This is a genomic window from Arthrobacter sp. MMS24-T111 (genome assembly GCF_054888995.1).
This window is the reverse complement of sequence record NZ_JBTZRO010000001.1, coordinates 4,223,641-4,279,314: the sequence shown is the minus strand read 5'-3', so window position 1 is coordinate 4,279,314 and position 55,674 is coordinate 4,223,641. Positions and strand designations below refer to the sequence as shown.

Annotated in this window: 54 protein-coding genes (2 of these 54 cut by a window edge); 26 read left to right on the top strand and 28 right to left on the bottom strand. The window is 66.8% G+C overall.

Annotation, left to right across the window (positions count from 1 at the left end; all coding sequences use genetic code 11):
* On the bottom strand, positions 1–402 hold the start of the coding sequence (locus ACX5I6_RS19900; RefSeq protein WP_461841630.1) for a prenyltransferase/squalene oxidase repeat-containing protein. The gene continues 603 nt to the left of window position 1, outside the view; the window shows 402 of its 1,005 coding nt (coding positions 1–402); it begins with the start codon at positions 400–402; its stop codon lies off the left edge, out of view.
* A gap of 68 nt (positions 403–470) precedes the next feature.
* Here ACX5I6_RS19900 and ACX5I6_RS19895 point away from each other — a divergent pair, with 68 nt between their 5' ends.
* The 4 genes from ACX5I6_RS19895 to ACX5I6_RS19880 all read left to right on the top strand — a co-directional run bounded on the left by ACX5I6_RS19895 (position 471) and on the right by ACX5I6_RS19880 (position 4,173).
* Entirely contained in the window at positions 471–1,148 is a 678-nt protein-coding gene (locus ACX5I6_RS19895) for a GntR family transcriptional regulator (protein WP_461841629.1), read from the top strand.
* Between the two features lie 212 nt (positions 1,149–1,360).
* A complete protein-coding gene (locus tag ACX5I6_RS19890; protein ID WP_018762092.1) occupies positions 1,361–2,074 on the top strand; it encodes a DUF969 domain-containing protein in 714 nt (237 codons plus the stop codon).
* On the top strand, positions 2,071–3,042 hold the full coding sequence (locus ACX5I6_RS19885; protein WP_285249319.1) for a DUF979 domain-containing protein: 972 nt from the start codon (positions 2,071–2,073) through the stop codon (positions 3,040–3,042). Before ACX5I6_RS19890 ends, ACX5I6_RS19885 begins: the two co-directional genes overlap by 4 nt.
* A gap of 33 nt (positions 3,043–3,075) precedes the next feature.
* Positions 3,076–4,173, top strand: coding sequence for a DUF2891 family protein (locus tag ACX5I6_RS19880; protein WP_461841628.1), 1,098 nt, complete (start codon positions 3,076–3,078; stop codon positions 4,171–4,173).
* A 97-nt stretch (positions 4,174–4,270) separates the two neighbouring features.
* Here ACX5I6_RS19880 and ACX5I6_RS19875 read toward each other — a convergent pair whose 3' ends face one another.
* Positions 4,271–6,076, bottom strand: a complete 1,806-nt coding sequence (locus ACX5I6_RS19875) for an SdrD B-like domain-containing protein (RefSeq protein ID WP_461841627.1) — start codon at positions 6,074–6,076, stop codon at positions 4,271–4,273.
* Complete coding sequence (locus ACX5I6_RS19870) at positions 6,073–6,954, bottom strand: hypothetical protein (RefSeq protein WP_461841626.1); 882 nt, start codon at positions 6,952–6,954, stop codon at positions 6,073–6,075. The genes ACX5I6_RS19875 and ACX5I6_RS19870 overlap by 4 nt, the downstream gene beginning before the upstream one ends.
* A gap of 364 nt (positions 6,955–7,318) precedes the next feature.
* On the opposite strand from ACX5I6_RS19870, the gene ACX5I6_RS19865 reads away from it, so the two are divergent.
* The 8 genes from ACX5I6_RS19865 to ACX5I6_RS19830 all read left to right on the top strand — a co-directional run bounded on the left by ACX5I6_RS19865 (position 7,319) and on the right by ACX5I6_RS19830 (position 17,310).
* Positions 7,319–7,621, top strand: a complete 303-nt coding sequence (locus ACX5I6_RS19865; RefSeq protein ID WP_461841625.1) for a hypothetical protein — start codon at positions 7,319–7,321, stop codon at positions 7,619–7,621.
* A gap of 52 nt (positions 7,622–7,673) precedes the next feature.
* Positions 7,674–9,131, top strand: coding sequence for an HNH endonuclease signature motif containing protein (locus tag ACX5I6_RS19860; protein ID WP_461841624.1), 1,458 nt, complete (start codon positions 7,674–7,676; stop codon positions 9,129–9,131).
* A gap of 117 nt (positions 9,132–9,248) precedes the next feature.
* Entirely contained in the window at positions 9,249–10,058 is an 810-nt protein-coding gene (locus ACX5I6_RS19855) for a slipin family protein (protein ID WP_461841623.1), read from the top strand.
* Positions 10,059–10,151: 93 nt separating this feature from the next.
* Positions 10,152–10,970: a pyruvate, water dikinase regulatory protein gene (locus tag ACX5I6_RS19850; protein WP_461841622.1), complete on the top strand. Its 819-nt coding sequence runs from the start codon at positions 10,152–10,154 to the stop codon at positions 10,968–10,970.
* 142 nt (positions 10,971–11,112) lie between these two features.
* Positions 11,113–13,533: a phosphoenolpyruvate synthase gene (ppsA, locus tag ACX5I6_RS19845; RefSeq protein ID WP_461841621.1), complete on the top strand. Its 2,421-nt coding sequence runs from the start codon at positions 11,113–11,115 to the stop codon at positions 13,531–13,533.
* Between the two features lie 125 nt (positions 13,534–13,658).
* On the top strand, positions 13,659–14,381 hold the full coding sequence (locus ACX5I6_RS19840) for a GntR family transcriptional regulator (RefSeq protein WP_461841620.1): 723 nt from the start codon (positions 13,659–13,661) through the stop codon (positions 14,379–14,381).
* A 120-nt stretch (positions 14,382–14,501) separates the two neighbouring features.
* On the top strand, positions 14,502–15,947 hold the full coding sequence (locus ACX5I6_RS19835; RefSeq protein ID WP_461841619.1) for a cation:dicarboxylate symporter family transporter: 1,446 nt from the start codon (positions 14,502–14,504) through the stop codon (positions 15,945–15,947).
* A 10-nt stretch (positions 15,948–15,957) separates the two neighbouring features.
* Positions 15,958–17,310 carry a class-II fumarase/aspartase family protein gene (locus tag ACX5I6_RS19830; protein ID WP_461841618.1) on the top strand — a complete coding sequence of 451 codons (1,353 nt, stop codon included), beginning with the start codon at positions 15,958–15,960 and terminating at the stop codon, positions 17,308–17,310.
* 4 nt (positions 17,311–17,314) lie between these two features.
* Here the strand turns inward: ACX5I6_RS19830 and ACX5I6_RS19825 are convergent, their stop codons facing one another.
* The 7 genes from ACX5I6_RS19825 to ACX5I6_RS19795 form a co-directional block, all read right to left on the bottom strand.
* Entirely contained in the window at positions 17,315–17,821 is a 507-nt protein-coding gene (locus tag ACX5I6_RS19825) for a DinB family protein (RefSeq protein ID WP_461841617.1), read from the bottom strand.
* A 34-nt stretch (positions 17,822–17,855) separates the two neighbouring features.
* Positions 17,856–19,532, bottom strand: coding sequence for an FAD-binding dehydrogenase (locus ACX5I6_RS19820; protein WP_461841616.1), 1,677 nt, complete (start codon positions 19,530–19,532; stop codon positions 17,856–17,858).
* Between the two features lie 188 nt (positions 19,533–19,720).
* Positions 19,721–20,749, bottom strand: a complete 1,029-nt coding sequence (locus tag ACX5I6_RS19815; protein ID WP_461841615.1) for a carbohydrate kinase family protein — start codon at positions 20,747–20,749, stop codon at positions 19,721–19,723.
* A 43-nt stretch (positions 20,750–20,792) separates the two neighbouring features.
* Complete coding sequence (locus ACX5I6_RS19810) at positions 20,793–21,848, bottom strand: NAD(P)-dependent alcohol dehydrogenase (RefSeq protein ID WP_461841614.1); 1,056 nt, start codon at positions 21,846–21,848, stop codon at positions 20,793–20,795.
* 46 nt (positions 21,849–21,894) lie between these two features.
* Positions 21,895–22,806, bottom strand: coding sequence for a carbohydrate ABC transporter permease (locus tag ACX5I6_RS19805; protein ID WP_461841613.1), 912 nt, complete (start codon positions 22,804–22,806; stop codon positions 21,895–21,897).
* Positions 22,803–23,771 carry a carbohydrate ABC transporter permease gene (locus ACX5I6_RS19800; protein ID WP_461841612.1) on the bottom strand — a complete coding sequence of 323 codons (969 nt, stop codon included), beginning with the start codon at positions 23,769–23,771 and terminating at the stop codon, positions 22,803–22,805. Before ACX5I6_RS19800 ends, ACX5I6_RS19805 begins: the two co-directional genes overlap by 4 nt.
* Positions 23,772–23,791: 20 nt before the next feature.
* Entirely contained in the window at positions 23,792–25,144 is a 1,353-nt protein-coding gene (locus tag ACX5I6_RS19795; protein ID WP_461841611.1) for an ABC transporter substrate-binding protein, read from the bottom strand.
* A 276-nt stretch (positions 25,145–25,420) separates the two neighbouring features.
* Here ACX5I6_RS19795 and ACX5I6_RS19790 point away from each other — a divergent pair, with 276 nt between their 5' ends.
* Complete coding sequence (locus tag ACX5I6_RS19790) at positions 25,421–26,344, top strand: AraC family transcriptional regulator (RefSeq protein WP_461841610.1); 924 nt, start codon at positions 25,421–25,423, stop codon at positions 26,342–26,344.
* Between the two features lie 67 nt (positions 26,345–26,411).
* A complete protein-coding gene (locus ACX5I6_RS19785) occupies positions 26,412–27,308 on the top strand; it encodes a diacylglycerol/lipid kinase family protein (protein ID WP_461841609.1) in 897 nt (298 codons plus the stop codon).
* A gap of 66 nt (positions 27,309–27,374) precedes the next feature.
* Here ACX5I6_RS19785 and ACX5I6_RS19780 read toward each other — a convergent pair whose 3' ends face one another.
* From ACX5I6_RS19780 to ACX5I6_RS19760, 5 genes are all read right to left on the bottom strand, one after another.
* Positions 27,375–27,632 (bottom strand): hypothetical protein, encoded by a 258-nt coding sequence (locus ACX5I6_RS19780; RefSeq protein WP_461841608.1) that lies wholly within the window; start codon positions 27,630–27,632, stop codon positions 27,375–27,377.
* Between the two features lie 98 nt (positions 27,633–27,730).
* Entirely contained in the window at positions 27,731–28,171 is a 441-nt protein-coding gene (locus ACX5I6_RS19775; protein ID WP_461841607.1) for a hypothetical protein, read from the bottom strand.
* A gap of 176 nt (positions 28,172–28,347) precedes the next feature.
* A complete protein-coding gene (locus ACX5I6_RS19770) occupies positions 28,348–28,947 on the bottom strand; it encodes a hypothetical protein (RefSeq protein WP_461841606.1) in 600 nt (199 codons plus the stop codon).
* A gap of 143 nt (positions 28,948–29,090) precedes the next feature.
* On the bottom strand, positions 29,091–30,218 hold the full coding sequence (locus ACX5I6_RS19765; protein WP_461841758.1) for an alkaline phosphatase family protein: 1,128 nt from the start codon (positions 30,216–30,218) through the stop codon (positions 29,091–29,093).
* Positions 30,219–30,220: 2 nt separating this feature from the next.
* A complete protein-coding gene (locus tag ACX5I6_RS19760; RefSeq protein ID WP_461841605.1) occupies positions 30,221–31,486 on the bottom strand; it encodes an alkaline phosphatase family protein in 1,266 nt (421 codons plus the stop codon).
* Between the two features lie 337 nt (positions 31,487–31,823).
* Here ACX5I6_RS19760 and ACX5I6_RS19755 point away from each other — a divergent pair, with 337 nt between their 5' ends.
* Positions 31,824–33,209 (top strand): OFA family MFS transporter, encoded by a 1,386-nt coding sequence (locus ACX5I6_RS19755; RefSeq protein WP_461841604.1) that lies wholly within the window; start codon positions 31,824–31,826, stop codon positions 33,207–33,209.
* A 1-nt stretch (position 33,210) separates the two neighbouring features.
* On the top strand, positions 33,211–33,354 hold the full coding sequence (locus ACX5I6_RS19750; RefSeq protein WP_285249306.1) for an MFS transporter small subunit: 144 nt from the start codon (positions 33,211–33,213) through the stop codon (positions 33,352–33,354).
* A gap of 135 nt (positions 33,355–33,489) precedes the next feature.
* On the opposite strand, the gene ACX5I6_RS19745 is transcribed toward ACX5I6_RS19750, so the two are convergent.
* Positions 33,490–33,921 carry a DUF2177 family protein gene (locus tag ACX5I6_RS19745; protein ID WP_461841603.1) on the bottom strand — a complete coding sequence of 144 codons (432 nt, stop codon included), beginning with the start codon at positions 33,919–33,921 and terminating at the stop codon, positions 33,490–33,492.
* A gap of 223 nt (positions 33,922–34,144) precedes the next feature.
* Between ACX5I6_RS19745 and ACX5I6_RS19740 the strand changes: the two genes are divergently transcribed.
* From ACX5I6_RS19740 to ACX5I6_RS19715, 6 genes are all read left to right on the top strand, one after another.
* The gene (locus ACX5I6_RS19740; protein ID WP_285249304.1) at positions 34,145–35,014 is read left to right on the top strand and encodes a DUF1295 domain-containing protein; all 870 of its coding nucleotides are present in this window, start codon (positions 34,145–34,147) and stop codon (positions 35,012–35,014) included.
* A gap of 276 nt (positions 35,015–35,290) precedes the next feature.
* On the top strand, positions 35,291–37,351 hold the full coding sequence (locus tag ACX5I6_RS19735; protein ID WP_461841602.1) for a phosphocholine-specific phospholipase C: 2,061 nt from the start codon (positions 35,291–35,293) through the stop codon (positions 37,349–37,351).
* A 75-nt stretch (positions 37,352–37,426) separates the two neighbouring features.
* Positions 37,427–38,014 carry a hypothetical protein gene (locus tag ACX5I6_RS19730; protein ID WP_461841601.1) on the top strand — a complete coding sequence of 196 codons (588 nt, stop codon included), beginning with the start codon at positions 37,427–37,429 and terminating at the stop codon, positions 38,012–38,014.
* A 232-nt stretch (positions 38,015–38,246) separates the two neighbouring features.
* Positions 38,247–38,567, top strand: coding sequence for a GYD domain-containing protein (locus ACX5I6_RS19725; RefSeq protein WP_461841600.1), 321 nt, complete (start codon positions 38,247–38,249; stop codon positions 38,565–38,567).
* Positions 38,568–38,818: 251 nt separating this feature from the next.
* Positions 38,819–39,982 carry a hypothetical protein gene (locus ACX5I6_RS19720; protein WP_461841599.1) on the top strand — a complete coding sequence of 388 codons (1,164 nt, stop codon included), beginning with the start codon at positions 38,819–38,821 and terminating at the stop codon, positions 39,980–39,982.
* Positions 39,983–40,197: 215 nt separating this feature from the next.
* Positions 40,198–41,904 (top strand): metallophosphoesterase family protein, encoded by a 1,707-nt coding sequence (locus tag ACX5I6_RS19715; protein WP_461841598.1) that lies wholly within the window; start codon positions 40,198–40,200, stop codon positions 41,902–41,904.
* A gap of 26 nt (positions 41,905–41,930) precedes the next feature.
* Here ACX5I6_RS19715 and ACX5I6_RS19710 read toward each other — a convergent pair whose 3' ends face one another.
* Positions 41,931–42,686 carry a YoaK family protein gene (locus ACX5I6_RS19710; RefSeq protein WP_461841597.1) on the bottom strand — a complete coding sequence of 252 codons (756 nt, stop codon included), beginning with the start codon at positions 42,684–42,686 and terminating at the stop codon, positions 41,931–41,933.
* Between the two features lie 166 nt (positions 42,687–42,852).
* On the opposite strand from ACX5I6_RS19710, the gene ACX5I6_RS19705 reads away from it, so the two are divergent.
* Positions 42,853–43,119: a hypothetical protein gene (locus ACX5I6_RS19705; protein ID WP_461841596.1), complete on the top strand. Its 267-nt coding sequence runs from the start codon at positions 42,853–42,855 to the stop codon at positions 43,117–43,119.
* 1 nt (position 43,120) lies between these two features.
* Here ACX5I6_RS19705 and ACX5I6_RS19700 read toward each other — a convergent pair whose 3' ends face one another.
* From ACX5I6_RS19700 to ACX5I6_RS19680, 5 genes are all read right to left on the bottom strand, one after another.
* Positions 43,121–44,347, bottom strand: a complete 1,227-nt coding sequence (locus ACX5I6_RS19700; protein ID WP_461841595.1) for an amidohydrolase family protein — start codon at positions 44,345–44,347, stop codon at positions 43,121–43,123.
* Between the two features lie 131 nt (positions 44,348–44,478).
* Positions 44,479–44,820 carry a carboxymuconolactone decarboxylase family protein gene (locus tag ACX5I6_RS19695; protein WP_461841594.1) on the bottom strand — a complete coding sequence of 114 codons (342 nt, stop codon included), beginning with the start codon at positions 44,818–44,820 and terminating at the stop codon, positions 44,479–44,481.
* A gap of 33 nt (positions 44,821–44,853) precedes the next feature.
* Complete coding sequence (locus ACX5I6_RS19690) at positions 44,854–45,435, bottom strand: flavodoxin (protein WP_461841593.1); 582 nt, start codon at positions 45,433–45,435, stop codon at positions 44,854–44,856.
* A gap of 130 nt (positions 45,436–45,565) precedes the next feature.
* The gene (locus ACX5I6_RS19685) at positions 45,566–46,423 is read right to left on the bottom strand and encodes an aldo/keto reductase (protein WP_461841592.1); all 858 of its coding nucleotides are present in this window, start codon (positions 46,421–46,423) and stop codon (positions 45,566–45,568) included.
* Between the two features lie 10 nt (positions 46,424–46,433).
* Positions 46,434–46,877, bottom strand: a complete 444-nt coding sequence (locus ACX5I6_RS19680) for a (R)-mandelonitrile lyase (protein ID WP_461841591.1) — start codon at positions 46,875–46,877, stop codon at positions 46,434–46,436.
* 131 nt (positions 46,878–47,008) lie between these two features.
* Between ACX5I6_RS19680 and ACX5I6_RS19675 the strand changes: the two genes are divergently transcribed.
* Positions 47,009–47,863 carry a helix-turn-helix transcriptional regulator gene (locus ACX5I6_RS19675; protein WP_461841590.1) on the top strand — a complete coding sequence of 285 codons (855 nt, stop codon included), beginning with the start codon at positions 47,009–47,011 and terminating at the stop codon, positions 47,861–47,863.
* Between the two features lie 109 nt (positions 47,864–47,972).
* Positions 47,973–49,196: a Vgb family protein gene (locus ACX5I6_RS19670; RefSeq protein ID WP_461841589.1), complete on the top strand. Its 1,224-nt coding sequence runs from the start codon at positions 47,973–47,975 to the stop codon at positions 49,194–49,196.
* A gap of 629 nt (positions 49,197–49,825) precedes the next feature.
* Here ACX5I6_RS19670 and ACX5I6_RS19665 read toward each other — a convergent pair.
* Complete coding sequence (locus ACX5I6_RS19665; protein WP_461841588.1) at positions 49,826–50,308, bottom strand: MarR family winged helix-turn-helix transcriptional regulator; 483 nt, start codon at positions 50,306–50,308, stop codon at positions 49,826–49,828.
* Positions 50,308–50,724: an SRPBCC family protein gene (locus tag ACX5I6_RS19660; protein WP_461841587.1), complete on the bottom strand. Its 417-nt coding sequence runs from the start codon at positions 50,722–50,724 to the stop codon at positions 50,308–50,310. The genes ACX5I6_RS19665 and ACX5I6_RS19660 overlap by 1 nt, the downstream gene beginning before the upstream one ends.
* A gap of 360 nt (positions 50,725–51,084) precedes the next feature.
* On the opposite strand from ACX5I6_RS19660, the gene ACX5I6_RS19655 reads away from it, so the two are divergent.
* Complete coding sequence (locus tag ACX5I6_RS19655) at positions 51,085–52,158, top strand: methyltransferase (RefSeq protein WP_461841757.1); 1,074 nt, start codon at positions 51,085–51,087, stop codon at positions 52,156–52,158.
* 50 nt (positions 52,159–52,208) lie between these two features.
* On the opposite strand, the gene ACX5I6_RS19650 is transcribed toward ACX5I6_RS19655, so the two are convergent.
* From ACX5I6_RS19650 to ACX5I6_RS19635, 4 genes are all read right to left on the bottom strand, one after another.
* The gene (locus ACX5I6_RS19650) at positions 52,209–53,750 is read right to left on the bottom strand and encodes an HD domain-containing phosphohydrolase (protein WP_461841756.1); all 1,542 of its coding nucleotides are present in this window, start codon (positions 53,748–53,750) and stop codon (positions 52,209–52,211) included.
* A 60-nt stretch (positions 53,751–53,810) separates the two neighbouring features.
* On the bottom strand, positions 53,811–54,566 hold the full coding sequence (locus tag ACX5I6_RS19645) for a hypothetical protein (RefSeq protein ID WP_461841586.1): 756 nt from the start codon (positions 54,564–54,566) through the stop codon (positions 53,811–53,813).
* 84 nt (positions 54,567–54,650) lie between these two features.
* Positions 54,651–55,400 carry an SDR family oxidoreductase gene (locus tag ACX5I6_RS19640; RefSeq protein ID WP_461841585.1) on the bottom strand — a complete coding sequence of 250 codons (750 nt, stop codon included), beginning with the start codon at positions 55,398–55,400 and terminating at the stop codon, positions 54,651–54,653.
* Positions 55,401–55,496: 96 nt separating this feature from the next.
* Positions 55,497–55,674, bottom strand: partial view of a hypothetical protein gene (locus tag ACX5I6_RS19635; protein WP_461841584.1) — the 3' portion only. 539 nt of this gene lie beyond the right edge of the window; 178 of the gene's 717 nt are visible here — the last part of the coding sequence; its start codon lies beyond the right edge, outside the window — the gene reads right to left on this strand; the stop codon is at positions 55,497–55,499.

The window sequence follows — 55,674 nt, the reverse complement described above, 5'->3', positions numbered from 1 at the left end:
GGGAGACACTTGGTTGCCGTAAATCCCCCGAAGATCACCTTCGGCGGACTGGCGTGAGAGGACATAGTCGGCCGCTGCCGCGAGGGCGGGATGCCGGTGCGTGAGCCCGAACATCTCCACCAGGAACCCCAGTTGCCGATAAGTTTCGAGCAGGTCGTAATCCGTCCGCGCCCGGGGCCTCCTTCCCGGGTAGGTCCACGACCCGTCCGCCGCCTGGTGCCGCAGGATCCGGCGCGGGATCGGAAGGTCCCAGAGTGCCACTTCAAACGTTCCCGCAGGGCCGCCGGCAGGGCCTGACGGTGGCGGGGGCAGTTCCTTGGCAGCCCAGAAGCGTACGGCCGGGTGCCCGCTCGATAGCAGCGGACTGATCGGGTCGATGCGCAGGCCATCAAGCCACGTCATGGTCACCATGATGGCGGAATACGTCAGGCGCGGACAGGGTAGCCGAGCCCTGCCGATATCGTGGTGCCATGACGTTTGACGAGGTGCTGGCCGATCTCCAAGCCCAGGCCAGGACCACCAAGCACGCCGAAACCGGGCTGTGGGTGGCCGCGCAGCTGCGCAGCCGCATTGAGGCCGGCCAACTCAAACCCGGCTCCAAGCTCGCAGAGGAAGCCCTCCGCGAGGCCCTCGGCGTGTCCCGGAACACCCTCCGGGAGGCGTTCGCAGCCCTGCACTCGGAACACATCGTCACCCGCATTCCCAACCGCGGCGTGTTCGTCGCGCACCCCACCGCGGAGGATATCCGCGAGATCTACCGTGTCCGGCGCTTCCTGGAGCCCTCGGCGGTGCTGTGGTCCGGCACGGTCTCCACGGAGCCCCTTGCAGCGATCGTCAAGGCGGCCAGGGCTGCCGCCGTTGACGGCGACATCCCGGGCATGGCCGGGGCCAACCAGGACTTCCACCGTGCCATCGTGGACCGCGCCGGCAGCGAACGCCTGAACAGCCTTATGGACCAGGTGCTTGCCGAGATGCGGCTGGTATTCCACTCCATGGCCGCCAATCCCGCCTTCCACGAACCCTACGTGGAGGACAACGCGAAGATCGTCGAGCTCCTGGAGGCCGGGGAACTGGCCGCGGCAGCGGACTTCCTGGCCGACTATCTGGAGCGCGCCGAAGCGCAACTGCTCGCCGCCGTCGGCCGCTGACCCGATCCCCTTCCGCAAAAGGGGTTGCGGGATTGTTGAACAAAACGCTATGCTGTGGATCACACCGTTGTCCTGCAGCACACACAATCCTGCAGCCCTAACGTGACCGGGGCTCCCGCCCCTCGGCGCCGCCCCACCGACTAAACCTGGGCACGGACGCGCCGGCCCCCACTTTCGCAGACCCGTCACGGGTCCCCTGGGAAGGGATAATCATGCTTGTACTCATCGGGGTGCTGCTGGTGATCGTTGGCTTCGCCATCCGCCTGAACCCCCTGATTGTCGTCACCGTCGCGGGCATCGTCACCGCGCTCCTGGGCGGCATGAACCCCGCGCAGATCCTCGAGTCGTTCGGCACCGGCTTCGCCAGCAGCCGCTCCGTCACCATCTTCGTGGCGGTCCTGCCGGTGGTGGGCATTATCGAGTTCTTCGGGCTGCAGGAGCAGGCCAAAACCCTCATCGGCCGGCTCGCCAAACTGACCGCGGGGCGCGTCCTGATCGGCTACCTGGCCGTCCGCCAGATCACCGCCGCCGTGGGCCTGACCAGCATCGGCGGCCACGCACAGACCGTCCGCCCGCTGGTGTTCCCCATGGCGGAGGGTGCAGCGCTGCGCCGCTACGGCCACGTGCCGGAAAAGATCAGCGAGAAGATCAAGGGGCACGCCGCCGGCGCCGACAACGTTGGTGTGTTTTTCGGCGAGGACGTGTTCGTGGCGGTCGGCTCCATCCTGCTGATCACCACGTTCGTGGACACCACCTACCACCTGCACCTGGAACCGCTCCAGCTGGCGCTCTGGGCCATCCCCACCGCCATCGCCGCCTTCCTCATCCACGGCTTCAGGCTGCTGCGCCTGGACAAGCAACTGGACAAGGAATACCGCGAGTTTGAGCTCACCGCCCAGAAGGAAACCGCAGGAGAAGCCAAATGATCAACGTTGAAGCCGTTTACTGGCTGGTCGGCATTCTGTTCGTCGCATGGGCGTCGCTGATCGCCGCCGACACCAACCACCCCCGCCGCTGGGGCAGCTCGGCCTTCTGGGGCCTGCTGGGCCTGTGCTTCTTCTACAGCACCTGGGTCCAGGCCGGAACCGCGCCCGCCTGGATCCTGGGCGTCGCCGTCCTGGTGCTGGTGGTACTGGCATCCACCGGCCTGCTGGGCCACGGCAAGCACCGCACCTCCACCGGGCCCGAGCGCGAGGCCTACGCCAAACGCTTCGGCAACAAGCTCTTTATCCCCGCCCTGACGCTGCCCCTGGTCACCGTGATCTTGGTGCTCGCTGCTCCTGTGCTGGTGATCGGCGGCACCCCGCTGCTGGATCCCAAGAACACCACGCTGGTGGCGCTGGCCATCGGCGCCGTAGCCGCCGTCGTCGTCGCCCTTGTCATCCTTAGGCCCAAGAACCCTGCCACGCCCCTCTTCGAAAGCCGCCGGATCCTCGAATCCATCGGCTGGGCTGCGCTGCTGCCGCAGATGCTCACCACGCTGGGCATCCTCTTCACCAAGGCCGGGGTCGGTACCGCTGTGGGAACCCTGGCGTCCGGGCTGCTGCCCAAGGGCTCACTGATCGCGGGCGTGCTGGTGTACTGCATCGGCATGTTCCTCTTCACCGTGCTGATGGGCAACGGCTTCGCGGCCTTCCCGATCATGACCGCCGCCATCGGCTGGCCCGTCCTGGTGCAGACCTTCCACGGTGACCCCGCCATCATCTTCGCGATCGGCATGCTCGCCGGCTTCTGCGGCACCCTCTGCACGCCCATGGCAGCCAACTTCAACCTGGTGCCGTCCGCGCTGCTGGAGATGAAGAACAAGTACGGCGTCATCACGGCCCAGGTGGGCACGGCCATCCCGCTGCTGGCAGTCAACATCGTGCTGATGTACTTCCTGGCCTTCCACTAAACCTTCGCTCATCCCGGCTTTCAAAGGAGCATGATGGACAACGACCTCCGCGTACAGGCGGCCCCGGACTACGCCGCCGTGGTGTTGGGCAACCTGTCGGAGCCCTACCCGCACTCGGCGCACCACACCCAGGCGTCCGCCGACGACCGTCCCACGCCGGAGCAGATCCACCCCGCGTTCTACACCTCCTTCGACTGGCACTCCTGCGTCCACATGCACTGGCTGGGGGCCAGCCTGCTGGGGGCCGCCGCCGGGTCGCCTTTGTCCGGGGCTGCTCAGGAGGGGGCGTCCGACGGCGGGACAGCGGCCTGGGTGGACAGCCCGACTGCCGCGTCGCTGCGGGAAGCCCTGGGCGCCAACCTGACCCCGGCCAAGCTGGCGGTGGAACGCGACTACCTGCTGGCCAACCCGTCCTGGGAACGTCCGTATGGCTGGGCGTGGCTCATGCGGCTTGCGGCCACCTGTTCCGCGTCCTCCGATGCACAGATCCGCGAATGGGGCTCCGCCCTGGAGCCGCTGGTGGATGCGGTGGCGGAGCTCAGCGTCGCGTGGATGGCCAAGGCGCAATACCCCGTCCGGCACGGGCTGCACACCAACGCGGCCTTCGGGGTGGGCTACATGCTGGACGCTTTCCGATCCTTGGGCCGCGAGGACGCCGCGAAGGCGTGCGAGGAGGCGGCCCGCGGCTGGTTCGCGAACGACCGTGGCTGGCCGGGGGACTGGGAGCTCAGTGGCCAGGACTTCCTCTCGGCCGGCCTCAGCGAGGCGGACCTGATGCGCCGTGTCCTTTCCGCCGACGAGTTCGCAGACTGGTTCGGAGCGTTCCTCCCGGGACTCTCCACGGCGTCGCGGATCCTGCAGCCGGTGGGCGTGACGGATGAGACCGACGGCTACCTGGTGCACCTGCACGGACTGAACCTGACCCGGGCCGGCCAGGTGGCCCGCACCATCGCCACCCTCCGCGAATCCTCCAAGCCCGAAGCAACCGCTGCGGCGGCCGTCCTCAGCGAGGCACTCGATCCGCTGTTGAAGGCCGGGCTCTCCGGGCTGGAGAGCGGCGACTTCATGTCCACGCACTGGCTGGCGAGCTTCGCTTGGGACGCACTGGGATCCGTGGCGGCGCTGGACTGAGGTTCCGGGCGGGGCAGCGGCCGGCTGTCCGGGGCCGGACAGCTGCCAGGCTCCACTGGCCTGCTGCCCGGCTCCACTGGCCGGGTCCCAGAGCGGCCTAGCCGCGAATGTAGCCAACAATGTCGACAATGACGTGCGATCGACCGGCGGAGGTATTCCTGATGGCGATCTTGCCGTCCGGCCCGATGGGAACCACGGAGAAGCTGGCCCGGGTCTGAGTCGCCTCGAAGTTGACGTTCGATGTTCCCGGGAGGGGGCCTCCGCTTGGATAAGCCCTCAAGTGCCCAACGGATGTTGGGTCCGTAACAGTCAGGTTGATCAGCGCCGCCTTGGCTCCAGCCGGAACGCCGTTAGCGCCGCTTACGGTCACAGCGGCGTCTGCGTTGGCGTCCAAGGGGGAAGCTGTCGTCCGGGTGTCCAGGAGCCGCTTGGGCGCCAAGGACTCGAAAGCGCCCGGAGTTGAACCCGCGCCCTTCCGGAAATATCCCACCACGTCGACAACGATGCCCACCGGCCCCGGCGATGTATTCGCGATACTGATCTTGCCGTCAGCGCCCACCGGAACGATTGCAAGATTCGGGGTGTCGCCGGTGGTCCAGTCATAGTTGACGTTGGACGTTGCCGGGCGGCTGGTGCCGCTCGCGTAAGCGGTCAAATGTCCGTGGCTGGTGTGGATGTTGTCGCGGTAGATGTTGGCCGCCGTAATGTTCACGACAACGGCGCCGACCTCTGCCGGTAGAGGAGCCAGGCCAATCATTTGAATGTCAAAAACTTCGCCGCTGCGGGTCCCAAGCGTTCCACGGCTGTCTGCGGCGCGGAAAGGCGTTACTGCCTGGTATGCTCCGCTGTCCGTGGGAATTCCGCTTGTGAAGTAGCCGGATATATCCACGATCAGGTGGAGGGTTCCGTCGTAGCCGGCGTTCTCCAAATTGATCCGACCATCATGCACAGGCACGACTATGGAATTGGCGACCGTTTGGCGCTCCCGGAAGTTGACCGTAGACGTGCTGGTACTTTGCTGGCCGAACGGGAAAGCATTGACGAATCCATAAGAGGTCGGATCAGTGACGGTCACGTTCAGTGCCACGGCGCTTGCATCAGCCGGCACGCCGGCAAGTCCACTGACTTGGACCACCTGCATTGATCTCACCGGGACAGGGTCAGACAGTTCCCGGGTGTCCAAAAGCCGCGTCGGTTGCAGGGGAACGAATTTGCCGGCCGCCGGAGAGGCTTGGCGCCCGGCTGTGTCATACGAGAGCGTTCCAGCGTCCACTTTTTGTCCGTTCCGGATTTGGAGCACTTGCGCTTCTTGTCTGTCGCGCACGTTGCCGGAGTAGATCTTTCCAAGCGGGATTAGGTAGTGCGCGTAAGGGTCCACGTTGGTTTCCACGATGTAGTCCCCGTCCGCGAGGCCGCCAATCACAAACGCTCCCGACGGGTCGGCTGTTGCCCTCCTTTCGTCCAGCGAACCGTCCGTGGATATCGCCATGACACCGTGGTACCCCAGCGGGCTCCCTGGTGCGCTCTGTACGCGCCCAGTAATGGATCCGCCACCTGTCATGGCGGCATTTACACCTGCAGTGGTCCCTCCAAGCGCGATGGCGACATCGGCACCCTTTGCATATCCTTCATTTTCTGGAACTCCGGGATAGTACTGCGTCAGCAGCGACGGGCCGTACTGGCCGGGCGAACTAAATCGGACCTTATATTGTCCTGGAGCTGCAGTTCCGATGCGGTAGTTGCCGGCGGAATCTGTGGTGGTTGACCTGACAAAGCGACCCAGGGAATCGTGAAGAGAGACATACACCGGCGAAGTGGTCCCCGTGACCGTTCCTGTCATCGCACCTGCGGGTGCCAGACGAAGATCCAGCCCTAATTTTGCCTCGCCCTGGGCAAAGTTCACCCTCTCGGCTGAGGGGAACTGTCCAGCGTTTGGATACCACATAGTTGCGAAAGCGCTGTTGTTGGCAGGACACCCATAAGAAATCCTGGCGGGTCCGGCAGGAACTTGTGGCAGGCTGTATGCCCCGTCTTCGCCAAAGGTCGTCGAACTGACAACGTTGCCGGCGTCAGAATAGATGCGCACAAAGCCGGATTCGGGGCTGCCCCGTCCGGGAAAATGATCCGGCCACTGAGGCTGGCGGGAGCTGTCAGGCCAAAATTGATCCCCGTGGTGCTGGTGCTTGGCTTGAGTTGGATCGGATTCGCGGCCTTCTTGTCTGCGCCACTGCCGTACCAGGATTCCAGCAGGCCGCTTGAGCCGGGTGTGACCCTCACGGTAAAAGTGTCGGCGCCAAGGCCTGTGATCCTGTAACTGCCGTCGGACGCCACCGGCACGGCCCGTTCGAAGGCTGTTCGGGCGACACCAGCGGGCGGAGTAAATGAACTGCTGGCCACTACGGCCAGTTGGTGTAGATCGGTCCCGGGTGGTGCGGAAACAGAACCGGAAATAGTCGAACCCGGGGCCATCGTTACCTTCAATCCCCGAAGGCTGCGGTTGCTCAGAGTAATCGTGGTCGCATCTGCTTGTCTGGCCACATCTCCGTACCACGTGTTGGCCAACCCCGTGTCTCCTCCCGAAACCAGCAGATTGCCGAAGTCCATCCCGCTGTATGGCACCCGAAAATGACCATCGGCTGATACGGGTTCGGCAGTCCTGAGCATGTCGCTTTGCACGTCGGTAAGCTGCACTTTCAGATGATCGAGGTGCGTACCCGGCGGCCCCGTAATGATGCCCTCGACATATTTCACCGGGTTCCAGTCATCGGCCGTGGCCTTCACGCTCCCACTGGCCAGGAGCGATACAAGTGCAACAGTAATCCCAGCCACCACACGTAGCGAAGCAGTGCGAAGCACGCTGCCGCCTTTCAATCAGGCGGCCTCAGCCGCGCCCCCAAAGCTGTTCAGCACAGCCTGCCTAGTTTATGGCGAAAAATCGCGGAAAACATCAACTCGATGGAGATTCGGTTTTCGAACAATACAGTTGACGAAACTCCCGCAGTCACACTCCGTCCGAAGCCTGCGGACCATGCATGTTGTGCCATGGCGCGTTAGTCTTGCTGCACCACGCCGTCGTGCGTGACCTGGGAGCAGCGGGCAGGGTTGTAATGAGCTGACTGTCCGCCCGTGAGCCCGGAGGAAACCGATGCGCCAGCACGTCAGCACATGCCTGCCAGACCCTGCAGCGGCAGGGGACACCGCCACCATCAAGCCCCGCCGGAAGCGGACCAGGCACCCTCGGCTTGCGGTGGGGGACCGGGTCAGTTTTGCCGAAGGAACCATGGCCGGCACGGGAGTCGTGGACGCCGTGACGTCAGATTATTCGATCATCTGGGTGTGGGCGGATGAAGGCCAGGGTCGGCGGATGTTCCTGCAGGGATACGGAAGCATCGTCGCGGCAGCGCAGCAGGAACCCGGGCTGGACGCCGGCGCCGCAGGCAACGGCTAAGCTCGGCGTTCCAGCCGGCTTAAATGTCACACCCTCCCGGCATCATTGGGATATGGCAAACAGTGTGGTGGCGAGGGCACTTGCGGACATACAGTCCGCCATCGCCATGCTGACTGCCGAGGTGGAAGACTCCGGCTCACTTGCCGCTTCTGACGATGTCGATCCACTCCAGGGGCTGGCCGAGGGGTGCCTGGATGTCATGGCCTGCGCCGCCAAGGCGGAAGCCCAACTGGCGGCTTTGAAGGTTCGGGCCGTGGCTGCCTTCGCTGATGCGGAGCGTTCTGCGGCCCCGCCGGACGCTCCGGTCCAGGCACAGGAGATGGCCGTGGCAGCGGAAGTTGGGTGTGCATTGGCAATAAGTCATCGCGCCGCTGGTGCTTTGCTGGCCGAATCCTATGCGCTGGCCAGATCGCTGCCTTTGACCCTTGCGGCCCTGGGCTCCGGACATATTTCGTGGCAGCATGCCCGGACCATGGTGGAGCAAACCGCCAGCCTGGAGCCCGCTGCCGCTGGTGCCCTGGAAGCGCACTTCCTGGATCCGGACGCGCTTAACCGGGCCCGGGGTTGCCCGATTGGCGAGATGCCTGCCTACCGTTTCAAAGCCAAGGCCCGTATCTGGCGTGAACGCCATCACCCGGAGAGCCTGGAAGCCCGCCATGCCAAGAGCGCCGCGGACCGGCGGGTTGGCTATGCGCCGGAATGCGATGGGATGGCATGGATCTCTGCCTATCTTCCAGCCGCCACGGCTTCGGCGATCTGGAACCGAACCACAGCTGTTGCCCGTGGTCTCCAAGGCACGCACGAGGCCAGATCCCTCTCGCAGCTGCGCGCCGACGTGCTCTCCGCTGCGCTGCTTACCGGAGGCGGCAGTGCGGACCTTCAAGAGGGATACCGCGGGCAGGTTCCGCGGACGCGGGCGCAGGTGCTGGTCGCCGTGCCCGTTTTTTCCTTGCTTGGTGCCACGGACGAACCGGCCATGCTGGACGGGTACGGGCCGATACCGCCATCGATTGCACGCCGCCTTGTCGCCGAAGGCGCGGAGTCGTTCCACCGCGTGCTTGTTGACCCTCGTGACGGGGCGCCCCTGGAGATCGGCCGCAGCAGCTACCGGCTGACCTCAGCCATGCGCCAGTGGCTGCGGATGCGCGATGGAAGATGCCCCTTTCCCGGCTGCAGCAGCCACTCCCTTGATAACGAGGCCGATCACATCTTGGCTTGGCATCAGGGCGGCCGCACCGGGATCAGCAACCTTGGACAACCGTGTCCGAAGCACCACAGGCTCCGACACATCACCGCGTGGAAACCGACACCGGCGTCCCCAACCGAACCTCCGGGTTGGATCTCGCCAACAGGCAGGAGATACAGGAGCGAACACCAGGACTGGGAACCACCGCGATGGCCGCATGCCCTGGGGGTGGAACTCAAGCGGGGCACTGGTCAGAGAAGGACCCCACAAGCGGAAAGAACAACAGGGTGCCGTATGGTCGATGGTCATTCCGGGGCTCCCTAAACCGGTTGCTTCCCTAAGCTCCCCGACGCCTTTGGTGGGACAATAAGTGCAGGGCCCCCTGTCACGGCGCCAGCCAGGTGCCGGCACGGCCCGCGCAAAGACCAGGAGGGGATCCTGATGGACCCCACCACCGTGACTGTCGTTGTCCTCGCTATCCTGCTTCTCGTTGCTGCGAGGATGTCCATCCGGATCGTCCGCCAATACGAGAAGGGCGTACTGTTCCGGCTTGGCAGGGTGGTCGGCGTAAGAGACCCCGGCCTGCGGCTGATCATCCCGGTCATCGACCGGCTGCCGCTGGTAAGCCTCAGGATCGTGACCATGCCCATCCAGTCCCAGGGCATCATCACCCAGGACAACGTCAGCGTGGACGTGTCAGCGGTGGCCTACTACCGGGTGGTGGACGCCGTGAAATCCGTCATCGCCATCGAGAACGTGGCCGCGGCCATCGACCAGATCGCCCAGACTACGTTGCGGAAGGTGGTTGGCCGCCACACCCTGGACCAGACCTTGTCCGAGACCGAACGGATCAACGGCGACATCCGCGAAATCCTCGACGTGCTCACCGTCGAATGGGGCGTGGAAGTCACATTGGTGGAGCTCAAAGACATCCAGCTGCCCGAAAGCATGAAGCGTGCCATGGCCCGCCAGGCCGAAGCCGAACGCGAGAAGAGGGCGAAGATCATTGCCGCCGAAGGCGAGGCCATCGCCGCTTCAGCGCTCGGCGATGCCTCCGACACCATGATGGCCCACCCACTCGCGTTGCAGCTCCGCAACCTGCAGTCCCTGGTGGAAATCGCCGTCGACAAGAACTCCACGGTGGTGTTCCCCGCACCGCTGATGAGCACCATCGGTGAACTCTCCGCCTTCCTGGCCCGCGAGAACCAGGCAGCGTCCGCCGCCGGCCCGTCCCCTGTGAAAGCAGCCTGACCGCTAACTGACCAGCGTGCGACCAACCCGCCGGCCTAGCCCGCGCCAGTCCCCACTTCGGTTCCGCACCACCGCGGCCGCTAAAGTCGTGCCATGACCACTGCTGCTCTACGCCCTGTCTACTTCCTCTCGGACAGTACGGGCATCACCGCGGAAACGTTGGGCAATACGTTGCTGACCCAGTTCCCGGTGGCCGACTTTGACCGTGTCACCATTCCCTTCATCACCACGGCCGAGCAGGCACGGGCGGTGGTGCGCACCATCGACGGCCTTGCCGCCACCGGGCCTCAGCCCCTGGTCTTCTCCACCGCGGTCAGCAGCGAAATCCGGCAGATCCTGGCCGGCTGCAAGGGCGTGATCGTGGACCTGATCGGCACGCATGTAGGCGTGCTGGAACAGGCACTCGGCGCGCCTGCCAGCGGCGAACCCGGCAGGGCGCACGGCCTGGGCAACGCTGCGCGCTACCAGTCCCGGATGGCGGCCGTGGAGTACGCGATGGAGCACGACGACGGCCAGAGCCTGCGTGCCCTGGAGAAGGCACAGGTGATCCTGGTGGCCCCGTCCCGGTGCGGCAAGACACCCACCACCATGTATCTGGCACTCCAGCACGGGATCTTCGCCGCCAACTTTCCGCTCGTCGACGAGGACTTCCAGCGGGACGGCCTGCCGAAGCCGCTGCAGCCCTTCGTATCCAAGTGTTTCGGCCTGTCGTCCAACCCGCTGCGCCTGAGCCAGATCCGCACCGAACGGCGGCCCAGCTCGCCGTACGCATCCTTGCGTCAGTGCGGTTTTGAGTTGCGCAGCGCCGAGCAGCTGTACGTATCCCACCGGATCCCGTACCTGAACTCGGCCACCGTGTCCGTGGAGGAGATGGCGGCCACCATCCTGCAGCGGATGAATCTCAAGCATTAGCAACCATTCACAAACGTGGCGTGGCGCACATCATGTGGAAAGTGCGCGGCAGACCTGCCACTGTTGACAAGGTTTTTCTTCCGGCCGGCACTACCGTGGCGGCCAGCAATGCCTAAGCCACCTCTGCAAAGGAGCAGCAAACATGACCACAGACGTTCTTTGGTTCTCCGAACTCGGACTTAAGGACCTGGACAAGGTGGGCGGCAAGAACGCCTCCCTGGGCGAAATGGTGCAGAACCTGACGTCCGCCGGCGTCCAGGTCCCGGATGGATTCGCCACTACGGCGGACGCATACCGCCGGTTCCTGTCCGATTCCGGCCTGGACCAGAAGATCGCCGACCGGCTCGTTGGCCTGGACACCGATGACGTGACGGCGCTGGCGGCTGCCGGCCAGGAGATCCGGTCCCTGGTCCGCGACACGCCGTTCCTGGCGGATTTCGAGGCACAGGTCCGCGAGGCGTACCAGCAACTGGTGCACAAGCACGCCGGCTCGCAGGACCTTTCCTGGGCGGTGCGCTCCAGCGCCACGGCAGAAGACCTTCCCGATGCCTCATTCGCCGGGCAGCAGGAGACCTTCCTGAACGTCCGCGGCATCGAGAACATCCTGCAGGCCATCAAGGACGTCTTTGCCTCGCTCTACAACGACCGCGCCATCGCCTACCGCGTGCACCACAAGTTCGAGCACGCCGAGGTGGCACTCTCGGCGGGCATCCAGCGCATGGTGCGTTCCGACGTCGGCGCCTCCGGGGTCATGTTCACCATGGACACCGAGTCCGGCTTCCAGGACGCCGTGTTCGTCACCTCCTCCTACGGGCTGGGGGAAGCTGTGGTGCAGGGCGCCGTGAACCCTGACGAGTTCTACGTGTACAAGCCCGCCCTGGAGGCCGGCCGGCCGGCCATCCTCAAGCGGGGCCTGGGCGAGAAGGCCCTCCAGATGACCTACACCACCAACAGCGAGATCGGCCGCACCATCGACTTCGTGCCGGTGGAGCAGTCCCAGCGCTCGCGCTTCAGCCTCACGGACGACGACGTCGAGCAGCTTGCGCGCCATGCCGTCGCCATTGAGAAGCATTACGGCCGCCCGATGGACATTGAGTGGGGCAAGGACGGCATCGACGGTGGCCTGTACATCCTGCAGGCCCGCCCGGAAACCGTGCAGTCCCGCCGGGCCCCGGGCAGCATGAGCCGGTTCCGCCTGAACGCGACCGGCCCGGTGCTGGTGGAAGGCCGCGCCATCGGCCAGCGGATCGGCGCCGGAAAGGTCCGGATCCTCACCGCGATCGACCAGATGGCCTCGTTCCAGACCGGCGATGTCCTGGTGGCGGACATGACCGACCCCGACTGGGAACCGATCATGAAGCGTGCCTCCGCGATCGTCACCAACCGCGGCGGGCGCACCTGCCACGCGGCCATCATCGCCCGCGAGCTGGGAATTCCCGCCGTCGTGGGCACCGGCAACGCCACTGACGCGCTGGCCGACCGCCAGGAGGTGACCGTGTCCTGCGCCGACGGCGAGACCGGCACCATTTACCAGGGCCTGCTGGACTTCAGCGTCGAGGAGACCGGGGTCACCCAGCTGCCCGAGGCGCCGGTAAAGGTCATGATGAACGTGGGCACGCCGGAACAGGCGTTCACTTTTGCGCAGCTGCCCAACCACGGCGTGGGCCTGGCGCGGCTGGAGTTCATCATCAACCGGCAGATCGGCATCCACCCCAAGGCTCTCCTGAACCTGGACAGCCAGCCGGCGGAAGTGGCCGCCGAGATCCGCGGGCGGATTGCCGCATACGACAGCCCCCGCGACTACTACATCAAGCGCCTGGCCGAGGGCGTGGCCACCATCGCCGCCGCCTTTGCGCCTGAACCGGTGATCGTCCGCATGTCCGACTTCAAGTCCAACGAGTACGCCAACCTCATTGGCGGCCCGGCGTACGAACCGCACGAGGAAAACCCGATGATCGGGTTCCGCGGCGCGTCCCGCTACTTGGAACCTTCCTTCCGGGACTGCTTCGACCTCGAATGCGAGGCCCTGTCCTTCGTCCGCAACGAGATGGGCCTGACCAACGTCAAGCTGATGATCCCGTTCGTGCGCACCTTGGACGAGGCGCGCGGCGTCATCGACCTGCTCGCCGAGAACGGCCTGCGCCGCGGCGAAACCGGCCTCGAGGTCATCATGATGTGCGAACTGCCCTCCAACGCGCTGCTCGCCGACGACTTCCTGGAGTACTTCGACGGCTTCTCCATCGGATCGAACGACATGACCCAGCTGACCCTGGGCCTGGACCGTGACTCGGCCATCGTGGCCAACAGCTTCGACGAGCGGGACGCGGCAGTGAAAAAGCTGCTCAGCATGGCCATCAAGGCCTGCCGGGCGCACGGCAAGTATGTGGGCATCTGCGGCCAAGGCCCCAGCGACCACCCGGACTTCGCTGAATGGCTGGTGAAGGAAGGCGTCAATTCCGTCTCCCTGAACCCGGACACGGTGGTGGACACCTGGCTGCGGCTCGCGGGCGCGGCAGAAGACTCGTCCGCCGGCGCAGTGGCTGCCGCCTCCGGCGCAGCCTGACCAGACCGCCGAAAGGTCCAAGGGCGGTTCCGCCGCGGTGTCAGCGCCGTGACGGGACCGCCCTTCCTGCAACCTGTCTAGACTTGGGTTCAGGAGCTTGACCCAAGAGTGAAGGACGGACCGCTGTGGCCACCCGTTATGTTGCGATCGCGGACGACTTGCAGGCCCGCATTGCCGCCGGCCAGTGGGAAGTGGGCGCATTCCTTCCGTCCGAACCCGAGCTGGCCTCGACGTATGGCGTCTCCCGGGAAACCCTGCGCGGCGCGTTGCGCCAGCTTGAAGAGGCTGGGCTGATCGCCAGGCGCCGGGGGCAGGGGACGCGGGTGGTCAGGCTGCAGCCGGTCCAGGAATTCCACACCAAACTGACCTCCATCGAAGAGCTGGCCCAGTATGGCCGGACCGCGGTACGGCACATCCTGGGCATGGAAACCGTTCCGGTCCGCGACGGCCTGGCGGAGGACCTTTGCGTCCCGGAGGGAGAGTCCCAGCTTCGCATCACGTCCACCAGGCAGGATCCCGCCGACGACGGCCGGCCCATGTCCTGGGCGGAAGTATATGTCTCGCCGCGACACGCCAAGCTCCTCAACGAAGAGTTGGGCACCAGCGACCGGCTGGTGGCCGACCTCATTGCGGAACGGACCGGGCGCCGGGTGAACCGGGTCCTGCAGCGCATCAAGGCCACCGCCCTGGGGGACGAAGCAGCCGGGGTCCTCGGCGAACTGCCGGGATCAGTGGCGCTGCAGCTTACGCGGCGCTACCTGGACGACGACGGCCAGGTCCTGGCCGTCGCGGTCAGCACCCATCCCGGCTCCCGCTTCGTCTACGAATCAGTCCTCGAGCGCGGCTGACAGGGCTCAGCAGGACCACGCCGGGCAGGCTGCCCGGCCCACCGGCAGGCCTTGACAAAACCCCATGACGTCCCCCACATTTGTCTAGACAGATAATGTGTCTAGACAAGTGAGGCGTCAATGAAGTCGCAAGAACAGCTCCTGGCCGCGGCCGGGCCACGACCCAGGAAGGCTTGGTACAGGGGACTGGGCGCGCAGGTCATCATCGCGATGGTCCTTGGCATCGCCGTCGGCTTTGCCTTCCCCGGGTTCTCCTCCCAACTCAAGATCGTCGGCGACCTCTTCCTCGCCCTGATCAAAACCGGCATTGCGCCGCTGGTCTTCCTGACCGTCGTGCTGGGTATCCTCTCCGCCGGCAACCTCAAGCAGGCCAGCCGCATCGGGTTCTCCGCCCTCATCTACTTCGAGGTCATCTCGACGGTGGCACTGGGCCTGGGCCTCCTGGCGGCCAACCTGCTGCACGTCGGTGAAGGCGCAGGCTCCTTGGCAGCAAACGGCGGAAAGCCGCCGGCCAACAACGGCGACCACACCTTCGCCGGCTTCCTCACCAGCATCTTTCCGGACAACTTCTTCGGCGCTTTCACTTCGGGACAACTGCTTCAGGTAGTCATCCTCGCCGTCATTTTCGGCGCCGGACTGCTGACGCTGAAGCCGGCGGTCCTGGGCAGGATCCAAGGCGGCCTGGACACTGTCTCGGAGGCTTTCTTCGGCTTCATCAACGTGATCATGAAGCTGGCACCCATTGGTGCCTTTGGCGCCATCGCCTACTCCGTGGGTACCAACGGCAGCGCCATGCTCCTGGCCCTGGCCCAACTGGTGCTCGAGTACTGGGCCGTCGTCGCCCTCTTCATCACCGTGGTGCTGGGCCTGGTCTGCCTGGCTGCCGGGTTCAACGTCTTCCGGATCCTGCGCTACGTCAAGGTCGAGATGTCGCTGGTGCTCGGTACTGCTTCCTCCGAATCCGCCCTGCCCGGACTGCTGAAGAAACTCACGGCCATGGGATGTTCCAAACAGAGCGTGGGACTGGTGGTTCCCACCGGCTATGCCTTCAACCTGGACGGCACGTCCCTTTACATGTCCATCTGCACCCTGTTCCTTGCCAACGCCTTCGGCGTGCACATTGGCCTGGGCGAACAGTTGGGCCTGATGGCCATCATGCTGCTGACCTCCAAGGGCGCGGCCACGGTTTCCGGCGGAACCTACGTGGTGTTCGCCTCCACTGTCGCCGCCACCGGCTACCTGCCGCTTGAAGGCGTGGCCATCCTCTTCGGCGTCTACCGCTTCATGTCCATCGCCACCGCCTTCTGCAACACCTTCGGCAACGTCGTGGCCACCATCGTCGTCTCGAAATGGACCAAGGAGATGGATGTCCCCAAGGTCCGCCGAGCCCTGGCCGACCCCACAGGCTTCCTGGCCGAGCTGGACCGCCAGGACGCCCAGGAAGCCGCCGCCGCAAATCCCGGCCCTGCGGATTCCGGCTCAGAAGGTTCCCACCCCAGCGCCGGCACATCCGCAGTGTCCGCTCCCGCCCACGACGGCGCCGTTTTTTCCACCCCCACGAAGTAAAGAGGTACCCATGAGCTCCACCGTTTACGACTCCCTGCTCTTCCGCGACATGTTCGGCACCGCCCGCATGCGCTCGGTCTTCAGCGACGACGCCTACGTCAGCCGGATTATCGATACCGAGACTGCCCTCGCCCGCGCGCAGGCGAAAATCGGACTGATCCCCGCGGACGCCGCCATGCGCATCACTGAAACGGCGAACTTCGCAGCCCTGGACCAAGAACGGCTGCGGCGGGAGACCGAAATTGTGGGCTACCCCATCCTGCCCATCGTGCAGCAGCTCTCCGAACAGTGCGGGGACGACGGCGGCTACATCCACTGGGGAGCCACCACCCAGGACATCATGGACACTGCCACCATGCTCCAGTGCAAGGAAGGCCTCGCCATCCTCGGCGAGCAGCTCGACGGCGTCCGGGCGGCACTGGCGCGGCTGGCCGAAACCCACGTGAACACCCTCGCGGCCGGCCGCACCCACCTGCAGCACGCACTGCCCGTGACCTTTGGCTACCGCTGCGCCGTCTGGCTCTCCTCCCTGGACCGGCAGGCCGACCGGCTGGAACAGGCGGCCGCCCGGGACCTTATGGTCCAGTTCGGCGGGGCCGCCGGCACTCTCGCCTCGCTCGGCGAAGGGCCCGAAGGCCTGGAAACCCGGGCCGGACTGGCAGCGGAACTCGGGCTCACTGACCCGGACATCACGTGGCACGTCGCCCGGGACGGCCTCGCCGAGCTGGTGAGCCTGCTGGCGAACATCGGTGGCTCGCTGGGCAAGATCGCACTGGACGTCATGCTGATGTGCTCATCCGAATACGGCGAAACCGCCGAGCCGTTCGTGATGGGCCGCGGCGCAAGTTCCACCATGCCGCAGAAACGCAATCCAATCTCCTGCGAACTGATGCTCGCTGCGGCCAAGATGCTCAGGGACAAGTCCTCCACCATGTTCGACGCCATGGTCCAGGATTTCGAGCGGGCCACCGGGCCGTGGCACCTGGAATGGGCCACCATCCCGGAAGCCTTCCTGTTACTCTCCAGCTCCCTCGGACAAGCCGAATTCATGCTCTCCGGGCTCGAAGTGGACGTGGACAGGATGCGGGAAAACACTGCCATCACCGGTGGGCTCATTGTGGCCGAAGCCGTGATGATGGCCGTGGCGCCGGTCTTGGGACGCCAGGAAGCGCACCACGTCATTTACGCGGCATGCAAGACCGCCATCGAAAACCGGACCACCCTGGAATCGGAGCTCCTCAAGCACCCGGACCTGGTCCAGGAGCTTGGCCCGGAGAGGATTGCCGAGCTCTGCGACCCCGCCGGCTACCTGGGCAGTGCCGGGGCCATGACCAAACAGGTGATCTCGGCCAGGGCGCGCTGACCCTTCACGCCGCCCCTGCTTCGGCCAGCACCTGCTCGCGCAGGATGTCCGCGTGGCCGCAGTGCTGGGCCAGTTCCCGCAGCATGTGCAGGTACACCCAGCGCAGCGGAAGCGGGCCCCGCCGGTTGCCGGTGACCACGTCGTCCAGTCCCAGCCCGGCCGCGGCCGCCCGGGAGGCGGCGCACGCCTCCCGGTGGGCTGACCGGACCGAGGCGACCGTGTCGGCGTCGTCAAGCATGAACGATTCGTCCGGGGTGGCCGGGATACCGATCTCACTGCGCGGGCGGCCCGTGACGGCTTCGTCGAACCAGACCTTCTCCACGAAGGTGGCGTGCTTCACCAGGCCCAGCAGCGTGGTGCGGGACGGAACCAGCCGGCGCCGGGCCTGCTCCTCGGTCAAGCCGTCCAGGCAGTCGTCGAGCGCAGCCCGGTGCTCGTCAAGGAAGAATTCGAACTGGGCACGCAGCGGCTCGGAAATCACGTCGTCCATGGAACGGGGGAGGATGGCCATACGCCGACCCTAGCAAGCCGGCAAGAAGGTGCGGCTACAACGCCCGGGCCAGGGAACGCCCCACCGTCCTGCCGGTGAACATGCAGCCACCCAGGAAGGTGCCCTCGAGGGCGTTGTAGCCGTGGGCGCCACCGCCGCCGAACCCGGCGGCCTCCCCGGCGGCGTAGAGGCCGGGAATGGGGATGCCATCCAGCCCGAGCGCCTGTCCGGACAAATTTGTCTGGATGCCGCCGAGCGTTTTCCGGGTGACGACGTGGAGCCGCACCGCGATCAGCGGCCCCGCTTTCGGGTCCAGGATCCGGTGGGGCTTCACTGTCCGGAAGAGCCGGTCACCCAGGTAGCGGCGGCTGTTGCGGATGCCCGCCACCTGGGCGTCCTTGGTATAGGCATTACGGATCTCGGCGTCGCGTTCCCCGATCTGCCGCCGCAGCAGCGCACCATCGAGCAGCGGCTCAGCGGTGAGCCCATTCATGCCGTGGACCAGGTCCGGGAGGTTGTCCGCCACCACAAAGTCCGCGCCGTGCTCCTTGAACGCCTCGATGGGACCGGAGGCACCGCGGCCCAGCCGCGTCTTCAGCAGCAGCTTGAGGTCCCGGTTGGTGATGTCCGGGTTCTGTTCGGAGCCGGAAAGGGCGAACTCCTTTTCGATGATCCGCTGGTTGAGGATGAACCAGGAATGGTCGTACTGCTGGATGTCCGGGGTGGTCCGCAGCAGGCGGAGGGTACCCAGCGTGTCGTAACCGGGCAGGCCGGGGGAGGGCAGCCGCCGGCCCAGCGCATCGAACCACAGCGAGGAGGGGCCGGGCAGGATCCGGATGGCGTGGTCCGGCCAGATGGGATTCCAGTTCTGGATCCCCTCGGTGTAATGCCACATCCGGTCCCGGTTCACCAGCCGAACCCCGGACGCGTCGGCAATGTCCAGCATCCGCCCGTCCACGTGCTGCGGCACCCCGGTGACCATCCTGCGCGGCGGTGTCCCCAGCCGGTCCGGCCACCAGCGCCGCACCTGCTCATGGTTGCCGCCGATCCCGCCGGAGGCTATCACCACAGCCTGCGCCCGCAACTCAAAGTCCCCTACGACGTAACGGTTGGAGGGCGCCCCACGCGGCGACGCATCAGGTGCCAGCACGGCGCCGCGCACCCCGGTGACCGCACCGTCGTCGTACGTTAAACCGTCCACCCGGTGCCGGAAGAAGAACGTGACGCTGCCTGCCGCGGCCGCATCCCGCGCCTTGTCCGCGAATGGTTCGGACACCCCGGTGCCGGTGCCCCACGGGACGTGGAAGCGGGGGACCGAGTTGCCGTGGCCGCCGGCCCTGCCGTCGCCGCGCTCGGCCCAGCCCACCAGTGGCGTGAACCGGACTCCCTGCTCCTGGAGCCAGGTGCGCTTGTCGCCGGCGGCGAACTCCACGTAGGCGCGGCCCCACTGCGCGGCCCATTCGTCCTCCGGGTGCGGTCCGGAAAGCCTGTCCCATTGCGCCGAGCCCTGCCAGTCCTGCCACGCCAGCTCGAAGGAATCCTTCACGCCCAGCCGGCGCTGCATGGGGGTGTCCACCAGAAAAAGACCGCCCAGCGACCAGAACGCCTGGCCGCCCAGGTTGGCCTGGTTCTCCTGGTCCAGGATGGCCACGCGCTTCCCCGCACGGACCAGCTCGTTGCAGGCCACCAGCCCGGCCAACCCGCCGCCGATGATGATGACGTCCGCATCCATGCGTGCCTGCCTGGTTTCGAAAGTTGTTGTGACTGCTTGCCAAGCTATCGCACGAAGCGGCCCATGCCCGGGTCTTTCGTGCCCGGCGCGCAGCAGCCGCCTGCCGCCTTCGTGTCACACTGGCCCGGTTTTCAAGGGGAAACGGCCGCGGGAGCGCGGATTCCCGGCGTTTCGCGGCGAAAACCGGGCTAGTCTGCGTGCCTGATGCGAGGCGGGGGCGTCCGGAAGCAGGCGTCCGCGTCAGGCGATGCCGTCCCCAGTTCTGCCAGCCCGGGCGGGTTGGCGCCGGGGCGGGAACAGGTGATGGCCGCGGCCCTGTTCGCGTAGCCGGCCAGGAGGCGCAGGTCAGCAGCATTGAGGGCGGCCAGCCGCGGCCGGGCCGCGGCGCCCAGAAGGTCCATCTGCGACAGGCCGGCGATCAGGGCGGCCATGAAGGAGTCACCCGCCCCGACGGTGTCCGCCACCTCGATTCTTTCACCCGGCAACTCCACGCGGCCCTGCCTATTCAGGAGCACCGGTCCCTCAACACCGCGGGTCAGGGCCACCATCGCCGGGCCGAGCTCCAGCCAGGCGGCCAGCGACTCGTCCGGCGTCCGGCCCGGATAAAGCCAACGCAGGTCCTCGTCGCTTGCCTTGACGACGTCGCTCGCGGCGACGAATTCCTCAGCCTGCCTGCGAGCCGCGGCAACATCGGGACTGATGCCGGGCCTGCAGTTGGGGTCGTAACTGACGGTGGCACCGTGCCGGGCCGCCCCCACCAGCGCATACGTGGCGTGGTTGCCCGGTGAAAGCGTGGTGGCAATGGAACCGGTGTGGACGTGCGCGGAGGTTTCCACGGCGGCCAGGGCGGGAAGCGATGCGCCATTGATGTCCCAGGTGATGTCGAAGGCGTAGGTTGCTGCACCGTCCGGCCCCAGCGTTGCCGTTGCCGTGGAGGTGGGCGCAGCGCCGCCCAGCACCGGCCTGACGCCGTTGGACTGCAGGTGCTGATCGATGATCCGCCCGTACGCGTCGTCGCCGTAATGGGTCACCAGGCTTGTGGAAAGGCCCAGCCGCGCAGTTCCCACCGAGACGTTCAGCGGGCTGCCTCCGGGGTGGGCTTTCCAGCCGCCGGTTCCCCGGCGCGGGTCAGTGATGATGTCCACGAGGGACTCGCCGATCACGGTGACCACGGGACCGCCGTTCCCGGCATCCGGCATGTTGTGGGCTGTTGGCATGGCTGCTTCCTTGCAGGTGATGGGGCGGGATGTGGTGCTGTGCTCAGCGGCCCGGATAGACCACGGCCTTGAGTTGGCCGGGCTGCTTTCCCGCCTTCAGCGCCGCTTCGGATTCGGCGAGGGGGAATTTTCCGGTAACCAGGATGTCCAGATCCACTCTTCCGTCGGCGATCAGCTGGATGGCCAGGGGCCAGGTGTTGGTGTAGCGGAAGACCCCGGAGAGCCAGATTTCGCGGTTCTGGATGTAGGAGACAGGCAGCTCCACATCGTCTGCGCCGAGCCCCACCAGGATCACCCGGCCGGCCGGCGCCACGGCCTTGATTCCGTAACGGACCGCCTGCGGTGCGCCGGAGGCATCGATGAAGGCGTCGACGTCGAGCCCCTCCACACTGTCCGTCTTTGCGTACACGGCGTGGGTGGCCCCGTGTTCCAGGGCAAAGGCGAGCCGGTCCTCGGCGATGTCGCTGATGTAAATCTCGGCGGCGCCGAACGCCCGTGCCGCCTGGGCGGCGATGATGCCGATGGGGCCGGCGCCGGCGATCAGCACCCGGCTGCCGGGCCGGATTTCCGCGCGCTCGCAGGCCCACAGGCCCACGGACAGCGGTTCAATCAAGGCGGCCGCCTCGTCGCTGACGCTGTCCGGAATGTCGTAGGCGAAGTCGGACTGGATGGTGACGTGTTCGGCGAACGCGCCGTCCACGGGCGGGGTGGCGTAGAACTTGATGTCCGGGCACAGGTTGTAGCGGCCGGCCTTGCACTGCTTGCAGGTGCGGCAGGGCCGCTGGGGTTCGACGGCGACGCGGCTGCCAACGCGGGCCGGATCGACGGCGCTTCCGACGGCGGTGATCCGGCCGGAGAGCTCGTGGCCCAGGATCAGCGGGTGGTCCACGACGTAGGGGCCGATCCGGCCGTGCTCGTAGTAGTGGACGTCACTGCCGCAGACGCCGACGGCGGCGACCTGCACCAGGACCTGGTCCGGGTCGAGCTGGGGGAGGGGGAGTGATTCCATGGCCATGTCGCCCTGGCTCTTCAGGACGGCGGCGCGCATGGTGGCCGGCAGGCCGGCGGCGGGGGCGGGGGACTGGGCGGTGGTGGTCATAGCGGGGTCCTTTGCTGAAATCGAGGGTAATTGGCGGGTGGGCCGGTTACTTCACTGCGCCAAGGGAGAGGCCCTGGACGAGTTTGTCCTGCGCTGCGAAGCCGGCGAACAGCACCGGCAGGGAGATGACGACGGCGGCCGCGCAGACTTTGGCGAGGAAGAGGCCCTGGCCGGAGACGAAGCCGGTGAGGAAGACGGGCGCCGTGCCTGCCACCACGCCGGTGAGGACGCGTGCCAGGAGCAGTTCGTTCCAGCTGAAGATGAAGCAGATCAGCGCGGTGGCGGCGATCCCGGGCATGGCCACCGGGGCGATGACCTTGCGGAGGATGAGCAGGAGGTTGGCGCCGTCGATCTGGGCCGCCTCCAGCATCTCCTCCGGAACTTCGGCGAGGAAGGACCGCATCATCCACACCGCGATGGGCAGGTTCATGGAGGTGTACATCAGGATCAGGAACCAGATGTTGTCCAGGGCACCAACGGTGCGGGCGAACAGGTAGAGCGGCAGGATCGCCGCCACCACGGGCATCATCTTGGTGGACAGGAAGAAGAACATCACATCTGTCCACTTCTTCACGGGCCGGATGGAGAGTGCGTATGCCGCCGGGATGGCCAGGACCAGTACCAGGGCCGTGGACAGGATGGAGGCGGTGGCGGAGTTGATCAGGGACGGCCAGGGGCTGACGCCGGAGGTTTCGCCGAAGAATTCCCGGTACGCGTCCAGGGTCAGGTTCGCGGCCACCGACGGCGGGTTGGTGGCTGCGTCAGTCTCCGAGTGGAAGGAAGTCAGGATCATCCACACCACCGGGGACGCGAACAGCAGTGCCAGCAGCCAGGCCGCGAGCCCGGCCGCGGTGTTGTTGCGGGTGGGGTCCATCCGGGACTTGCCGCGGCGGGCCCTCATGCTGCCCGGGCCGGCGTGGGTGGTGCTTTGGGGCGCGGCGGGAGTGAGGGTGCTCATCGTGCTGCCTCCTTCTTGAAGAGCGAAAAGACGGTGCGGAGTGCGAACGTGGCCACGATGATGGTGCCGATGACCACCACGACGCCGGCCGCGGAGGCCAAGCCGTATTCGTTGGCGTAATAGAAGGTCTGGTAAATGGCGTAGGGGAGGTTGGCGGTGCCCAGGCCGCCGGCGGTGAGGGTGAAGACGGAGTCGAAGTTCTGCACGATGTAGATGGCACCCAAAAGACCGCCGAGTTCCAGGTACTGGCGCAGGTGGGGGAGGGTCAGGTGCCGGAAGATCGCCCAGGGGGTGGCGCCGTCCATCTGGGCGGCTTCCACGGTGTCCATGGGCCGGGACTGCAGGCCGGCGAGCAGGATGAGCATCATGAACGGCGTCCACTGCCACACCAATGAGACGACGACGGCGGCCAAGGGCGCCTGCGACAACAGGTCCAGTTGGGGCGGGGTGCTGCTGCCGAAGAGGGACCAGATCCAGGTGAGGATCCCGTTGACCAGCCCGTAGGCGGGGTTCAGGAGGGCATGCTTCCAGATCAGGGCCGCGGCCACGGGGACCACCAGGAACGGCGCGATCAGCAAGGTGCGGGCCAGTCCGCGGCCGAGGAACTTCTTGTCCAGCAGCAGCGCCAGGCCCAGTCCGATGAGCAGGCTGGCCAGGACCACGGAGACGGTGAGGACGATGGTGGTGACGATGGCTTGGCGGAGGTCGGGGTCGGTGAGTACCGTGACGTAGTTTTCCAGGCCGGCGAAGGCTGTCTTGGTGGGGCTCAGGCTGTTCCAGTTCAGGAACGAGATGAACAGGGTCACCACGAACGGGAGCTGGGTGACGACGATAAGGAAGACCAAGGCGGGCAGCAGCGGTGCGCGGCGTGCCCAGGCCAGGGCACGTTCACGAGACGAGGCGCTGCGTGCGGGTTTGGCTGCGGTGTGTCCCGGTCGGGAGATACGCGCCGTTGCGGTAGTCATGGGATTCTCCTGCGGTTCGGTTAGGGCTGCTTGTACTTGTTGCCGATTTTCCGGGCGGCTTCCTGGCCCTTCGCCAGGGCATCGGCCACGGTGCCTTGGCCGGCGATGGCCGAGCTGACGCCTTGCGAGACGTTGGTGCCCAGCGCAGCAAACTCGGGTATGCCCACGAATTGGATGCCGACGGCGGGACGCGGCTGGGTGCCGGGGTTCTTCGGGTCGGCGTTCTCGATGGCGAACCGTTCCGCGGTGAAGAACGGGGCAGCCTTCTGGAACTCGGCATTTTCGTATGTGGAGACGCGTTTGCCGGAGGGGACCTTGGCCCAGCCGAGCTTGGATGCCACCAGCTGCTCGTACTCCTTGGAGCTGGCCCAGGCAATGAACTTCCCGGCCGCATCCTGCTTCTTGGATGCCGCCTGCATGGCCCAGGACCACGTCCAAAGCCAGCCGGAGGACTTGGTCTCCTTCACCGGGGCCTGGGCGTAGCCGATCTTGCCCTTGACAGGGGAAGAATCGGCTTCGAGGGCGCCGGCGGCGGAGGTTGCGTCGTACCACATGGCCACCTTGCTTTGGCTCATGTTGTTCAGGCACTCGGTGAAGCCGGCCTGCGCGGCACCTGCTTCACCGTGCTGGCGGACCAGGTTGGTGTAGAATTCGGTTGCGGCCGTAAATTCGGGGCTGTTGACCTGGGCGTTCCAGTCCTTGTCGAACCAGGTGCCGCCGAATGTGTTCACCACGGTGGTCAACGGCGCGAAAACCTGGCCCCAGCCGGGCTGGCCGCGCAGGCAGATGCCCTTCATGCCGGGGCTGGCGCCGTCCACCTTCGCCGCGATGTCCGCCACCTGGTCCCAGGTGGGTTTGTCCGGCATGGTAAGGCCCTTGGCCGCCAGGATGTCCTTGCGGTACATCAGGAAAGAGGACTCGCCGTAGAACGGTTCGCCGTAGAGCTTGCCGTCGGTACCGGTCAAGGATGCCGTGTACGCGGGCAGGATGTCGGCCTGGTCGAAACCCGGGTCCTTGGCCACGCTGTCCAGGGGTGCCAGCCAGCCGTTGGCGGAATAGAACGGGATCTCGTAGTTGGACAGCGAGGCGACGTCGTACTGGCCGGCCTGGCTGGAGAACTCCTGGCTGATCTTCGCCCGGACATCATTTTCCGGCAGGATCGTAAAGTTCACGTTGATGCCGGTTTCCTTGGTGAAGTTGTCTGCGGTGAGCTTCTGCAGGTCCTCCATCTGGGGGTTGTTCACCATCAGTACGTTGATGCTGTTCGGGTTGCCGGCGGAATTGCCTCCGCCGGCACCCGCACATGCCGTGGCGCTCAAAGCGATGCAGAGTGCCCCGGCGGAGAGGACGGCAGCGCGCGTTTTCGGGCGCATTAAGGACTCCTTTGTTCTTCAGGAAGATGCAGGCCCGGTGCCCGCCGACTGCTGCGTCGGGGTGCCCGGTTGGAGCGCGGCCAGCCACCGGAATCCCGGTGCGCCGTGCTGGTGTTCCTCAAGGTTAGGGGTGCGGCACAGGTCACAACTAGCGCCCTGGTTGCGCATTTCTGATACTTATTTTCCGAACCGCAAGGGCCCTTCGCCCGCTACTCTGGGACAAGGCAGCCAGGGGGCTGTCCAGAATTCATAACCACCCGATGCACGGAGACCACCATGGCCACAGTGGACAATGCCGAGGAAGCCACAGCCCGGCTGGCCGAGCGGCTGCTGGGCATGCGGGCCAACCGGGAGGTGATCCCGCCGGATCCCAACCATTCGGTCCGCTGGCACCAGCACAGCTACCCCAGCCCGGTGGCACGGTGGAACTACCATCCGGAATACGAGATCCACCTCATTCGGAAAGGCACCGGAAAGTTCATCGTCGGGGACCACATCGGCACCTTCGAGGCCGGCCATGTGTCGATCGTGGGTTCGGGCCTGCCGCACGACTGGGTCAGCGACCTGGAACCTGGCGAGGTACTGGAGAACCGGGACGCCGTCATCCAGTTCGACGGAAAGTGGGTGGAGCAGGCATCCAACCTCGTCCCCGAACTCGCGGAGGTCCGTCCGCTCCTGGAACAGTCGGCGCGGGGTATCGAATTCCTGGGCCACACCGCAGTGTCAGCAGCGGCGGCCATCGAAACCATGGGCCAAACCACCGGCCTGGAGCGGCTGCAACACCTGTTTGAACTTTTCGCTGTCCTTGCCGGCGCGCCGGAAGGCGACCGCCGCTATCTGGCCGAAGCCTGGTTCAGGCCGCAGTTGGACGGCCAGGCTGCCGCCGTCGTCGATCTGGTCCTGGAGTACGTGTTCAGCAACCATGCCGGCAGCGTGCGGATGTCCGAGGCCGCCGCGCTGGTGGGCATGCCGGAGCCCACCTTTTCGAAGTACTTCAAGCGGGCCACGGGGCAGAACTTCAGCGACCTGGTCCGCAAGTTGCGCCTGGCGCACGCCCGGCGCCTGCTGGAGCGCAGCGACAAGCCTGTGTCTGAGATCTGCTACGAGGTGGGCTTCTCCAACCTGTCGAACTTCAACCGGCACTTCCTCAACGACGCGGGTGAGACGCCGCGGAACTACCGGCAGCGCCTGCAGGGGTGAGGGGCGGGCGGTCGCCGCGGGTTAGGCTGGAGCCACCCGCACCAGGAACCCGGAGAACACGTACGCCATGGCTGATGACGGAGCACCTGCCGCACCTTTCGACCGTGCCGTCCTGATCTTCAATCCCGGCCGGCCTGGAATGGGCCAGCGGATCGAGGCGTTGCAGCGGGACCTGGCCACCGACCTGCCGGGGCTGCCCGTTTACCTGTTGCCAACGGAATTTGCCGGCCACGCCCGTGAACTTGCCCGGGGCGAGGCGCGCCGGGGTGTGCCGCTCATCCTTTCCGTCAGCGGGGACGGCGGGTACAACGAGGTGGTCAACGGCGTGATGGACGTGCCCGGCAGCAAGGCCGTCTGCGCCGTCATTCCCGCCGGAAATGCCAACGACCACTACCGAAGCCTGCCGGTGCGAACCTTCGCGGAAGCGGCGTCGGCCGGTGTGGGCCGGCGCGTCGACCTGCTGCGGATCACGCTCCGGACCGCAATGGGAGAACGGGTCCTGTACGCGCATTCCTACGTGGGGTTCGGGCTGACCTCGTTGATGGCCATAGGCATTGAACAGGGCGGGAAGGGTAAGGTCCTGGAGCTCGTCTCCGTGGCCCGCACGCTCTCGAGGTTGAAGCCCTTCGAGCTTGTCCGGGATGACGGGGCCACCGCCCGGTTCGACAGCCTGATCCTGGCCAACGTTTCGCGCATGGCCAAGTACGGTACCGTCAGCGAGTCGCACTACCCGGACGATGGGCGGTTCGAGGTGGTGACGCTGCCCCACGCCGGCCTGACGAAGATGGCCCTGATGACGCTCCGCGCAGTCACCCTGGGGCTGGGGCATCAACCGAGCGTCAGCCGCTATGCCTTCTCCACCCGCGATACCGTTCCCTGCCAGATCGACGGTGAAGTGGTCTACGTCGAGGCCGGAACCCAGGTCCTGGTGGAAAGCGCCAAGGGAGCCCTGGCCACCCTCTGAAATCCCAAGCCGGAGTGGCGCGCCGGCCGGGGTACCGCCGCGGAGCGGCAGTACCCCCGGAACGGCCTACGGCTGCACGGAGTCGAAGAACGTGTGATCAGGATTTGACCCGGCCTCATGGGATTTCATCCGGATGAAGTCCACGTCCTCCTCGGACAGCGTGGTCTCACCGTGGGGATCTCCGTTGGCGCCCTCGCCTGCGGCTGCACTGATGTGGGCGGAAATTGTCCGCGGCAAAATCATGCAGCCGGGGTTCGCCAGCAGCCATTGGGTGACCGCAGCGGGAAGCAGGTTCCACTGGTCGCGAATACTGATGTCAGTCATGGGGTTTGCCTTTCGTAAAAGTGTCAAGGACGCCCCCAGGCCCGGGATGCGCCGGTGCCGGCCGCGGTTTTCGCAGCCGGCACACGAGGAGGAAAGGCTTAATCGAAGTGGATGTCTGCGGCCGCCTTGCGCAGCGACTCAAGGCGCTCTTCCTCCGCCAGGCCCAGCGCTTCGAGCTCGTCGTTCCGGTGGGTCCGTTCCTGGGCAGCCTGGGCTGAAATGTCGCGCAGGATCACGCCTACAAGATGGGCCAGGCCCGCTTTGAGGTCCACCAGGTTGGTGTTGGTGATCAGGAGGCGGCGGTCTGAGACCTGGAGTTCCACATCGCTGTACCCGGCGTCGGCCAGGCGCTGTTTCGTAGCTTCCCCGTGCAGCAGCTCGACTTCCCGGGGCTCGGGCCGGCGCGAAAAGACAGCCGGCACGGTGTACCGCGTGGGGCCCTGGGCCGTGCCCAGGTCATGCGGCAACGCGGATGCGAGGATTCCGCCGAGCGATAACGCCGAGTCGGCGCGTACAACAGAGTCTTGGATGGTGGTCATGGTGTCTACCAGCGTTCTGAAGGGTGCACTGCCGGAGCCCGGGACGCGGGACGGAGTGGCTGGGGCAGGGGATCCGGGTCCGGATCGGCTGCGGTGGAGGTGAACGGATGCCGTTCCGGCCGGTGTTGTGGTGTGGCCCCTCGTCGTACCGATTCCCTGCTGCGCCGGGGTCGAGGTTACTCGGTACGGCGCACGCCGGCGGCCTTGGAAGGCAACCGGGAATCGGGCTCATTTTCGGGGCAACGGATGTCCTGCCACGATGTCCCGAGATACTTTGAGTCTACGCTCATCAGCGCCTCTTCCGGGCCGGGATGCGGAACCGGCCCGCCGAAGGTCGGGCGCCTGCCGGAACGGTAGGCGGAATCGATCACGGACGCGAGTTCATCCAGCACGGTGTGGTTTCCGGGGAGCACCACGTGGGCCAGGAATTCCGATTCAAGGCTGGCGATTCCCGCAGTTACGGCTCCGAGTTTGGCGTCGATGGCCAAGGCCAGGGCGTGCCATGATTTACGGTTGGCGCGTTCGAGGATTTTCGCGTTGGCCTCGTGGACCCTGCTGTCAGCGATGTCCCCGCGAATGGCCAGGGCGCCATCGGACTGCAGCAATGGCATGACAATCCGGAATTGCCGTCCGGTGCCCCGGAACGCCACTGCGCTCCGGTCTCCTCGCTGGGTGAACAGGATGTCCGTTGCCCCGTAGTCCGTGAGCGCCTGCCTGATGTGCTTCCGGGAAGCCTCGCTGCTGAAGGAGTCGCCGCGGGTGTAAGGGCTTGTCATCTCCTAACTATGCGCCTCGCCGCCACCCTTTCCTAACGTCGCCATAACGCATCGGCCGCGGAACAGCAATGGACCCGGCAAACCCTGCACTGCAGTCCGTTTGCCGGGTCCATTCGAAGGGAGGCATGCAGCCCCGGTCAGGCTCAGACCCCCGCGTTGTACACGTCCAGGCCGAACCGGTTGAGCCCGGGCGTCCCGGCGTACCCCAGGTACGGCAGCGCGAAGGTGTCCTCGATGCTGGCGAGCAGGCTGTAGTGGTTGTACGGCGTGGTGGACCAGGTTCCGCCCTTGGTGAAGGGGGAGAGGACCAGCGCGCCGACGCGTCCGCCGCCCATGCCCGTGATGCCTGGCAGGGCCGCATTCGGGCCCGGGCCTTCGCCGCAGCAGGCACTGGCGTCCGACTGGGGCCCGTCGGATTCGTCGAAGGTAATCACCAGGACGCCGTCTTGCTTGAACGCCGGAGAGTTGGTGATGACCGGAACCCATTGCTTGAGCCAGGCGTCAGCGCTGGCCAGGCCGCCGGGCTGCCCGTCCACGCAGGGGGAATCGTGTCCGTCGTGGCAAAGGTTGGGCGTGATCATGGACAGGTTGGGCGTGGTGGCAGCCGAGGCGAGGTCCGTCTGCAAGGCGGAGAGGTCGACGTCGTTCGTGGCGCAGTCCGGTGAGCCGGTGATCCCGGCGAAGTAGACGAACGGGTTGTGGCGGGCAGCGTACTGGTCGCCCACCTTGGCTTTCTGGGTGTCATCGACGGCACCCAGGGCCGGGTGCCGGCAGGGGGTGCCCATGTCCTCCATGTACCCCTTCCAGGATTTCCCGGCGTCTTTGAGCTGCCCGGCCACCGTGGGAACGCTGGCCGGGAACACGCAGCCGTCGCCGACTGCCTGGCCGGGGCTGGCGGTGCCGCTGCCGAAGAACGGGGTGTAGGTCTGGCAGTCGGCCTGCATCTGCGGGTTGGGTCCCTGGCCGGAAATCTGCGCCACATAGTTAGGCTGGGAGTTGTGCGCCGTGCCGAAGTACTGGTTCAGCAGGACGCCTTGGCTGCGCAGGGTCTGGGAAAGATAAGGAGCGGCCGACGCCGGGCCCCAGGTTTCGTCGTAGCCCTTGTTTTCGAGGTTGATGACAAAGACGTGGTTGGCGCCGGGCAGGTAGCCGGAGGCCGGCGCGGTGGCGGGAGCGGGGGCGGCGGCGGCCGGCTGGGACGGCGTTGCCGCCCCGCCGATTATGGCGGCGGCGAACACGGCGATGGCCGCTGCGGCGGCACGGAGTTTCATTGTCACGGGAGTTTCCATCCGTCGGCGAGTGCTTTCTGTTTGAGTCCTGACCATTCCTCTTCCGGCGGCGGACCCACCGGGGAGCAGGCGGGGCCGGCCACGAATGGCGGAACGAGGTATTTCGGGGCGGCCAGGTTGGCCGGGGTGCCGAAGTCCAGGACCTCTGCAATATTGCGGGCGGCCTGGTCACGCTGTGTGAGGGGCGCCAGGTTCCAACGCCATTCGATCGCTTTCAGGACCGAGGTGTGGTCGTAGACATCGTGGGCGACGTACCGGCGCCGTGCCCTTGGCGAGACCACCAGGGACGGCACCCGGAAGCCCCGCAGGGCGGTGTCCGGGCTGGTATCCGGGGCGGTGGCCGGGGGCACATGGTCGTAGAAGCCGCCCCATTCGTCGTAGTTGACCACCAGCAGGGTGTTGGCCCAGCCCGGCCCTGACGTCACGGCGTTGTAGACCTCGGCCAGGAACGTTTCTCCGGAGCGGATATCGGCGTGCGGGTGGTCATCCCCGGAGGTCCCGGAGCCTTCGTCGGTGAACCGCGGATCCACGAAGGACACCGCCGGCAGGGCCCCGGCGGAGCAGTCGGCGAGGAACTCCGCATAGGGGTGGGAAATGCCCTGGTGCTTGGCTCCCCAGAGTGCGGTGAACGGGATGTCGCCGTAGTAGTACTTACCGGACACGCCTGCGCTGGCCAGCCGGTCCCAAATCGTGGGAAGGGTACTGGTGGCGGTGGAGTTGTGGATCCGGTCGGTGGCGGCGGCGTGCTGGTAGAACCGGTTGGGGTAGGTCTCGGCCATCGTCGCGGCGAAGTAGCGGTCGCAGACAGTCCAGTCGGGGCCGGCCTGGCGCCAGAAGTCCAGGTCTTCGGCACCGTAGTAGCCCACGGCGAACTCGTCGTTTTCGCCGGCCCGGAGCCAACCGTCGTTCTTGCCGTTGTTGTACTGGATCCGGCCGCCCTCGTAGGAGTGGTCAGGATCCGGGTGGCCGCAGCCCTGGAAGTCGGTCAGGTGGTAGGTGGAGTGCGGGATGCCGTAGCGGTCCCGGAAGGTCAGTCCGGACTGTGTGCCGTCGGACCCGGGCAGCCAACCGAGGAAGTGATCGAAGGAGCGGTTTTCCATCATCACCACGACGATGTGCTCGATGCCGGAGTCACCGGGAGCCGGGAGGGCCGGCGGGGCCGCGGCGGCTGCCCGCAGCGTGCTGCCGGCGGCCAGGGTGGTGGCAGCCGCGGTGCCCGCAGCGAAGAAGCGGCGTCTGGAAAGATTCACGTCAGATTCCTTGTCCGTCATGGAGGACGGCGAAGCGGGCACGCCCCCCACGATGGGCCGATCGCCGGACCGTAAGTTACTGGTCGGTATATTTCGCGTTCACCAGTAGATCACGGCGACGTTACGGCCCGGGCCCAAAACGGGGTCCGTTCATGCAGAGTTCACCGGACGTTCGGCGGCTTGTGGCGCGTCCCGTAGCGCCGCTCGGCGTAAATTCACTACCGGTCGGCGCGCCAACAGTACGTTTGCTGATGATCTGGATGATGATTGCCGGAGGCAACGGGCCGGGCCCTTCGCCTCTGGACACCGACGTCTTCCACCGAGCAAGGGAATCATCATGGGCTTCCTGGACCGTGACCGAACCATCGCCCCGCCGGGCTTCAACCGCTGGCTTGTTCCGCCGGCTGCGCTCGCCGTCCATCTCTGTATTGGCCAGGCTTATGCCACCAGCGTGTACAAGACGGCGCTGGTCAAGCATTTCGGCGCCAGCTTGACCGAGATCGGGGTGATCTTCTCCATCGCCATCGTGATGCTGGGCCTCTCCGCCGCGGTCATGGGTACGTGGGTGGACCGGAACGGTCCGCGGAAGGCGATGTTCACCTCGGCCATGTTCTGGGTGGGCGGCTTCCTGGTGGGCTCCGTGGGCATCTTCACGCACCAGCTGTGGCTGGTCTACCTGGGCTACGGGGTGGTGGGCGGCATCGGGCTTGGCATTGGCTACATTTCGCCGGTGTCCACGCTCATCAAGTGGTTCCCGGACCGCCCCGGCCTGGCCACCGGCATGGCGATCATGGGCTTCGGCGGCGGCGCGCTGATCGCGAGCCCCGTGTCCCAGGCCCTGCTCAAGGCCTACGATCCCAACTCCGGCGCGCAGGGCTGGGTGGCCAGCGGCGATGCCGTGGGGAAGCTCTTCCTGACGCTCGCCGTCGTCTATCTCGCCTACATGCTGTTCGGCGCCTTTACCATCAAGGTTCCCGCTGACGGCTGGCGGCCGGCCGGGTTCGACCCCGCCAACGTCAAGGCCGCCAAGCTGGTCACCACGGAGAACGTCTCCGCGAAGAACGCCATCAAGACCCGGCAGTTCTGGCTGGTATGGGTGGCATTGTTCTGCAACGTCACCGCCGGCATCGGCATCCTGGAGCAGGCGGCCCCCATGATCCAGGACTTCTTCCGGCAGTCCGACGGCAAGTCCCTGGTGAGCGCCGGCGTCGCGGCCGGCTTCGTGGGGCTGCTGTCCATCGGCAACATGGCGGGCCGGTTCGCCTGGTCTGCCACCTCGGATATCACGGGCCGCAAGCGGATCTACATGGTGTACCTGGGCGTCGGTGCGGTCCTATACACCGTGCTGGCGCTGGCCGGTGCCACGGCCACGTTCCTCTATGTGGTGCTGGCGTTCCTGATCATTTCGTTCTACGGCGGCGGTTTTGCCACCGCCCCGGCGTACCTGCGGGACCTGTTCGGGACGTTCCAGGTGGGCGCCATCCACGGCCGGCTGCTGACGGCCTGGTCAGCGGCCGGTGTGGCCGGTCCGCTGATCGTCAACGGCATCCTGGACGCGCAGGGGAAACCGGGCCAGCTGACCGGCGCGTCCTACCAGCCGGCGCTGCTGACCATGGTGGCCCTGCTGGTGGTGGGCTTCGTGGCCAACCTGCTGGTCACCCCCGTCAACGCCCGATTCCACGAACCCCGCTCCGCGCGGCACGAACCAGCCATGGAGGCCTGAGATGACTACAGCACACACCCACAACGTGCAGGAACCGGTACGGAGGTCCACCGGCAGGCTGGTCCTGGGCTGGATCCTGGTGGGCATCCCGCTGGCGTACGGGGTGTTCCAGACGCTGACCCAGGTGGCGGCGCTCTTCGGCTAGCCCCGGGCCCGGTCACGCGTCACGCAGGGCAGGCGTTAGCAGCAACGGACGACGGCGGGTCCCGGCTTTCCGGGGTTCCGTCGCCGTTCCCGGCCGTAAAGCGTGCCGTGCGTGACGCGGGGGCGCCGCGCGGATTCAGGCCACGACGGGCTTCCTGAGCCGGCGGCGCAGCAAGGTTGCGGTGGCCAACGTGACGAGGCTGCAGGCCGCGGCTCCCCACAGAATGTCCGTGACGGCCACCAGGGCGGGGAAATCCTTCAGCACGGACCACCCGGTCAGCGCCCACGTGGCGTAGGTGAAGAACCCGAACAAGGCTGCTCCCGAGACGCGCTGGCGCACCGTGGCGTCGGGGCTGTTGGGGCGCACGCCGTAATGCACCATCCCGGCCACGAAGATGACGTAGAACAGGACCGCGGCAGCCAGGTTGGCCTTGGGGGCCAGCAGGTGGCCGATCTGGCTTTGATACTGCGGATTGGCCACCAGCAGGATCCACGCCACGTCCAGAACGGCGAAGATCACGGCGCTGACAACGTAGGCGGTCAGCCAGTTCTTGGTGCGGGGGCTCATGCTGGGCTCCTGGGATCGGGGACGGCTGCATCAGTGGTTCGTTTCCGGTGGCCTGCGCGGACGGGTCCCGCCTCGGATTTCAGGGGGCCGGGCCCATACACCGCAGGTCCTGCTCCGAAGACTAAGTGGACGGCGCCACGGCGTTGTTAGATGTAGGTGTGCCCAAAAGTGCACATGGGGGAGCCTGCCGCTGGACCGGCAGGCCGCGAAAGGACCGGGTTGCATGAATAAAGACAGCCGTAAGGCGCTCATCAGTACAGTGATCGCCGTGGTGGTGGCCGTGCTCATTGCCCTCGCCGGCAGCCAGGGCGGCTCCCGGGTGGGCGGCCTGCCCGTGTTTGCGCTGGGGGTCGCGGCCGCGTTCGTGATCCAGTGGCTGGTGTTCATCCCCAGCTTCAAGGCCCAGACCGAGAAGTTCTACGACCTCACCGGCGCCCTGACCTACATCTCCATCACCGTGTTCCTGGTGCTGGCGTCCCCGGGCATCGATGCCCGCGGCATGGTGCTCGCGGCCATGGTGGTGCTGTGGGCCGCACGGCTGGGCAGCTTCCTGTTCCTCCGCATCAGCAAGCACGGAAAGGATGACCGGTTCGACGAGCTCAAGCCGGACTTTTTCCGCTTCCTGAACACCTGGACCATCCAGGGCCTGTGGGTGGTCCTCACCGCGGCGCTGGCATGGGTGGCCATCACCTCGGACAAGAAGGTGGGCTTGGATGGGTTCTTCTGGGTGGGCCTGCTGGTGTGGGCCGCCGGCATCACCGTGGAGACCCTGGCGGATATCGAGAAGAACCGGTTCAAGGCAGATCCCGCCAACAAGGGCCGCTTCATCAACACCGGCTTGTGGTCCAAGTCCCGCCACCCTAACTACTTCGGCGAGATCACCTTGTGGGTGGGTGTGGCCATCATTGCGCTGCCGGTGCTGCAGGGCTGGCAGTGGGCGGCACTGATCTCCCCGGTGTTCGTGGCCCTGCTGCTCATCAAGGGCAGTGGCGTCCCGCCGCTGGAGAAGAAAGCGGACAAAAAGTGGGGCGGCCAGCCGGACTACGAGGCGTACAAGAAGAACACCCCTGTGCTGGTGCCAAAACTTAAGTAGCGTCCCGGAAGGACGTACGACGACGGCACCGAGCCCGGGTGCCGACGTGCAGGGGTCGGGGCGCAGACCATGCGCCCCGACCCCTTGTTGTCTGCGGTCACCGCCACTGCCCAGGGGAGTTGCCGTCCGGACGGCGGTCCCGGAGCCGGCCGAAGTGTGGCCGGCGGTACGCGTCCAGGCCGCGTGATGTTCAGCCCGTGTACACGGGGACGTCACCGTGCCCTGACAGTGTTCCGGCGGGGGACATCAAAGGCCTACGCATTTAGGAGCGTCCTCATGGCAGGCATGGACCGTCGTCGTTTTCTTCAACTCTCGGCCGCCGGCGCGGCCACAACAGCCTTGTCCCAAATGATGGGGCAAAGCATCGCCCGGGCGGCGGAGATCCCCGCCAACAGGGCCACCGGTTCCATCAAGGACGTGGAGCACGTGGTGATCTTCATGCAGGAGAACCGGGCATTCGACCACTACTTCGGCACCCTGAAGGGCGTGCGCGGGTTCGCGGACCCGCACCCGGCGCTCCTGCCTTCAGGAAAGGACAGCTTCCACCAGGCGAATGCCACCCGGGAGGTGACGCCGTTCCACCCGGACGCGCCGAACCTTGGCATGCAGTTCATGGAGGACCTGGACCACTCCTGGAAACTCACGCACGAGGCCTTCAACAACGGTAAGTACGACAAATGGTTGCCACAGAAGACGGATGCGACCATGGCGTTCTACGGCCGCCAGGATATTCCGTTCCACTTCTCGCTCGCCGACGCGTTCACGGTCTGCGACCAGTACCACTGCTCGGTCCTCGGCCCCACCGACCCGAACCGCTACTTCATGTTCGCCGGCGGAGACGACCCCGACCGGAAGGGCGGCGGCCCGGACCTCTGGAACGGTGAGAAGGGCTACTGGTGGAGCACCTACCCGGAGGAACTGGAGAAGGCCGGGGTGAGCTGGAAGGTTTACCAGGACATCGGTGAAGGCCTTGATCCGGCGCACTATGAGGGCTGGACTGACGACGCCTACATCGGCAACTACGGCGACAACTCGCTCCTGTACTTCAAGCAGTACCAGGACGCGAAGCCCGGAAGCCCGCTGTACGACAAAGCCCGGACCGGCACCAATGCCAAAGCCGGCGATGACCTTTTCAGCATCCTCCGCAAGGACGTAGCGTCGGGCACGCTGCCGCAGGTCTCCTACATCGTGGCGCCCGAAGCGTACTCCGAGCACTCGAACTGGCCGCCGAACTTCGGCGCCTGGTACGCCGCCAACATCCTGGACATCCTCACCTCCAGCCCCGATGTGTGGAGCAAGACGGCTGTCCTGTTCATGTACGACGAGAACGACGGCTTCTTCGACCACATTGTCCCGCCGCACCCGAACACCCCGCAGATTCCCGGCGCCTCCACGGTCTCCACGGCCGGTGAATGGTACGACGGCTCCCCTACGTACTACGGCGACAAGGACGTCCCCGGCCACTTCGGCCTGGGCGTGCGCGTGCCCATGATTGTGGCCTCCCCGTGGAGCATGGGCGGCTGGGCCTGTTCCGAGACGTTCGACCACACCTCGATCGTCCGGTTCCTTGAAGCCCGTTTCGGCGTGGCCTCACCGAATATCACGCCGTGGCGCCGCGCCGTCAGCGGGGACCTCACCAGTGCGTTCGACTTCTCCAAGACGGGTGGAGCCGCGCCGGCGCTGCCGGACACGTCCGCCTACAAGCCGGCCGACCACAAACGGCACCCGAGCTACGTGCCGGTGCCTCCGGCGTCGAACTCGATGCCCAGCCAGGAAAAAGGCACCCGCCCGTCCCGCCCCCTTGGCTACGCCCTGGACGTCGAGACGACCGTCCAAGGCGGAAAGCTCGCGGCCCGGTGGGCCAACCGAGGAACCCTGGGCGCGCACGTCCAGGTCCGCTCCAACCTGCTCCCGGCCGGACCGTACTCCTACACCATTGGGGCAGGAGCGTCGCTGGATGCCTCGTGGGCACTCGGGGCAGAGTACGACGTGCAGATGCACGGCCCGGCCGGCTGGTACCGGCGCCTGGCAGGTACGACGACGGCCGCGGACATCCGCGTGGGCGTCACCGGAGACGGCAAGTCCCAGCACGCGCAGTTCCGGATCGACAACCCTGGCACCGCGGCCGTCACCCTGACCCTTACGGACGCCTACGGGGCCGGTTCACAGACCCTGACGCTCAACCCGGGACAGGGCAAGACCGTGGTCATCCCCACCCAGGGCGGCTGGTACGACCTCACCGTCACATCCGCCGGCGACCCCAAGCTCGTCCGCGTCCTGGCCGGCCGCATCGAAAACGGCGGCCCGCTCACCAGCGATCCCCAGCTGGGCCGCTGAGGGACACCAGCATCGGGGGAGATCTCCCCATGCCGGTTGCGGTGGGCGGGGGAGGGTGCCGCCTAAGCTGTGGTCATGGAAATAACACCCTCAGGTTCCGCGTCCCCGATGAAGTCCTTGCTCTACTGGCGCAAGAGCATGATCAACGGAGCCAAGACAGTGCCTGTCATCGTGGCCATGGACAGCGCGGGCACGTTCAGCATGCACGACGCTGCCGGGGTGCCGGTATTTTCCGTGCCGGCACCCAGGGCGGCGGTCCGGTTCACGAGCATGGGGACGATGGTGGTCACGGCGAACGGCCGGAACTACGACATCCTGGGCGTGGGCGCGTCCTTGTCGCCCAGCCCGTCCCCCTGGCAGCTCGCCGAGATGGCGGCCGGCGCGGATGGCCGCACGGACCCTACCGGCTTGAGCCGCGCAGGTTCCGCCGGAGCCGCCATGAGCGGCGCGGGCGGCCTGGGTGCCGTGGCCGGCGCGGCCGGTGGCGCTGCCATGATGTTCGCCTACTACCAGGGCCTGGACGCCATCAAAGCGTGGCAGGAAGCGCTCCCCAACGCCGGTGCCACGGTGCAGAAGAGTTCGATGAAGGCCGGACTCTACATCTCGCTGGGGGTCGTGGCCGCCGTGGTCATCGGCCTTGTGGTGGCGCTGAGCCTTCGGTAGCGGCCGCCGTCGCGAAACTCCGCCGGATTGGGTATCCCGGCATATTGACTGGCCCTTGGGGGAGGAATACCGTCTGCCTTGACGGGGCCTTCCGCGTCCGGTTGCGCTCCAACGGACTCGGACGCCGGTCCCATCACATCCAGGTCTCCCATGGACTTCGTCCTGCACCGGATACGCCCGGGCATTGGCTCCCGCAGCGACCACAGGACGGGATATAGGGAAGGAAATGACCATGCCGAAGTATCTGTTTGAGGCAACGTATGTGGGCCAGGGGATCAAAGGGCTCATGCAGGAGGGCGGCACCAAGCGGCGGGACGCCCTGACCGAGGCCCTGAAATCCGTCGGAGGAACACTGGAAAGCTTCTACTACGCCTTCGGCTATTACGACGTCCTAGGTGTTTTTGACGTGCCGGACGACGCCAGCGCCGCAGCATTGTCGCTGCTGATCAACTCCACCGGCAACGTCAACGTCCGCCTTAAGCCGCTCCTCAGCGTGGAGGACCTGGACGAGGCGGTCAAGAAGACGCCGTCCTACCGGGCGCCGGGGCAGTAGCCTGCTTGCCCGGCGCCCGCCGCAGTTGCCGCCCTGCGCTGAAGCCGTGGGGCCCGTACTGCGTGGGGGCAGGGGCCGCCACCTATGAGGTTGGCTGGGCCCTAGGTAATGGGCTTGCGTTGAACTAGGTACCAATTACTCGTGACTGCCGTTTGGCCTCAAACTAATCTCAAAAGACGGTGCGGCCAAGCAGAGGTCGACGCACTGCAAGTGGTGCTGGGGACCATGGGGTTCGACTCCTGGGAGCAACATTGTCAGAGCTCGGAATGTCCAACAAGGGTTTACCCGGCAGCGAAGGCCGCCCGTCCAGTCGCGGCCGGTTCAAGGAGTTAAGGCCCGGGGCGCTGCTGACAGCAGTCCTGCTCGCGGCGGAAGGCGGCCTGGTGATGCTGCCAGTCGCCGCGACGGCAGCCGGGCCCAGCCTGCTTCCGGCCGCAAACTGTTCGGTCCGGCTGCTCCCCGGCTTGGGTGGCCAGGGCAGCAACGCGGTAGCGGGGAGCAGCAACGGCTTGGTGGTCGGCGTCGCCGACACCGCCGCGGGCGAATCTGCGCCGGTGCTTTGGCGGGATGGCCAACCCACTCCGCTGGCGATCCCGCTTGAATCGGTGGCCCCGTCCTCTGTCAACCGGGACGGCGTGGTTGTCGGCACCGGGTATGACAGCGCACACCAGGTACTGGTGGGCTGGTGGTGGCAGAACGGGCAGTACCATCCGCTCCCGGTCAACCCCGGTGACATAGCACTCCCGTCCATGGTTTCGGACAGTGGCATCGTTGCTGGCGCGTTGATCGGTGACGAGGAGCATTCCGACGGGCCGGGTGCTGACGATGACGAGCGCCCCGCTGCCTGGTCCACCGTCGCCGCTGCGCCCCACGAGCTCACGCTCCCGGCCGGAGCCCGCGGCGGCCATGCTTTTGCGGTCGGCGCGGACGGCACGGTAGGCGGGGTGGCCCTCGGCGATGACGCTACGCCGGTGCTGTGGGCCCCGAACGGCGCCCCGCGGGCGTTGCCCACACTCACGGGGCGGGGTGGCGTGGTGCTCGGGATTGACTCCACCGGTCAGGCGTTCGGCCAGAGTGCCGTGCCGGAGGGAACCCATGCGGTCGCCTGGGGTGCCCTCGGTCTCATCTCGGACGTAGGCGCAGCGGCGGCCGGTCCTTCCTCCAGCGCGGCCGCGGGCAGTGCGGGGACCGCGGTGGGAGCGGGTAGTTCGCCGTCCGTCCGGGCTTCGCGGCCCCAGGCGATGATCTGGATTGGCAAGAGCGCACGGGTCTTGCCGCCGGGCTCTGATGGGCAGTTTGCGGGAGTGTCGGGGTCTGCGACCTCGATCTCAGGGCAGGGCGCCACCACCTCGGTCATAGGGTACTCCGCCGCAGCCAACGGGCTGCGTCGCGCAACCGAATGGAGCTGCAAGTGAACAGCCACCTTCATGTGCGGCGCCCACTGCGCCGATTGCTGGCAGTCTTGCTCGGCGCTGCCCTTGTTCTTGCGAATGTCTATTTCCTGGCTTCATCGAGGGACTCCCAAGCCACAGCCGCAACATCGGTGAGCTTAGGTTTCGCCGGTGACACTGGTGGCAACACCGTGACCGGAAAGGTGATTGATGCAGCACGCAATTCAGGGACCGCGGCAATGTTCAATCTCGGTGACCTGTCCTATTCGCAGATCACGCCGGAGTCTGCCTGGTGCTCGTTCGTCAAGCAGCATGCCGGGACGATGCCCTATGAATTCATCACCGGAAACCACGAGGACGACGGGCCCGATGGTGTGTGGTCCAACTTCGCTTCGTGCCTGCCGGACCAGCTGGGCTCGGTAGGAAATTACGCCCAGCAGTTCTACACGGACTACCCGGCCAGCAGCCCCTTGGTCCGCTTGATCATGGTGTCCCCGAAGCTGACGTACAGCGGCAGTAGCCTCGACTGGTCTTATAAGTCGGGCACCCAGGGCTACAAGTTCGTGACCTCGGCGATCGATTCGGCCCGCGCCGCGGGGATCCCGTTCATTGTCGTGGGCATGCACATGTACTGCCTCTCGATGGTGAACTACCCCTGCGCCGCCAGCCCTGACCTGATGAACATGCTGGTGTCCAAGAAGGTGGATCTGTACCTGCAGGCCCACGACCACGCGTATGCCCGCAGCTACCCGCTGGCGCTCAACAGCAACTGCCCCAGCATCCCGGTAACCAGTTTCGACCCCGACTGTGTGGCCGACACCAACCCCACCGGGCAGTTCGCCGCCGGTACCGGAACCATCCTGGCCACCGTGGGTTCGGGCGGCAGGTCCATCAACAGCGAGAGCAACACGACTACGGCGCCGTACTTCCAGAGCTTCATGGGCAGCAACAACAACCCGACGTACGGCTTCCTCAAGGTGTCCGTGACCAGCACGACGCTGACCGGCTCCTTCGTACGAGCCTCAGGAGGGACGTACACCGACAGCTTCTCAGTCACCCGGCCGGCACCGTCGCCAAGCCCGACGCCAACCCCGACAGTGACGGCTACCCCAACCTCGACGGCGACCGCTACACCGACGGCGACGGCGACCGCTACACCGACGGCGACGGCTACCGCGACCGCCACGGCTACCGCGACTGCAACCGCCACCGCCACGGCGACCTCGACAGCCACGCCAACGCCGACGACGACGACAACTTCGCCGGCGCCGACAGCCGTCTCGGTCCGGTCTGCGACGACCGGATCCGGTGAGCTGACCGTTGCCGGTTCGTACTCGACATCCCTGCCCGCAGGCTGGCAACCCGGGGACACCGTGTTCCTGTTCTCGCAGGTCACCGTGTCCGGGTCCGCCAACACAACGGCTCCGACAGGATGGACGCGCGCGGTCGGCGACTTCACGAGTGCCGGTTCCGCCTCGGCCCATCAAGCGGTCTGGTACCGGGTGATGCAGTCCGGCGACACCGCGCCGAGCGTCCCGGAGCCGGCTTCCCGGTATGCCTGGTCCACTGTTGCCGTGCAAGGAGCAAACCAGACCACACCGCTGGATGTCACGCCCACCACTGACACCAACAGTGGGGTGGCTTACCCGGATGTTCGGGCTCCGTCGATCACGCCGGTCACACCGGGTGCGCTGCTTCTGACCGCGCACGGCGTCAGGAACGGCACCAACTCGGCCACCACCACGTTCACACCACCGTCAGGGACCACTGAGCTGGGGGAGGCAACGTCGAACATCGCTTCGAAATCGAACGCGGCCATCGAGGTCAACTCCCTCGCACTGACCGACACGACCGCCACGGGTACCAAGACCGCCACCGCGGCCTCGAGCTCCGGTGCGGTGATCAATCAGTGCGGCGCGGCCATCGTGGTGCGGCCGGGGCCGTGAGCGGCCAGTGACAACGGCTCCTAAGCCTACGTAGTGCTCTTCGGAGGGCTGACGACGGCGGCACCCGGGCTGGGTGCCGCCGTCGCCGCTTCGTGCCCGTGCTTGGGGACAGTGGTCCGTCCGAACAGTGCGACGCCGAGCGTGAGCAGCGCTGTCAGCAGGACCCCGAGGCCCAAGTGGAGATGCACGCAGCCCGCGCCGACCGCCGCGCCGGCCATGATCAGGCCGACGGCGGCAAGGCGGCGGCCCCAGAAGGGGTGCGTGCGGGCGCCGAGGTGTGAATCGGCTGCCAGGCCGGTGATGGTGGACGTGACCACCACGGTGGGGACGTCCTTGACGTTGAGGTGCCGGGCGGTGGCGGCCTGCACGCCCATGGCAACGGCCAGGGTGGCGGTGATGGCTACGGTGGCGGTTTCGCTGCTCCGGGGGTTTGCGCCGCTGAGCAGCAGGATGGCCACTATGGCCATGACGGTGCTGACCCCCGCCAGCAGGACGGTGGTGCGGTGGTTCCAACCGGACTTGGTGGGCCGCAGCGCCCGCCCCGCAATGAGGGCGCCGGTCATGAACCCGGCCAGTGCCCCGATGGGGCCCAGGATCGGGAGGTTGTCCGCGCCCAGTAGCGCCATGCCCAAGATCACCACGTTGCCGGTCATGTTCGCCGTGAACACGCGGTCCAGGCCCAGGTAGCCGACGGCGTCGAGCACCCCGGTGGAGAACGTCAGGACCAGCATGAGCACCAGGTGCAGCTTGGCCGGATTGGCGGGGGAGGTGCTGGCGGGCATGCGGGTGCCTTTCGTGGTCCGGGTCCGGAGGCGATGGCCGCGTGGTGGGGGCGGCTATTCCAGTATGCGCCGGACCGTCGCCGCCCGCGGAACCCGGGTGCCGCCGTCCGGCGTTGCAGAGGGGTGGCAGACTTGAGGCTGATCCCACGACCGAAAGCAGCTCCCCTTGATTACCTTGCACCAGGACGCCGAAGGCTTTATCCGGATGAGCCGGCACTACCCGAGCAGCGTCCGCATCCGGATTGCTTTCGCCGATGGCAGCACCGGTGAATTCTCCGGCCGGACCCTCAACAACGCCTACGATGCTGCGCTCGCGGAATTCCGGGCCAAGAACGGGCTCGACGCGCGGGGGTTCAACCGGGCCCCTGCCGGCCGGACCAACTCCGGCAACGCCGTGGACTTCGTTCCGGTGCACCCGGGCATGGGTGAGTAGCTCAGGCCAGCTGCAGCCCGTCCGCAACCACGGTTCCGCGGTGGATCACGGTGCGGCCGGGGAGCTTGTCCATCACGGCGGCGGTGACGGTGTCGCCCTCCAGCAGCACCAGCTCAGCGGGGTCGCCCACTGCCAGGCCGGGCCGGTCCGCCGCGGAACCAAGCCGTTGTGCCGCGGGGTCGATGACGCTGGCGCCGCCGATGGTGGCCACGGCCGCGCAGTGCTCGATCAGCCCATCCGCCCGGAACCTGTTGGTGAACGCCAGCTGCCAGGTCCGGTCCAGCATGTCAGCGTTGCCGTACGGGGACCAGTAGTCGCGCTGGCCATCCTCGCCCAGGCCCACCCGGATGCCGGCGGCGGTGAGCCGTTCCAGCGGCAGCGGGGACGCGGGCGCAACCGTTGCCACGGAGACGTCCAGCTCGGCCATGTCCGCGAGGAGTTCGTCGAGTTGGGCGTCCGGCAGTTCCCCGAGGCAGAAGGCATGCGAGATGGTCACCAGCCCCTGCATGCCCAGCGCCTTGGTGCGTTCCAGGATCAGCTGGGTGCTGAACAGGCCCAGCTGGCCCGGCTCGTGCAGGTGGATGTCCACGGGCTTGCCGTACTTTTCGGCCAGGCCAAAGACGATATCCAGGTGCCGGACCGGGTCGCGGTCCAGCGCGCAGGGGTCGATCCCGCCCACCACGTCGGCGCCGAGCTTCAACGCCTCCTCCAGTACCTCGACGCTTCCGGGCTCCCGCAGCAGTCCGGCCTGCGGAAACGCGATCACCGCAACGTCCGCCCGGCTCCGGTGCGTTTCCCGGGCGGCGAGGACCGCCTCAAACCGTTCCAGCCCGGCGTCGGCGTCCACCTGCGCGTAGCTGCGCACCCGGGTGGTGCCGCGCCCGATCATCGTGCCCAGGGTGTGCGTGGCCCGCTCGGTGATGGACGACTCGGCGTCTCGCCAGTTGTTCCGGTCGTTGAGCATCATGTTCCACACCCCGGGCGTTCCGGTGTGCGGGCGGAACGGCAGCCCCAGCCGGGTGGAATCGAGGTGGACGTGGACGTCGGAAAAGGACGGCAGCAGGATCCGGCCGCGCCCGTCCACGGTGGCGGCGGGCCTGGAGCCCGGGTCCCCTGAAGCAGCCCCTTTCACGGCAACAGGCACGACGGCGCTGATCACCCCGCCGTCGAGCGTCACGTCGGCGGCGTCCCCGCCCCAGGGGCGGACGTTGCGGAGAACGAGGGTCATGGGCGCGGTCCTGTCATGGGATGTCGGCAGCGGGGTTGGACTTCAGTTTAGGGCCGGCGGCGGAAAGCACGGCGACGGACCGCACCTGGTGCCAGGGGCCGCCTGGTGCCGTGCCCCGGCCGGCGGCGCGGCTACTCCGCCGTGCCGAACACCTCCTTGGCGACGGCGATGGCGGTCATCGCTTTGGGCCAGCCGGCGTAGAACGCCAAGTGGATGATGGTTTCCTTGAGCTCGGCTTCGGTCAGCCCGTTGGCCCGCGCCCGGGCCAGGTGTCCGCGGAGCTGGTCGCTGCTGCCGCTGGTGACCAGGCTGGCCACGGTGATGAGGCTGCGGTCCCGGCCGGAGAGTTCCTCCCGCTCCCAGATATCGCCGAAGAGCACGCCGTCGGTGAGCTCGACGAGTTTCGGGGCAAAGTCTCCGATGAGTTGCTGCGCCCTGGTTTGTGTTGATGGGGCCTGGGGTGAATTGCTCATTGCTGGTCCTTTCGGGTGATGGGTGGGGCAGTGTCACGGTTGGGCTGCCGATCCGGCCGGGAGGAGCCCGGTGCGCCGGAGCCAGGACGCCACGGCGGCTCCTGCGTCGCGGACTGCCTCGCCCTTCACGGCCAATCCGTCTCCCACGGCAGCCCCGGAACAGGAGGCCCGGTAATCGCGGGCGGTGGTGCCAAGGCCGCTCATGGCGCGGGTGGTGACGGGATAGACCGTGATGCCGGTGAAGTCGTAGCTTTCCGCGAAGGTGGCCATGATCATGGGCGCCCTGACGTTCCAGATGCCGCTGGCCAGGATCACGCTGCTGTAGCGGTCGATGCCGGGCAGCGGGTTGGCGATGGCGGGCCGGGCGTCCTGGTCCTGTTCGCGGACATTGCGCGCCACGGTCGCGTCGTAGCTGTCCGGGTAGGGTTCTACCGCCTCGATCCGGTGCACGTCGCAAGGAACGAGAGCACTGATCATGCCGGCGAGCACTTCGGTATTTCCGACGGTGAGGGTTGCCCGGCCGTCGTAGTGGTAGTTCTCGCCAGCCCGCGAGAAGTAGGCCAGCAGGATACGGCCGGCATCGCCGGCGGAGGGGCTCAGTTGTTGCGTGGGCACTTGGTCGTTTCCTTTTGGCAGGCAGCCGGTTGTTCCCGCCGCCAGCAGTGCACCCGTCACGCCGGCGGCCGCCCCGCGAAGGGCAGACCGCCGGCTGACGCGCCACGGATTGGCAGCCAAGGGGGACCGCTTAGCTGTACCGGCGGCCGCCCAGCCAGCTGACCATCGCGGGGTCGCGGTGGTCGAAGAAGAGGCTGGCGCCAGTGTCCAGGGCTGCGATGCGGGTCATCTGGTCGTCGGTCAGGGTGAAGCCGAAAACGTCAAGGTTCTGGGCCATTCGTTCGGGCCGGACGGATTTGGGGATGACGACGACGCCCCGCTGGGTGAGCCAGCGCAGCACCACCTGGGCCACGGACTTGCCGTGTTCCCCGGCGATGGCGGCCAGGACCGGATCGGTGAACAGGTTGTTCTTGCCCTCGGCGAACGGGCCCCAGGACTCGATCTGGACGCCGCGTTCGCGCATCAGCTCCTGGTCCGCCGCCCGCTGGTGGAAGGGGTGCGTCTCGATCTGGTTCACGGCGGGGGCGATCTCGTTGTGGTCGATCAGGTCAACAAGCCGGTCCGGGTGGAAGTTCGAGACGCCGATGGCGCGGGCCAGGCCCTCTTTGTTCAGGTCCTGCATGGCGCGCCATTCGCTGTAGTAGTCACCGAGCGGCTGGTGGATCAGGTAAAGGTCCAGGTAGTCCAGGCCCAGCCGGTTCAGGGAGTTCTGGAAGGAGCGCTTGCTGTCCTCGTAGACGCTGCCGGCGGGTGCATGCTGGATCCAGAGCTTGGTGGTGATGAAAAGGTCGCCGCGGTTGATGCCGCTGGCCTTGATGGCAGCGCCCACGGCCTGCTCGTTGCCGTAGGACGCGGCGGTGTCCAGGTGCCGGTATCCGGCGGCCAGGGCAGCTTCTACCGCGGCCTGGGTGTCCTCTTCCGGGATCTGGAAGACGCCGAAGCCGAGGATGGGCATTTCGACGCCGTTGTTCAAGGTGACGTTCTGCATGGGATGTTCCTTAGCGTTGTTCATTGGGGGTGGAAGGTGAGGTAGGTGCCGCGGTGCGGTGGGCGGCCTGGTATTCGTGCTCGGTGACGGCGTCGAGCCACCTGGCGGTCTGCCCGTCGTCGTCGTGCTCCACCATGGCCAGGTGGCACATGGGGCTGTCCCTGGTGGCGCCGTGCCAGTGTTCCTCCCCGGGCGGGGTGTAGACGGTGTCGCCGGCCCGCAGGAGGATGGCTTCGCCGTCGCGGTTCGCCACCAGTCCGGTGCCCTCCGTGCAGTACAGGGTCTGGCCCACCGGGTGCGAGTGCCAGTGGGTGCGGGCTCCGGGCGCGAAGCGGACCAAGGCGGTCCGCAGACGGGACGGCGCCCCGGCGGCGTGGAGTGCGGTGAGGTGGACGTCTCCGGCGAATCTTTCGGACGGGCCTTTGGCGGTGGTGCCGGGAAGGGCGAGGTGCATTCATGATCCTTGGTGTCGCGTCAGGGGGTCTGGTTCAAGACAACCAGCCCTTTGGTGCGCATGGGAGTGTCTGTTGTGAGGTGTACTGGCAGTTCCTGTCAGGTGCTCCCGGGGAGCCGTAGCGTAGGGGCATGGACAATTCGAAGGACGTCCGCGAGTTCCTGATGAGCCGGCGGGCACGCATCACACCCGGCCAGGCGGGGCTGCCCACCTACGGCGGAACCCGGCGGGTGGCAGGGCTCAAACGTGAGGAAGTGGCCATGCTCACCGGGGTCAGCACGGAGTACTACGCCAGGCTGGAACGTGGGAACCTGCGGGGCGTTTCCGAGTCGGTCCTGGACTCCCTGGCCCGAGCCCTGCAGCTTGACGAGGCGGAGCGGGCCCACCTGTACGATCTCGCCAAGGCCGCCGCGCCGGGTCCTTCCGCCAATGTCCGCCGGGCAAAGACCGAACTGCGGCCCAGTGTGCACCGATTGCTGGCCGGGATGACCGGCACCCCCGCCTACATCCGGAACGCCCGGATGGACGTGCTGGCAGCAAACAATCTCTGCTTCGCCCTGTATACGGATATCCTCAGCCCGGCCACCCTGCCGCTGAACCTTGCCCGTTTCATGTTCCTGGACCCGCGGTCCCGCGAGTTCTTCGTGGACTGGGAAACCCTCGCCGACGACCTCGCCGCCGCGATGCGCGCGGAATCCGGCCGCAGCCCGCGGGACCGTGCCCTGAACAACCTGATCGGTGACCTCGCCGCCGGCAGCACCGAGTTTTCCACCAGGTGGGCTCGCCATAATGTCCGCTTCCACCGCACGGCCCGCAAAACCTTGCACAACCGCCTGGTGGGAGACGTAGAACTGATGGGTGACGCCCTGGAGCTTCCCCGGCGAGGGGCTGACCCTGATTGCCTACACCGCCGAGCCTGGCAGCGAAGCCGAAGAGAAGCTCGGTTTCCTTGCCAGCTGGAGCAACGCCCAGGGCACCACGGCTGAGTCTGCACCGGCCATGCCGCCCACAGCATGAGCCACGGCTGTGAGGGCGGCCGCGGCCGGTAGGATCGGAGGACTGCCGCGGGGGTCGGCAGGATTGTGGGGGAACACCGTGAATCATCAGCCGCTTCGCCGTGCCGCAGGCGCGTTCTCCTCTGCCGGGATGGCACTGCTGGCCGGCGCCGCGCTGGTCCTGGCCTCCGCCGTCGTGCCCCCGCCTGCCGCCGCCGCCGACGCCAAGTCGCTTGACGCCGTCGGCCAGCCCCTGGGCATCGCCACCGGACCGGACGGCACCCTGTACGTCAGCGACGACGCCTATGCCGGGGTTGTCAACGCCTACGCGCCGGGGGAGACCGCCCCGTCCCGCACCATCAAGACCGGTCGTGGCCCTACCTCGCTGGCGGTGACCGCCGATGGGACCCTGTACGTGTCCCAAAGCGAGGGCGCCCAGTCCCAAATCGGCGTCGTTGCCCCGGGCGCCGGCGAGGTTTCCCTGGTGATGAAGGTGTCCTCCGGGACCCACTGGCTGACCGTGGGCCCGGAGGGATCGCTGTATGTGGTGAATCCGGACGAGCACTCGGTGTCAGTCGTCAAGCCGGGCGACGCGTGGGTCCAGCGGACCATCCAGGCCGGCCCGCATCCGGTGAGGCTGGCGGTGGCCAATGACGGGACGGCCTATGCCGTTAACGAAGCCGCAGGCACCGTGACCGTGATTCCGGCCGGTGCGCCGTGGCCGTCGCACACCCTCGACGTGCAAGCCGGGGCCCACCCGCACGGGATTGCCGTCGCGCCGGACGGGACCATCTACGTTGCCAACATCATGACCGCCGATGTGGCGGTGATCGAACCGGGCGGAACCACGGTGTCGCGGCGGATCCCCGTAGGCCAGGCGCCGCAGGAGGTCCTGGCCGCCGCGGACGGGACCGTGTACGTGACCAACAGCATGGACGATACTGTGTCCGTCATCCCGGCCGGTGCTGCCGCCGCGCATACGGTCGCCGCCGGCGATGATCCGGGCCGCATGGCCCAGCGGGCTGACGGGTCCGTGGTGGTGGTCAACAGGCGGAGCAGATCGCTGACAGTGATCGACGCCGGACCGGCCGGCGCCGTTGCGGCCCCCGCCACGGGTGGGGACGAGCCAGCGGAAGCAGCGGCCGACGGCGGCGCGTCAGACGGTGCGGTTGTTGCCAAGGCTTCCTTCGACGTGCCCGTTGCGGCAGTTGCCGCTGTGGCGGGTGCTGGGCTCCTCGCCAGTGCTGCGTTCGTTGTGGCGGTGCTCCGGCGGCGCAGGAGAATCAGCGGGGCCGACGCCGCCGAGGCCTGGGCGCTGGACTAAGCCCGGCTCTCAGTCCCGGGGTGCCGGGCTGACCGTGCCAGGTTGATGATTGCCCTGCGCGTAGTACGAACGCAGGCCATGCTTCACACCCAGCCGGACGATCCAATACAAAACAGCTGCAACAAGTGCCGCAGGTACCAGCAAAACAGCGGCATTCAACAGCATCCACGCAATATCCACAGTGTCCCCCAATGTGAGTTTTCAACCAAGCCTCTCATAGAGCCTGGCACATGGGTGGAACCTACTGCGGGCACTGCCTTGACGCGAGGGCGGCGAGATCGTGGATCAGGCGCCGCACCTCATGCTCCCGGTTCCTTGCCCGGGAAGGCTGGCCTTGGATGGGTGTGAGTTTGCTGCGTGGGGGAGCGGGGACAGGCCGCAGATGGGTTGCCGGCGATGCCGGCAGTTGTTCCTTGGACACAGCTGGTTGGGCTGTGCCTGCGTGCTCTGCCGCATCCGATGCGTTGCAGCTTGTGCCTGAAGATTCATCCGTGAATTTCAAGAGGGACCCCCTTGGGCGAGCTTGTCTGAACACCATAGGGACCTGTGCTGCGGCGGGGAAGGGGATTTATCCATGACGGGGATTAATTGCGCGAATCTTGAGATCGCGCTGTACCCGCGGCCCGTCCTTACGTAGCCCGAACCTTGGACTCCGTGCGGTCACCGCCGGCCGCTGGCGGTGTGCCCGGCCCGGGCCGGGCAAGGCGCCGGAGCAGGGACACGGCGTCGTCCACGGGCACCGGCTCGAAGAATTTGGCGTCGGCGAGTTCGACGGCGGCGATGGCCCGGGGAGCCAGCTCGGCTCCGGCGCTGGTGACGCGCAGCCGTTTGGCCCGGGTGTCCGCCGGGTCGACTTCCCGTTCGATGAGTCCCTTGCCCTCCAGGGCGCGCAGGACCTGTGAGGCCATCTTGACGTCGGTGCCGGCCTGCCGGGCCAGGGCCAGCTGGTTGGGGTGCTCGCCCTGGTTGTTGAGCCACCAGGCGCAGGCGAGCAGCACGAACTGCACGTGGGTGAGATCGAGCGGGGCGAGTGCCGCGGCGATCTCCCGCTGCCAGCGCAGCGTGGCGTGCCAGAGCAGGAATCCGGGGCTTTCGCCGGGGTTGAGCGGCATCAGCCGCCTGCCATCTTGGCCAGTGCGGCCATGGTTTCCGGCCAGTCGGCGGTGATGCCCGGCCCGATCTGCGGGCCGGCCTCGTCGGCGCCGTCGCCCGTGATCTCCATCCGGTACACCACCCGGATCCGGTCCCCGCCGGCTGGATCGATGCGGTGGGTGGTGCGCAGGAGCAGGCCGCCGAAGCGGGCCTCGTCCACGAACCGTTCGTTTTCGACCGCCTCGGCGATGGCCAGCGGGATCGGATCGTCCCCCGGAGGCGTCATCAGGATCTGGGTGCCTTCAGCGAAGGGGCCGTTGATCTCGATCTTCTCGATCTCCCCGTTCCAGGCGCCCCAGTTCTCGACGTCGGACCAGAGCCGCCAGATGGCTTCTGGAGTTGCGTTGGTGTCGATGCCGTGCTCGTATTCCCACATGGTGGCCTCCTGAAGAGATGATCTATATAAAGATTATCTATGCACAGACTATTTCTTGTCCAGAGGGGAAACCCGCAGGTTTACCTGTACCCTGACACAGTAGGTTCAAGGGCTTCGGCGCCCCATCGACCAAGCCCGAGTTTGTTGCCGGCGGACGGTCTGGACTCCTGGCAGCGTCCCCTTCGACGTCGTCGAACCCCCACTGCAATCGGCCCGAATCCGATCGCACCCAACATCTTGGAATGGAACTTCATCCCTACTGGCACCCCAGCTCCGGCGGAAGTCCCGCCCTTTGACCCCATCCCTTTGAACGCAGCGGCGGCCGCCGGGCATGTGACCTGGAAGGACGCCGGCACCGGGATGGCAGCGCGGTGGCGGTCGGCCAACGGCAGGCCTGCGCCCGGGCGGGTGGAGGTGGTGGACGACGCCCTCACGGCCGACGATGCGTACCGCATGGCATCACAGGGGATCGCGATGCTCTGGCACGGAGACTTCCACAACGCGCGGCAGATCCTCAACGCCCTGGACCGCCGGATAGGCGCCGGAAAGAAGGCCGCAGGAACCCCGGCTGAGAGGTTCTACCGGCACCGGCAAGCCGCCTCGCACCGGGCACGCATCCTGGGCCTGCTGCTGATTCCCCTTGATCCGGGTACGGTGGTGCCGCTGCGCCGCGCACCGGACATCGGTGAAGCCGCCGCGGCAGCATACGGAGTTATTGCAGAGTCTTCCGTGGTGTCCCTGCACGAGCTTGTCGGGGCCATCGGCGCCCACGAGTGGCGGCGGACCGGCGTCTACGTCGATGCCCTGCAGGACCGTATCCACCCGCATTACGGTACGTTCTTTCCCACCCGCAGCGAGTATGTGGATCTCGTGGCAGCGGCCGCGCTGCCCGCGGACACGCTCGCGTTCGACGTCGGAACGGGCACCGGAGTGCTCGCCGCCGTCCTCGCCCGCCGTGATGTCCGCCGCGTGGTGGCGACGGACAATGAACCGCGTGCCATTGCCTGCGCCGCGGAGAACTTCCGCAACCTCGGAGTCGAGGACCGCGCCGAGGCGGTGCTGACCGACATGTTCCCGCCCGGACGGGCACCGCTGATCGTCTGCAACCCACCCTGGATTCCGGCCACGCCGCATTCCAGCCTGGACAGCGCCGTCTACGACCCCGGGAGCAGGATGCTGTTCCGCTTCCTGGCAGAACTCCCCGGCCACCTGGAGCCGGGCGGTGAGGGCTGGCTTGTCCTGTCCGACCTCGCCGAGCACCTGGGCCTGCGCTCGCGGGCGGACCTGCTGGCCGCCATCGCAGCGGCCGGGCTGACGGTGGCGGAACGGCTGGACACCAAGCCAACGCATCCCAAAGCTTCGGACCGCGACGATCCCTTGTTCGCGGCGCGCTCGGCCGAAGTCACGTCACTGTGGCGGCTGGTCAGCCAATAGTCACAAGGGATGTGTCCCGGGCCAGCGCGGACTGGTCCAATTGGGCTCTCCTATTCGGTCAGCCCATTCCTGATCGCGAACAACGTGGCGCCCACCCGGTTGGTGGCGCCGATCTTGGTGTAGATGTGCTCCACGTGGTTGCGGACGGTTTTCCGGGAAAGGAAGAGGCTCTCTGCGATCTGGGCCGGCGTCAGGCCGCGGCACAGCATGCCGAGGATCTCCACTTCCCGCGGCGTGAGCCCAGCTGCGGCGGCATGCGAACGGCGGGGCTGCTGGCCGGCCGCCACGAGCACCGCCTCCACCGCTCCGGCGGCGAGCCTCCCGGCCGAAACTTCCTGCCGGAGCCGGTCAGCCGCAGCGGCTGATGTGAGTGCGGGCCGGTGCGGGCGTGGCTCCACGGAGGCATGGTAGGAGTCCGCAGCCGCCAGAATCCGCTGCTTGATCCCCAGCTCGCTTCCGCCAATCCCGCGCGGATAACCGGACCCGTCCAGCCGCTCGTGGTGTGAGCCGGTCAGGGCCGCCTCGCCCTTCAGCCCGGGCACGCGGCTGAGGATCCGTTCGCCCAGATACGGGTGCATGCGGATGCGTTCCTGCTCCAGCGCGGAGAGGGGCTCTTTCTTGTCCCACACCTGGTTGGACACCCCCAACCGGCCCAGGTCGTGCACCCATCCCGCGCGGCGGAGCTCCCTGACGTCTTCCGCCGGCAGCCCGTGCTCCTCACCGGCGGCGGCCGCAAGCGCCGCCACCGCGCGGGAGTGTCCGGCCGTGTAGGGGGACTTGAGGTCTGCGAAGTCGCCGATGGCGCGCAGCACCGTATCAAGCTGGCCGCCGGACAGGGGAGCGTCGGTGGGAGCGAGGTCAAGGGCCGCCTGCCAGCAGTCGACGTCGAGAAGTCCTTCGGTGAGTGCCTGGGCCTGGTCGATGAACAGCTCGGCCAATGCGGGATCAAACTGGCTACCGCGGCGTGCCCGCACCATTGCCGCCGCGCCGGCCACGCCTTCAGTCCGGAGGAACACTTCGGCGGTATCAGCCAGGTGCATGATCCGCATCTCCAGCGGGATGTCCGGCCCAGCCACTCCCTCCGGCAGCCCCTTCCCGTCCCACCGCTCAAAGGTGTGGGTGAGCAGTCCTGCCACGCCGTCGTCGAGCCCTACACTGCTGGCCAGCACCCCGGCGGAGACGCAGTGCGAGGCAATCATGGTGCGCACTGCCCCGCTGCCGGTGGCCGCGAAACGCGTCCAGCGGGCGAGGCGGGGGAGCGGCGGGAGGCCGGCGCCGGCGTGGCTGAACATGCCGGCGTACATGGGCAGGCCGTGCTGGTCGCGGCGGTAGTAGTCGGCGCGGAAGGCGATATCGTCCGTGAACAGCGCGGCGAGTTCAAAGGAATCCGCGTGGCAGCCGATCCAGGCCAGCTGGTTGGCGTAGTAGATTCTGCCCTGGCCCGCCGCGTCCACGCCTGCGGCCCCGGCGATCCGCAGCGCCAGCAGGGACGCGCGCAGCATGTGCTCCATCGGCTGCCCCAGCCCCAGGTCGATGGCGAGCGACAGCGCGGCCAGGACTTCGCTGCGGCGGGGCGCAGCCGGTGACTGCATCACACCTGCCATTCTAGGAAGCCGCCGGCCTCGGCAGTAGGGACCGCGCGCCGTCGGCCGTTATGCCGCCTGGCTTCTCCCGGTCCGTCCCTGGACAGCGCCTGGTCCGGCGGATTGTGCGGTGGACGGGAACCGGACGCCCACCTGCGCTCCGAACAGTCCACGCTGTGGAAGCCAGAAGTCCGCCAGGTGGTCCTGGACCTTGAGCGGGCCGGGCCGTCCGGCGCCCTCACCCAGGACGGTTGCCCTGGAATCGGTGACGAGCCACAGCTGCCGGGGCTGGGCCTGGAACGTCTGGCCGTTGGGTACCCAGCCGGACATTTTCATCCGGCCGGCGCCGAGCAGTGGCCCGGCGAACGCCCCCATGGCCTTGAGGACGGGGTCGCTGCGCCACAACCTTTCGGGCATCCGCACGGCCATGGCGGTCAGCATCTTCGTGGCCGCGGAGGTGCCCAGCTGCAGGTCCCAGTCGAGGACTCCCGGGATCGTGATCACGGCGCTGGACGGGCCGCTCCAGGTGATGTCGACGTCGGTTTCCACCGTGCGGTGGAACGCCAGCCCGAAGTAGCGGGCGCAGCTGAATTGCGGCGGGACGTTGGCGTAGAGGGTCCATTCGCCGCCGGGGGTGCGGTGCCAGACGGAGCGGTAGCCGGGGCCGACGGAGCTCACCGGAAAATCCCGGAATGCCAGGTAGTGGCCGCTGCTGAAGGGCAGCCCGAAGACGGCGCTGCCGGCGAAGTGCTCGGCGGGATCCTCGGGGAGTTCGGCAAGTGTCGGAATTGCCTGTGCTGATGACTGCGGCTGGTGGATGGTCATGGCCGCCTCCTTGTCTCTATGCCTTGAGATTAGGAGCGGGCCGCGGCAGGGGCATGGGGCAAGTGCCCCATTTAGGGTTGGCTTTTACGCGGCACCGATGGCGTCGAGCCACTCCTGGAAGGTTTGGCGTCCGACGGCGGAGCCCGGCGCCGGGATCAGCGCGCCAGAGCGCATGGCCGCGCCCATGGGGCCGGGGACGCGGAGCGGAATGATCCGCTTCTTCTGCTGCGTTTTGGCCAGATAGGCCGAGACCAGGTCCTTCAGCTGTTCGGTCCGCGGGCCGCCCAGGTCCGGGAGCCGTCCCTTCGGGCCGGCCTCGGCCGCGTCCACCAGGGCCGCTGCCACCTCCTTCGCCGCCACCGGCTGGGTGACCATGGTGGGCACGAGGGCCAGCGGGCCCACGGAGGCCGCCTTGATGGACATCGGCACGAACTCGTGAAACTGGGTGGACCGGAGGATGGTCCACGGAACGCCGCCGTGCCTGACCTCGTCCTCCTGCACCAGCTTCCCGGCGTACAGTCCCGAATTGGCCTTATCGATGCCCACAATGGACAGCACCACGTGGTGCGTTACGCCGGCCTTCTTCCCGGCAGCCAGCAGGTTCTGGGTGGCGTTGGTGAAGAAATCCACCGCCGTCTTGGTGGACAGGACCTGGATGCCGGAGACGTCGATGACGGTGTCGACGCCCTGGAGTGCCTGGTCGAGACCACGCCCGGTGATGAGGTCTACCCCTTCCGCGCGGCTGAGGCTGGCCACGTGGTGCCCGCGCTCCCTGGCGACGGCCACCACGTGGCGGCCTACTGTCCCGGTTCCCCCTGCAACGGCAATCCTCATGGAAAGAAGCCTAAGCCTGAACTACCCCATAGAGTCAGGCACTTTGGCACGCGGAGCCGCCGTGTAATTTACGACGGCGGCCGGCAGGCGTGCGGACTAAGTGTTCAATGCGCCGATGGCTCTGGAAGCAGCCTGGATACTTTCCCAGCCGCGGCGAGCAGCCGCTGCAGTGACGGAATCCGGCGGCGCGCCCTTGTTTTCGAGAAGGGCCACGATGGTTGCGTTGACCACGTCCTCCCGCAGCTCAGCGAGCCACGGGCCCCGAATGTTCGGC

Excerpts from the sequence above, each read along its gene's own strand:
- ACX5I6_RS19895 (WP_461841629.1), top strand. The coding sequence starts at position 471 with ATGACGTTTGACGAGGTGCTGGCCGATCTCCAAGCCCAGGCCAGGACC.
- ACX5I6_RS19890 (WP_018762092.1), top strand. The coding sequence starts at position 1,361 with ATGCTTGTACTCATCGGGGTGCTGCTGGTGATCGTTGGCTTCGCCATC.
- ACX5I6_RS19885 (WP_285249319.1), top strand. The coding sequence starts at position 2,071 with ATGATCAACGTTGAAGCCGTTTACTGGCTGGTCGGCATTCTGTTCGTC.
- ACX5I6_RS19880 (WP_461841628.1), top strand. The coding sequence starts at position 3,076 with ATGGACAACGACCTCCGCGTACAGGCGGCCCCGGACTACGCCGCCGTG.
- ACX5I6_RS19865 (WP_461841625.1), top strand. The coding sequence starts at position 7,319 with ATGCGCCAGCACGTCAGCACATGCCTGCCAGACCCTGCAGCGGCAGGG.
- ACX5I6_RS19860 (WP_461841624.1), top strand. The coding sequence starts at position 7,674 with ATGGCAAACAGTGTGGTGGCGAGGGCACTTGCGGACATACAGTCCGCC.
- ACX5I6_RS19855 (WP_461841623.1), top strand. The coding sequence starts at position 9,249 with ATGGACCCCACCACCGTGACTGTCGTTGTCCTCGCTATCCTGCTTCTC.
- ACX5I6_RS19850 (WP_461841622.1), top strand. The coding sequence starts at position 10,152 with ATGACCACTGCTGCTCTACGCCCTGTCTACTTCCTCTCGGACAGTACG.
- ppsA (WP_461841621.1), top strand. The coding sequence starts at position 11,113 with ATGACCACAGACGTTCTTTGGTTCTCCGAACTCGGACTTAAGGACCTG.
- ACX5I6_RS19835 (WP_461841619.1), top strand. The coding sequence starts at position 14,502 with ATGAAGTCGCAAGAACAGCTCCTGGCCGCGGCCGGGCCACGACCCAGG.
- ACX5I6_RS19830 (WP_461841618.1), top strand. The coding sequence starts at position 15,958 with ATGAGCTCCACCGTTTACGACTCCCTGCTCTTCCGCGACATGTTCGGC.
- ACX5I6_RS19825 (WP_461841617.1), bottom strand. The coding sequence starts at position 17,821 with ATGGCCATCCTCCCCCGTTCCATGGACGACGTGATTTCCGAGCCGCTG.
- ACX5I6_RS19820 (WP_461841616.1), bottom strand. The coding sequence starts at position 19,532 with ATGGATGCGGACGTCATCATCATCGGCGGCGGGTTGGCCGGGCTGGTG.
- ACX5I6_RS19815 (WP_461841615.1), bottom strand. The coding sequence starts at position 20,749 with ATGCCAACAGCCCACAACATGCCGGATGCCGGGAACGGCGGTCCCGTG.
- ACX5I6_RS19810 (WP_461841614.1), bottom strand. The coding sequence starts at position 21,848 with ATGACCACCACCGCCCAGTCCCCCGCCCCCGCCGCCGGCCTGCCGGCC.
- ACX5I6_RS19805 (WP_461841613.1), bottom strand. The coding sequence starts at position 22,806 with ATGAGCACCCTCACTCCCGCCGCGCCCCAAAGCACCACCCACGCCGGC.
- ACX5I6_RS19800 (WP_461841612.1), bottom strand. The coding sequence starts at position 23,771 with ATGACTACCGCAACGGCGCGTATCTCCCGACCGGGACACACCGCAGCC.
- ACX5I6_RS19795 (WP_461841611.1), bottom strand. The coding sequence starts at position 25,144 with ATGCGCCCGAAAACGCGCGCTGCCGTCCTCTCCGCCGGGGCACTCTGC.
- ACX5I6_RS19790 (WP_461841610.1), top strand. The coding sequence starts at position 25,421 with ATGGCCACAGTGGACAATGCCGAGGAAGCCACAGCCCGGCTGGCCGAG.
- ACX5I6_RS19785 (WP_461841609.1), top strand. The coding sequence starts at position 26,412 with ATGGCTGATGACGGAGCACCTGCCGCACCTTTCGACCGTGCCGTCCTG.
- ACX5I6_RS19780 (WP_461841608.1), bottom strand. The coding sequence starts at position 27,632 with ATGACTGACATCAGTATTCGCGACCAGTGGAACCTGCTTCCCGCTGCG.
- ACX5I6_RS19775 (WP_461841607.1), bottom strand. The coding sequence starts at position 28,171 with ATGACCACCATCCAAGACTCTGTTGTACGCGCCGACTCGGCGTTATCG.
- ACX5I6_RS19770 (WP_461841606.1), bottom strand. The coding sequence starts at position 28,947 with ATGACAAGCCCTTACACCCGCGGCGACTCCTTCAGCAGCGAGGCTTCC.
- ACX5I6_RS19765 (WP_461841758.1), bottom strand. The coding sequence starts at position 30,218 with ATGAAACTCCGTGCCGCCGCAGCGGCCATCGCCGTGTTCGCCGCCGCC.
- ACX5I6_RS19755 (WP_461841604.1), top strand. The coding sequence starts at position 31,824 with ATGGGCTTCCTGGACCGTGACCGAACCATCGCCCCGCCGGGCTTCAAC.
- ACX5I6_RS19750 (WP_285249306.1), top strand. The coding sequence starts at position 33,211 with ATGACTACAGCACACACCCACAACGTGCAGGAACCGGTACGGAGGTCC.
- ACX5I6_RS19745 (WP_461841603.1), bottom strand. The coding sequence starts at position 33,921 with ATGAGCCCCCGCACCAAGAACTGGCTGACCGCCTACGTTGTCAGCGCC.
- ACX5I6_RS19740 (WP_285249304.1), top strand. The coding sequence starts at position 34,145 with ATGAATAAAGACAGCCGTAAGGCGCTCATCAGTACAGTGATCGCCGTG.
- ACX5I6_RS19735 (WP_461841602.1), top strand. The coding sequence starts at position 35,291 with ATGGCAGGCATGGACCGTCGTCGTTTTCTTCAACTCTCGGCCGCCGGC.
- ACX5I6_RS19730 (WP_461841601.1), top strand. The coding sequence starts at position 37,427 with ATGGAAATAACACCCTCAGGTTCCGCGTCCCCGATGAAGTCCTTGCTC.
- ACX5I6_RS19725 (WP_461841600.1), top strand. The coding sequence starts at position 38,247 with ATGCCGAAGTATCTGTTTGAGGCAACGTATGTGGGCCAGGGGATCAAA.
- ACX5I6_RS19715 (WP_461841598.1), top strand. The coding sequence starts at position 40,198 with ATGTTCAATCTCGGTGACCTGTCCTATTCGCAGATCACGCCGGAGTCT.
- ACX5I6_RS19710 (WP_461841597.1), bottom strand. The coding sequence starts at position 42,686 with ATGCCCGCCAGCACCTCCCCCGCCAATCCGGCCAAGCTGCACCTGGTG.
- ACX5I6_RS19700 (WP_461841595.1), bottom strand. The coding sequence starts at position 44,347 with ATGACCCTCGTTCTCCGCAACGTCCGCCCCTGGGGCGGGGACGCCGCC.
- ACX5I6_RS19695 (WP_461841594.1), bottom strand. The coding sequence starts at position 44,820 with ATGAGCAATTCACCCCAGGCCCCATCAACACAAACCAGGGCGCAGCAA.
- ACX5I6_RS19685 (WP_461841592.1), bottom strand. The coding sequence starts at position 46,423 with ATGCAGAACGTCACCTTGAACAACGGCGTCGAAATGCCCATCCTCGGC.
- ACX5I6_RS19680 (WP_461841591.1), bottom strand. The coding sequence starts at position 46,877 with ATGCACCTCGCCCTTCCCGGCACCACCGCCAAAGGCCCGTCCGAAAGA.
- ACX5I6_RS19675 (WP_461841590.1), top strand. The coding sequence starts at position 47,009 with ATGGACAATTCGAAGGACGTCCGCGAGTTCCTGATGAGCCGGCGGGCA.
- ACX5I6_RS19665 (WP_461841588.1), bottom strand. The coding sequence starts at position 50,308 with ATGCCGCTCAACCCCGGCGAAAGCCCCGGATTCCTGCTCTGGCACGCC.
- ACX5I6_RS19660 (WP_461841587.1), bottom strand. The coding sequence starts at position 50,724 with ATGTGGGAATACGAGCACGGCATCGACACCAACGCAACTCCAGAAGCC.
- ACX5I6_RS19655 (WP_461841757.1), top strand. The coding sequence starts at position 51,085 with ATGGCAGCGCGGTGGCGGTCGGCCAACGGCAGGCCTGCGCCCGGGCGG.
- ACX5I6_RS19650 (WP_461841756.1), bottom strand. The coding sequence starts at position 53,750 with ATGCAGTCACCGGCTGCGCCCCGCCGCAGCGAAGTCCTGGCCGCGCTG.
- ACX5I6_RS19645 (WP_461841586.1), bottom strand. The coding sequence starts at position 54,566 with ATGACCATCCACCAGCCGCAGTCATCAGCACAGGCAATTCCGACACTT.
- ACX5I6_RS19640 (WP_461841585.1), bottom strand. The coding sequence starts at position 55,400 with ATGAGGATTGCCGTTGCAGGGGGAACCGGGACAGTAGGCCGCCACGTG.